Annotated in this window: 37 protein-coding genes (1 of these 37 cut by a window edge); 11 read left to right on the top strand and 26 right to left on the bottom strand. The window is 66.7% G+C overall.

Annotated features, from left to right (window positions below; genetic code table 11):
* The 10 genes from ABE571_RS13880 to ABE571_RS13835 form a co-directional block, all read right to left on the bottom strand.
* On the bottom strand, window positions 1–180 hold a 180-nt coding region (locus tag ABE571_RS13880), incomplete at its 3' end, for a transaldolase family protein (protein ID WP_346464316.1).
* A 16-nt stretch (window positions 181–196) separates the two neighbouring features.
* Window positions 197–1,387 (bottom strand): CoA transferase, encoded by a 1,191-nt coding sequence (locus ABE571_RS13875; protein ID WP_102789147.1) that lies wholly within the window; start codon window positions 1,385–1,387, stop codon window positions 197–199.
* Between the two features lie 137 nt (window positions 1,388–1,524).
* Complete coding sequence (locus ABE571_RS13870) at window positions 1,525–3,390, bottom strand: beta-L-arabinofuranosidase domain-containing protein (RefSeq protein ID WP_346493849.1); 1,866 nt, start codon at window positions 3,388–3,390, stop codon at window positions 1,525–1,527.
* Window positions 3,387–5,576 carry a formylglycine-generating enzyme family protein gene (locus tag ABE571_RS13865; RefSeq protein ID WP_102789226.1) on the bottom strand — a complete coding sequence of 730 codons (2,190 nt, stop codon included), beginning with the start codon at window positions 5,574–5,576 and terminating at the stop codon, window positions 3,387–3,389. The genes ABE571_RS13870 and ABE571_RS13865 overlap by 4 nt, the downstream gene beginning before the upstream one ends.
* Before the next feature lie 37 nt (window positions 5,577–5,613).
* Complete coding sequence (locus ABE571_RS13860; RefSeq protein ID WP_346481912.1) at window positions 5,614–6,567, bottom strand: ribokinase; 954 nt, start codon at window positions 6,565–6,567, stop codon at window positions 5,614–5,616.
* Window positions 6,564–7,883, bottom strand: coding sequence for a serine hydrolase domain-containing protein (locus tag ABE571_RS13855; RefSeq protein ID WP_346464319.1), 1,320 nt, complete (start codon window positions 7,881–7,883; stop codon window positions 6,564–6,566). The genes ABE571_RS13860 and ABE571_RS13855 overlap by 4 nt, the downstream gene beginning before the upstream one ends.
* Window positions 7,884–7,982: 99 nt before the next feature.
* Complete coding sequence (locus tag ABE571_RS13850; protein ID WP_313211116.1) at window positions 7,983–10,157, bottom strand: TonB-dependent receptor; 2,175 nt, start codon at window positions 10,155–10,157, stop codon at window positions 7,983–7,985.
* 245 nt (window positions 10,158–10,402) lie between these two features.
* Window positions 10,403–11,284, bottom strand: coding sequence for a LysR family transcriptional regulator (locus ABE571_RS13845; protein WP_346493848.1), 882 nt, complete (start codon window positions 11,282–11,284; stop codon window positions 10,403–10,405).
* Window positions 11,285–11,377: 93 nt separating this feature from the next.
* Window positions 11,378–13,825 (bottom strand): sodium:solute symporter, encoded by a 2,448-nt coding sequence (locus tag ABE571_RS13840; protein ID WP_346493847.1) that lies wholly within the window; start codon window positions 13,823–13,825, stop codon window positions 11,378–11,380.
* A gap of 85 nt (window positions 13,826–13,910) precedes the next feature.
* Window positions 13,911–14,768 carry a CoA ester lyase gene (locus ABE571_RS13835; protein ID WP_346464323.1) on the bottom strand — a complete coding sequence of 286 codons (858 nt, stop codon included), beginning with the start codon at window positions 14,766–14,768 and terminating at the stop codon, window positions 13,911–13,913.
* 311 nt (window positions 14,769–15,079) lie between these two features.
* Between ABE571_RS13835 and ABE571_RS13830 the strand changes: the two genes are divergently transcribed.
* The 4 genes from ABE571_RS13830 to katG all read left to right on the top strand — a co-directional run bounded on the left by ABE571_RS13830 (window position 15,080) and on the right by katG (window position 21,436).
* A complete protein-coding gene (locus tag ABE571_RS13830; RefSeq protein ID WP_313211113.1) occupies window positions 15,080–15,475 on the top strand; it encodes a ribonuclease inhibitor in 396 nt (131 codons plus the stop codon).
* 152 nt (window positions 15,476–15,627) lie between these two features.
* The gene (gene mutS, locus ABE571_RS13825; protein ID WP_346466394.1) at window positions 15,628–18,183 is read left to right on the top strand and encodes a DNA mismatch repair protein MutS; all 2,556 of its coding nucleotides are present in this window, start codon (window positions 15,628–15,630) and stop codon (window positions 18,181–18,183) included.
* Window positions 18,184–18,386: 203 nt separating this feature from the next.
* On the top strand, window positions 18,387–19,001 hold the full coding sequence (locus ABE571_RS13820; protein WP_313211110.1) for a DUF937 domain-containing protein: 615 nt from the start codon (window positions 18,387–18,389) through the stop codon (window positions 18,999–19,001).
* Window positions 19,002–19,201: 200 nt separating this feature from the next.
* On the top strand, window positions 19,202–21,436 hold the full coding sequence (gene katG / locus ABE571_RS13815) for a catalase/peroxidase HPI (protein WP_346493846.1): 2,235 nt from the start codon (window positions 19,202–19,204) through the stop codon (window positions 21,434–21,436).
* A 69-nt stretch (window positions 21,437–21,505) separates the two neighbouring features.
* Here katG and ABE571_RS13810 read toward each other — a convergent pair whose 3' ends face one another.
* On the bottom strand, window positions 21,506–21,910 hold the full coding sequence (locus tag ABE571_RS13810; RefSeq protein WP_313211108.1) for a S4 domain-containing protein: 405 nt from the start codon (window positions 21,908–21,910) through the stop codon (window positions 21,506–21,508).
* A gap of 9 nt (window positions 21,911–21,919) precedes the next feature.
* Entirely contained in the window at window positions 21,920–22,168 is a 249-nt protein-coding gene (locus ABE571_RS13805) for a hypothetical protein (protein ID WP_313211123.1), read from the bottom strand.
* 139 nt (window positions 22,169–22,307) lie between these two features.
* Here ABE571_RS13805 and ABE571_RS13800 point away from each other — a divergent pair, with 139 nt between their 5' ends.
* Complete coding sequence (locus ABE571_RS13800; RefSeq protein ID WP_346464327.1) at window positions 22,308–23,795, top strand: MATE family efflux transporter; 1,488 nt, start codon at window positions 22,308–22,310, stop codon at window positions 23,793–23,795.
* On the opposite strand, the gene ABE571_RS13795 is transcribed toward ABE571_RS13800, so the two are convergent.
* The 8 genes from ABE571_RS13795 to ffh all read right to left on the bottom strand — a co-directional run bounded on the left by ABE571_RS13795 (window position 23,792) and on the right by ffh (window position 29,842).
* The gene (locus tag ABE571_RS13795) at window positions 23,792–24,169 is read right to left on the bottom strand and encodes a DUF6404 family protein (protein ID WP_346464328.1); all 378 of its coding nucleotides are present in this window, start codon (window positions 24,167–24,169) and stop codon (window positions 23,792–23,794) included. The two genes, ABE571_RS13800 and ABE571_RS13795, sit on opposite strands and share 4 nt — an antisense overlap.
* Window positions 24,170–24,254: 85 nt before the next feature.
* Window positions 24,255–24,662, bottom strand: a complete 408-nt coding sequence (rplS, locus tag ABE571_RS13790) for a 50S ribosomal protein L19 (RefSeq protein WP_019184486.1) — start codon at window positions 24,660–24,662, stop codon at window positions 24,255–24,257.
* Between the two features lie 155 nt (window positions 24,663–24,817).
* The gene (gene trmD, locus ABE571_RS13785; RefSeq protein WP_346493845.1) at window positions 24,818–25,576 is read right to left on the bottom strand and encodes a tRNA (guanosine(37)-N1)-methyltransferase TrmD; all 759 of its coding nucleotides are present in this window, start codon (window positions 25,574–25,576) and stop codon (window positions 24,818–24,820) included.
* A gap of 5 nt (window positions 25,577–25,581) precedes the next feature.
* Window positions 25,582–26,094 (bottom strand): ribosome maturation factor RimM, encoded by a 513-nt coding sequence (gene rimM, locus ABE571_RS13780; protein ID WP_121043481.1) that lies wholly within the window; start codon window positions 26,092–26,094, stop codon window positions 25,582–25,584.
* Window positions 26,095–26,136: 42 nt separating this feature from the next.
* The gene (rpsP, locus tag ABE571_RS13775; RefSeq protein ID WP_017356068.1) at window positions 26,137–26,397 is read right to left on the bottom strand and encodes a 30S ribosomal protein S16; all 261 of its coding nucleotides are present in this window, start codon (window positions 26,395–26,397) and stop codon (window positions 26,137–26,139) included.
* 127 nt (window positions 26,398–26,524) lie between these two features.
* Window positions 26,525–27,313, bottom strand: coding sequence for an aminotransferase class IV (locus ABE571_RS13770; RefSeq protein WP_346466363.1), 789 nt, complete (start codon window positions 27,311–27,313; stop codon window positions 26,525–26,527).
* Window positions 27,310–28,386 (bottom strand): nitronate monooxygenase, encoded by a 1,077-nt coding sequence (locus tag ABE571_RS13765; protein ID WP_313211103.1) that lies wholly within the window; start codon window positions 28,384–28,386, stop codon window positions 27,310–27,312. Before ABE571_RS13765 ends, ABE571_RS13770 begins: the two co-directional genes overlap by 4 nt.
* 76 nt (window positions 28,387–28,462) lie before the next feature.
* Window positions 28,463–29,842, bottom strand: a complete 1,380-nt coding sequence (ffh, locus tag ABE571_RS13760) for a signal recognition particle protein (protein WP_265309386.1) — start codon at window positions 29,840–29,842, stop codon at window positions 28,463–28,465.
* Window positions 29,843–29,972: 130 nt separating this feature from the next.
* On the opposite strand from ffh, the gene ccsA reads away from it, so the two are divergent.
* Window positions 29,973–30,767, top strand: a complete 795-nt coding sequence (ccsA, locus tag ABE571_RS13755) for a cytochrome c biogenesis protein CcsA (RefSeq protein ID WP_121043472.1) — start codon at window positions 29,973–29,975, stop codon at window positions 30,765–30,767.
* A 147-nt stretch (window positions 30,768–30,914) separates the two neighbouring features.
* Here ccsA and radA read toward each other — a convergent pair whose 3' ends face one another.
* The gene (radA, locus tag ABE571_RS13750; protein WP_121043463.1) at window positions 30,915–32,294 is read right to left on the bottom strand and encodes a DNA repair protein RadA; all 1,380 of its coding nucleotides are present in this window, start codon (window positions 32,292–32,294) and stop codon (window positions 30,915–30,917) included.
* Window positions 32,295–32,442: 148 nt separating this feature from the next.
* On the opposite strand from radA, the gene ABE571_RS13745 reads away from it, so the two are divergent.
* Window positions 32,443–34,506 carry a bifunctional diguanylate cyclase/phosphodiesterase gene (locus tag ABE571_RS13745; RefSeq protein ID WP_346493844.1) on the top strand — a complete coding sequence of 688 codons (2,064 nt, stop codon included), beginning with the start codon at window positions 32,443–32,445 and terminating at the stop codon, window positions 34,504–34,506.
* A gap of 84 nt (window positions 34,507–34,590) precedes the next feature.
* On the opposite strand, the gene cyoD is transcribed toward ABE571_RS13745, so the two are convergent.
* The 5 genes from cyoD to ABE571_RS13720 form a co-directional block, all read right to left on the bottom strand.
* Window positions 34,591–34,941 carry a cytochrome o ubiquinol oxidase subunit IV gene (gene cyoD, locus ABE571_RS13740; protein WP_121043457.1) on the bottom strand — a complete coding sequence of 117 codons (351 nt, stop codon included), beginning with the start codon at window positions 34,939–34,941 and terminating at the stop codon, window positions 34,591–34,593.
* A complete protein-coding gene (gene cyoC, locus ABE571_RS13735) occupies window positions 34,941–35,582 on the bottom strand; it encodes a cytochrome o ubiquinol oxidase subunit III (RefSeq protein WP_183073819.1) in 642 nt (213 codons plus the stop codon). Before cyoC ends, cyoD begins: the two co-directional genes overlap by 1 nt.
* Window positions 35,579–37,576, bottom strand: a complete 1,998-nt coding sequence (gene cyoB / locus ABE571_RS13730) for a cytochrome o ubiquinol oxidase subunit I (protein ID WP_313211122.1) — start codon at window positions 37,574–37,576, stop codon at window positions 35,579–35,581. The genes cyoC and cyoB overlap by 4 nt, the downstream gene beginning before the upstream one ends.
* A gap of 8 nt (window positions 37,577–37,584) precedes the next feature.
* Window positions 37,585–38,649: a ubiquinol oxidase subunit II gene (gene cyoA, locus ABE571_RS13725; RefSeq protein WP_346493843.1), complete on the bottom strand. Its 1,065-nt coding sequence runs from the start codon at window positions 38,647–38,649 to the stop codon at window positions 37,585–37,587.
* A 302-nt stretch (window positions 38,650–38,951) separates the two neighbouring features.
* Entirely contained in the window at window positions 38,952–39,956 is a 1,005-nt protein-coding gene (locus tag ABE571_RS13720; RefSeq protein WP_346493842.1) for a 2-hydroxyacid dehydrogenase, read from the bottom strand.
* A gap of 70 nt (window positions 39,957–40,026) precedes the next feature.
* On the opposite strand from ABE571_RS13720, the gene ABE571_RS13715 reads away from it, so the two are divergent.
* The 4 genes from ABE571_RS13715 to ABE571_RS13700 all read left to right on the top strand — a co-directional run.
* Window positions 40,027–40,371: a hypothetical protein gene (locus tag ABE571_RS13715; RefSeq protein ID WP_313211099.1), complete on the top strand. Its 345-nt coding sequence runs from the start codon at window positions 40,027–40,029 to the stop codon at window positions 40,369–40,371.
* A 35-nt stretch (window positions 40,372–40,406) separates the two neighbouring features.
* Entirely contained in the window at window positions 40,407–41,213 is an 807-nt protein-coding gene (locus ABE571_RS13710; protein ID WP_313211098.1) for an alpha/beta hydrolase, read from the top strand.
* Complete coding sequence (locus tag ABE571_RS13705) at window positions 41,210–42,544, top strand: sensor domain-containing diguanylate cyclase (RefSeq protein ID WP_346493841.1); 1,335 nt, start codon at window positions 41,210–41,212, stop codon at window positions 42,542–42,544. The genes ABE571_RS13710 and ABE571_RS13705 overlap by 4 nt, the downstream gene beginning before the upstream one ends.
* Before the next feature lie 76 nt (window positions 42,545–42,620).
* On the top strand, window positions 42,621–43,179 hold the 5' portion of the coding sequence (locus ABE571_RS13700; RefSeq protein WP_346493840.1) for a TetR/AcrR family transcriptional regulator C-terminal domain-containing protein. 74 nt of this gene lie beyond the right edge of the window; the window shows 559 of its 633 coding nt (coding positions 1–559); it begins with the start codon at window positions 42,621–42,623; its stop codon lies off the right edge, out of view.

Below are 43,179 nucleotides of genomic sequence, written 5' to 3'. Positions count from 1 at the left end.
CCAGGCCAGCGCGCTCTCGATGAGATCGGCGTATACCGGCAGGTCCAGCGCTTTCTTCACCAGGGTGGGGTTGGTCGTGCAGTCGACCGGCTTCAAGCGCTTGATCGCCTCGTAGTCGCCGGTATCGGCAACCACCACGGACAGATCACGCAGCTGGGAGAGTTTGGACAGCGACGTCATGGAGAGCTCCTGGGCATCAGTCATCAGAGCACGCGTCGAGCAGCGCGCTGACCGCCGCCGTGTCCTGGTCGAACACCGGCGCGGCGAACGGCTCCGGGCCGGGTGTGCGGCCGAACACGATCGGCCGGGTGATGCCGCGGTAGCTGCCCAACAGCGGGTGCGGCAGCGACGTGACCATCTGCTCGGCCTGCACCTGTGGATGGTCGAACATGTCCTCGACCTGGCGCGCGGCCGCGCACGGCACCTCTTCGCCGAACAAGGCCTCCCACGCCAGCGCACTGCGCGTGGCCAGCGCGGCGTGCAACTGCGGCAACAGTATCTCGGCCTCCGCAGCCCGCTTGCGCACCGTGTCGTAGCGCGCGTCGGCTGCCAGTTCCGGCCGCCCGATCCGCTCGCACAATGCCTGCCAGAAGCGCGGGGTATTGGCCGAGATGTACAGGTATCCATCCGCGGTGGGATGGATGCCGGTGACACCGCCTGAGCGCATATCGCGGCCCACTGCCGCCGGCTCGCCCTCGGCCCAGACCATCCGCGCCGACTGCATCGTCAGCGCACTGCGCAGCAGCGACACGCCCACGAACTGGCCTTCGCCGCTGCGTTCGCGCTCGTAAAGGGCCGATGACACACCGGCCGCCACCAGCGCGGCAGCGTAGTAATCGACCACCGAGCCGTACAGGATCTCCGGGGCGCCGCCCGCCTTGCCCTGCATCGTGCACATGCCGGTCATGGTCTGCAGCACCTGGTCGTACCCTGCCTTCTCCTTCAACGGCCCCTGCTCGCCGTAGCCGGTGACCGAGCAATACACCAGGCGCGGGTTGAGCTTGTGCAGGCTCTCGAAATCGATGCCCAGGCGTACCGGCACGCTCGGCCGGAAGTTGTGCACCAGCACGTCCGCCTCGCGCACCAGGCGCATCAGCACCGCACGCTGGTCAGGCTGTTTCAGGTCCAGCACCACGCCGCGCTTGGAGCGGTTCACGCCGAGGAATGCGCGGCTCTCGGCCTCCAGCGTGGAGGGATAGCGCCGCAGGTTGTCGCCGACCGGCGGCTCCACCTTGATCACCTCCGCGCCCTGGTCGGCCAGCAGCGTGCAGCCGTAGGGGCCGGCAATGTAGGCGCTCAGATCCAGCACCCGAATGCCGCTCAACGGCCCGGTGGCACCTTCCCGCTGTGCGATGGCGAATGGAGAACTGGGGTTGCTTCCGGTCATGGTCAATACACTCGATACCTTGATGGAAGTTTCCTCCTGGCCAACGGGAAGAAACAGATCGTGTGGGTATGTTCTGGGTGGACAAAAAGCACGCTGCGGCGTCGGCGGCGCCACCGCCGCCGAACACCGCCGGGACGTCAGCCCGACGGCGCCAGCGACAGCCAGCTCAACCGCCAGCTGCCGTGATCGCGCCCGCCACACCGGTAGTAGGGCTCGAACGTCAGCGGGCCGCGGCACTCCAGCTGCACGGTGATCGACGCGCCCTCGCCCGTGTCCTCGCCCACCTGCAGCCACTGCGAGGGTGGCCGGTGCGGCAAGCGCACCGTCTCATCGGTTTTGTACCCGTCGATCAGGCCGGTGGCATACACCAGCGGCCCGTAGCTCAACCCCACGTACTCCCAGCGCAGGACCTCCTGCGCCACCGGCGCGCCATCCGGCGCGCGCGATTCCTGCACGTTGATGTTGGCCGCCCGGTGCAGGCGTGGCTGCATCGGCAGTTGCACGCAGATCGTGTCGCCGGACTGCCAGGTACGCTGCACGTGCACGAACCCGTCCGCGCCCGCCTCGGCCGCCTCGGGCTGTCCATTGACCTCGATCCGTGCGCCCGTCGCCCAGCCCGGTATCCGCACGCCGATGCTGAACTCGGCGACGCACTCGGGCAGCACGGTGACGGTCACCGTACCCTCGAAGGGGAATCGGGTCGCCTGCAGCAGGGTCACTGCACCGGCCTGCGCGTGCAGCAACGTGGCCTCGCCCGGCCCGTACAGATTGACCCGCAGCCCACCATCGGCCGCGATTCCATAGGCGACTTGTGGCAACTCTTCCACGGCCATCGCGCCGCTGGATTTGCAGCAGCGCCAGTACGTGGTGTGCACGCGCCGGCCGTTGGGATAGGTGTAGTAGCACCAGTCCTCGCCATTGGCGGCCATCGCCGCCAGCAGGTCGTTGTAGGCGGTGCGCTCCAGTTCATCGGCGTAGCGTGCGTGGCCGGTGATGGCCAGCAGCTCACGGTTGAGCTGCATCCACGCCAGTACCGAGCAGGTTTCCACATAGGCCTGCGGGAAGAAGGTGCGCGGCGCGTTGAATACCTCGCGCGACCGGTGCGCCACCCCACCCCACGGCCCGCCGCCCAGCGTGAGGTGCTGCTCGCGGATGTTGTGCCAGAGATGATCCAGCGCCTGGCGATGGTCGTCATGCCCGGTGGCCTTGTACAGCTTGGCCAGCCCGACCAGGTTCCAGCTGAGCTGATAGGCCTTGCCGGTTGCGATGAAGGCTGCGTCCTCACCAGCCAGCGCCTTGTCCAGCAGCGCCAGCCGCGGGTTGGCGTTCGCCTGCGCCAGGATGCATTCGGCCAGCGCCAGATAGCGCGGCTCGCCGGTGACCAGATAGAGATCGGCGGCAGGATCCAGCAGTACCGTGGCGGACATGCCGTGGTGGTTGCCCAGCGTGGTGATGTCGATGCCCGATTGCAGGGCCTGCCAGCACAGGTCGGCGATCCGGCACGCGGCCTGCAGGTAGGCTGCGTTACCGAGCGCGCGCCACGTTTCCAGGAACCCAAGGATCAGGTAGCTGTGCGTCCAGATGTCCCAGGTGCGCAGCGCCGGCTCGCCGTTCCAGCTCTCCGGCTTGGGCGGCTGCGGCACGGTGAAGCGACGCTCAGGCGCATAGTTGCCCAGGTAGCCGTCATCGTCCTGCTGGCTGATCAACCAGTCGGCGACGCGGCGCAACGAGGCCTCCAGCTGCGGCTGCCCGCCCTGCGCCACCGCCCGCGCGGTGGCCGAGAGCCACTTGCCGGCGTGCTCGCCATACCAGTCGCCCTCGTGGTTCTGGTGCTTGTGCGCCTGGCCGAAGATGCTGATCGGCGCGCTGTGCTCATCCACGACGAACGTGCTCAGGCGCCCGCTGCGGTTGGCTGCCAGGGCATCGCCCAGCACGCCCTGCAAGGTGACCTGTTGCGGCGGGACCAGCGTCATGCCGCGGGCGGCGGGATGCAGACGGTTCATGCCGCATCCACCACGCAACGGAAGCCGACCGTACCGGCGCGATCCTTGGACGGACCCATCAGCAGGTACTTGCCGTGCTGATCCAGGCGGTAGGCCTGCGGGAAGTACCAGTGCGAGGTCTGCGGCTGATAGCTGCTGCCGCCACGCAGTACGGCCGCGCGGGTGTGCGCATCGCTGAATTCATCGGTCCATTGCCACACATTGCCGACCAGGTCCTCCACCCCGAACGGGCTGGCCCCCTGCGGATGTGCATCCACATCCGCCGGCGGGGTGAGGCGACGGCCACGATTGACCCGCGGCACGCGTGCGGCATCCCACGCGTTGCCCCACGGGTAGAGGCGCTCGTCGGTGCCCTGCGCGGCGTACTGCCATTCCCACGCATGCGGCAGCCGCTTGCCGGCCCACGCCGCGTACGCACGCGCGTCCTCGATCGAGACCCAGGTGACCGGCTTGTTGTCCCAGCCCGCACGCGGCGCGCCGTCCTTCCAGTCCGCCAGGAAGTTGTGGTCATCGGCCGGCCGGTAGCCGCTGTCATCGAGGAAGCGCTTGAACGCGGCGTTGGTGACCGGGTGGCGATCGATGTGGAACGCAGGCAGCGCCATGCGCCGGCGATGGTGGCGGCGCGCGCAGTCTTCCCACGGGTACTGCACATCCAGGCCGGCCCAGGTGAACCCTTCGATCTCGATACCGCCCACCTGGAACAGGAACTCGCCGGCCGGGATCGTGACCATGCCTGTCGGCGCCTCGGCCTGCGGGGGCGTGCTCGCGATCGCCAGCAGTTCCTGCGGAGCGGCCTTCCACGCGGCGGAGTAACTGTTGAGGGGCTGCTGTGCGCGCTCGGCGGTCGCCGCCAGGAATTCGTCCAGACCCTCGATCGCGGTACCTGCAGCCACACTCAGGATCGCCCCGAAGCCGCGCGCTTCCATCGGCAGCTCGATGTACGCCGCGCCGTCGATGATCCGCGGCGTCAACGCGCGGCCATGCCACGCATCGAAGTAACGCGTGCCTTGCGCATGCGCCAGCGCGATCTGCTCACCGTCCACGGCGTATTCGTTGCGGTTGATCAACGTGTGCAGCGCTACCCCCTCGCCCGGGAACCGGCTGGCGAAGATGCCGCCCTGCAGGCAGACCTGGTACGGCTCCCAGTCCATCGAGACCACCAGCTGCGGGAACTGCCGGTACAGCGTGGCAATCCGGCGCAGCGCTTCACCGTCGCGCGGGGTGAACTGGTTCCAGACGCCCCAGATGTTTTCCCAGGCGTTGTAGCCGATGCCGTTGAAGAAGCAGTACTGCAGGTCGTGATTGCGGTTGCGGCCCCAGCGGTTCTCGTAGTTCACCATGTGGCGTGGCTCCAGCCACTTCCATTTGGAGACGGGCGGCACCGGGCCATCAGGCGCCTTCTTGCCCCAGCTCTGCACGTTCCAGATCAACTGCTCTTCGGAACTGATGGTGGATTCGGGCTGCACCACCACTGGATTGCCGCGTGCATCACAGGCATCGAAGAACGCCCGCGGCACACCGTTGAAGGTATCGCCGTTGATGCCGTCGGCACCGACCGCCTTGACGATCTCGGCCAGCCCATCCCAGTGCGTCACGCCCGGGTCGCGGGTGCCGTGGTCCCACGGCTTGGCCGGCAGGAACACTTTGACGCCGCGCTTCTGGAAGGCCTGCACCGCGGCCTTCAATCCCGCCAGGCCGCCGGGCATGTCATGCGCCAGATCGAACTGGTTGCGGTCATCGATACCGATGTTGGGGTAGATGTACCAGATCAGCACCGAATCCAGCCCGCCGAACCGTGCGGTCAGATCGTCCAGGTACCGGTCGACGGTGTACTGCCCGGTGGCCGCATCGAAGAAATAGCGATCCTCGACCATCATCTGTGCATGCACGAAGTTGCGCTGCGCCCACTGCAGCTCCGGACGACGGTAGTTCACATCGGTGTAGCCGATCCGGACCAGGTGCTCGCGGCGCCAGTCCTTCAGTTCTTCCAGCCAATCGCCCGCGCTGGCATTGGCATCGATCATCCAGCTGCCGATATCGGCGAAGGGCCACGCCGGCGCCTTGCCGGGCGTCGGCAGGTAACGCCCGGTGGTCACGTGCGAGAACTTGTACTCGGTGCGGATCGGCTCACGCCCGTAGTCGGCTGCATCGGTGTCGTAATCGGGGCTCTGATACGGCGTGGTCATGGGCAAGGCATCCAGCAGGAAACGGAAAGGAGGGACATCAGCGCGCGCACGCTGCCGCCAGCGCGGCATGGGCGGCGGCATCGGGAACGCGCGTGGGATCGCCCAGCAGCGCCTGCACCTCGGCGCGGGTGGGAATGCTCGCCTGTGCGCCCAGGCGGGTGCAGGCCAGCGCGGAAGCTGCGGTGGCGGCCAGCAACGCCTCGGCCATCGGTTGATGGTCGGCCAGCGCAGCGATCAGGGCGCCACAGAAAGTATCGCCGGCCGCGGTGGTATCCATCGGGTCGATGCGGAACCCCGGCTGCAGCAGCACCTCGCCGTTCACCCGGGCCAGGCAGCCACGCGCACCCAGGGTCACGATCACGCAGGGCACCGGCACGCGCGCCAGCCCCGTGGCCAGGTCCGGGGGATGGCCGGCCACCACATCCAGCTCACCTTCGTTGACGATCAGCACATCCAGCAGCGCGAGCAGCGCATCGGACAGGACCTGTGCCGGCGCCGCGTTGAGCGCGACCTTGAGCCCGGCCGCACGGGCGCGGCGGGCATAGGCGGTGATGGTGGGCACGGGGGTTTCCAGCTGCAGCAGCAGCCAGCCCACGCCCTCCAGTGCCGGCAGGTGCTCCTCGCGGAGCCCGAGGTTGGCACCCGGCGCGACCGTGATCGCGTTCTCGGCGGTGTCGGCCAGGCAGATGAAGGCGGTACCGGTGGGCAGCGCAGGATCGCGCACGGTCGACAGGGCCACACCCGCATCGCGCAGGGACGCCTCGATCGGCGCGGCGAAATCATCCTCGCCCACGGCCAGCAGCATCCGTGTCGGCGCACCGCCGGCCCGCGCGCAGGCCACGGCCTGGTTGGCGCCTTTGCCACCGGGGAACGTGCTGAAGCCACGGCCCAGCACCGTCTCACCGGGCGCCGGCACATGCGTGGCGCGCACCACGAAATCGAGATTGGCCGAGCCGGCGACAAGGACGGTGGAACGTGTCGCACTACTCATGGGTCTATCGCCTCATCAACGCGGTTGTAGAACGTCGTACTGATGCGCGGCAGATCGTCATTGCCGCCCGGAAGATGCTGCAGCATCAGAATCGCGACCAGGCGGCGTGCCGGGTCGATCGTGTAGTAGGTCGAGGCCGCGCCCGACCAGCCGAACGCGCCGACCGAAGCGGTGCGTCCTTTCAGGGCCGGATCCAGCAACACCGAACCGCCCAGGCCGAAGCCCTCGGCATCGCTGAACTCGGTCACCGGCCGGGGCAAGGCGGTGTGCACCAGCTGGTTCTGCATCATCAGGGCCACGGTGGAGGGTCGAAGCAACTGCACCTCGCCGTAGCGGCCGCCGTCCAGCAGCATCTGCGCGAACCGGCCATAGTCGCCGGCCGTGGAATACAGACCACCGGCACCGCTTGGATACGGCCGGAGCGCACTGCCGGGCACCCGCGCATGCACCTCATCGGCGAGCACCAGATCACCGTGCTCGCCCATGGTGGTCAGCGCCACCACCCGTGCGCGATCGCGCACCGGCACCACGAACCCGGTGTCGCGCATGTCCAGCGGGCCGAACACACGCTGTTGCAGGAACTGCTCGAACGGCAGCCCACCCACCACTTCCACCACGCGCGACAGAACCTCGATCGACGTGCTGTCGTAACGGAAGCGCGTGCCCGGCTCGGTCGCCAGTGGCACGCGGGCCAAGCGCGTGGTGTAGGCGGCCAGGCTGTCCGCGGCCTGCACCTGCTGGTGTTCCAGCAATGCGGTTACCGCCTCGAATCCCTCGCCACCCGCTGCGAAGCCGGCGGTATGGGTGAGCAGATGTCGTACGGTCAGCGTCTGTGTCGCCGGCCGCAGCTGTGGCGCCGCGGCGGTGCCCCCGGCGAAGACCTGCAGACGCGAGAACTCAGGGAGATGGCGCGCCACCGGATCATCCAGATCCAGCCGACCCTCTTCCACCAGCATCAAGGCGGCCACCGAGGCCACCGTCTTGGTCATCGAGTAGATGCGAAAAATGCTGTCACGCTGCATGGGCGTGGCATGCGCCAGGTCCTGCCAACCGTAGGCGGCGTCATGCACGATGCGGCCATCGTGGATCACCAGCGCGACCGCGCCGGTATAGCCCTGGCGGCCCGTCGATTCGTGCAGGAAGGCATCGACTGCTGGCAAGCGCGCCGACGCAGCCGTCGTTTCCGTCTGGCTCGGCGGGTCCGGCAACGACGCCGCGGCCTGTCCCACCGCCAGCATCAGCAACGCGAACACGGCCAGGCGTGCCCGGGGGCGGCAATGACGGGCGTGGGCCGGTCCGTGCGATGGCCAGTACATCCGCTCTCCTGCTGTCGGTGGCGGTAACGTCATGACAGGGTAAGGCAATAAAAACGGACCGGCGCTGCAGTGCCTCGCAGCGCCGGTCCGCGGTGACGGTCAGAACGTGAAGGTATGGGTCAGCGACACCATGCGGCCACGGCCGGAGAAGAAGTTCTGCCAGCCCGGCAGCTGCGACCAGGTCAGCACGTACTGCTTGTCCAGCAGGTTCTCGATGCCCAGCGACAGCTTGCCGTAGGTGCCGGTGTCGTAGTTCATGCTGAGATCCCACAGCGCGTAGCCGTAGGTATCCTCGTCATTGCGATACACCGCACCGTTGGACGGATTGACGAAGGTCTCGCGCAGGTCACGGCTGAAGGTACGACTCACGCCCAGCGTCGCGTCGAAGCGATCGTTCGGCGTCCAGGTCAGCGAGGCATTGACCTTGTCCGGCGAGATATCGAGGATGCCCATCTCCTTGTTCAGGCCCGAGCCGTCGTAGTACTGGGTCTGGCCGCGGATCCGCGAGTACAGCAGCGTCGCCTTCCACTGGTCGTTGAAGGTCCAGGCGCTGTTCAGTTCAACGCCTTCGATCCGGGTCGGGGCGCGGGTGAGGATGAAGTCCTCGGTCACCTTGTCCACGGTCAGCGATGAGCCGAACTCGGACGTCGAGCGGTAAGCCGACATCCCGACCTGGGCCTGCTCGCCGCGCCAGTTGAAGCCCACTTCCTTGTTCTTGGTGATCAGCGGCTGCAGATCGGCGATGCATGCCACTGCCTTGCACGGGCTGTTGGCCTGGATGTTGCGCAACGGGATGCCCACGTTGGCGATACCGAAGCCTTCCGAGTAAGAGGCGAACACCGACCACGCATCGGTGATGCGCCAGATCGCACCGAAGTTGGGCAGGTTGGCCTTGTAGTCGAGCTTGCCGCCCTGCACCGGGGTGAAGTCGCGGTAGGCGGTGGTGGTGTAACCGTCGATTTCCAGCTCACCGTCTTCGCGGCGGATGCCGGCATCCAGCGTCACCGGGCCGATGTCCCAGCTCAGCTGCGCGTACGGCGCCAGGCTGGTGTACTTCATCGGCGGCACCCATACCCGGTCGGTCAACGCCAGGCGCTGTTCCGCCGTGTCTTCCACCAGGTCCAGGCCGGTGCGCAGGCGCAGGCCCTCCACCGCGAACAGGCCACTGTAGGCATAGGCCGCGCGCAGCCCCTTTTTCTCGGAGTTGATCTCCGACTGGTCCCAGATGCGCTGGTCTTCCGGCGGGGCCGGCTTGACCAGCTGGCGGTCCGTGCCGTTCTCCGGCACATAACGCATCGCCTGTTTCGCCCAGTACAGGTCCACGCTCAGGTCACCGCCGAAGAAGTCGGCATGGGTGTACTTGGCAGCGAACTGTTCGAAATCGTTGAACTCGGCCAGCGAATCCTTGATCGAGCCCTTCTCGGCGGTATTGGTGCTCGGCACCGGGCACTCCACGGCGTCGTAGCGGCAGCCTTCGACCGGAATGTAGTTGTGCTTCCCACCGATATGGAAGTTGCTGTAACTGGCCTGGATGCGCTGCATCTGGCCCTCGCCGAAGTTGTAGCCGCCCTTCAGGAACAGGTTCTTGCTGTAGGAATCGGACAGCGAGCCGGAGGTGTTCAAGCCAACCCGGCGCCCGTCGCCGTCGTAGGCGATGCCGCGATCGATGTAGGCGCCGCTGATCAGGAAGTCGGCCGCATCGCCCTTGAAGGTGTGGGTGATGCCGATCTTGGACTGGCCGCTGTCATCCTTGAACTGGGTGCCGTAGCGCGTGCTCACCGTGGTCTGGTGGCCCTCCACTTCCGGATTCTTGGAGAGATAGTTGATGACGCCACCGGCACCGCCGATGCCTTCGGCGGCCGACGGGCCGTTGATGACCTCGATGCGGCCGATCACGCCCATGTCGGTGAACGTGCCGTTGCGGCTGCCTTCGCGCAGCGGGGAGCCCTGCGGCACACCATCGAACAGGCGCAGCGCGACGCGGCCGCGCAGGGTCTCGCCACTGTTGCTCATCGCCTGGGAGGATTCGGAGTAACCGGGCACCATGCGTGCCAGCACGGCCGTGGCGTCTTCGGTCAGGTTGAGGGTGCGCTGCACCTGTTCCTGGTTCACGACGGTCACTGCACCGGGAACCTTCTCGATCGAGATCGGGGTCCGGCTGCCGGTCACGATCACCTGGTCCAGATCGGTGGGCGTCGTGCTCTGCGCCATGGCAGGGCTGATGACACAGGCGAACAGTGCAGTGCTGATGGCCGCGGAAAGTGGCTTGATCATTCGTTTCTCCCCCCCAAAAAAAGGAAATGCGGGACAGCCGGCCGGGGAGCCGTCGCCACCGATGACGCGCGTGGGCTTTCGCCCTTCCGCCGGTCGATGCGGTTCCCTTGCGGGTCTCCACGTCCTGTCCGGCAACGAGGCGAGAGCCTAGGCGCGGCGTCATGGCGATAGAACTGCGCTCAGGTATGTTCAAAGCCTAGGATTTGTTTCGCTTCGCACCGCGCACCGCGCGAAAACCCGTGGTGTCAGCGTTGCGGCTCGGTCAATGCGACGCGCGCTTCCTCCAGCAACACGTTCACCAGGCGGATGCGCACCGACGAACGCGACCAGACCACGCCAATCCGGCGCGGTTCGCTGCACTGCGGCAAGGGAATGCGCACGACATTCAAGCCTTCCGGCCAGGGCTTGGCCCAATCCGGCACCAGTGACACGCCCAGCCCGCGGTCGACCATGACCGCGATGGCGTTGAGTGCATTGAGCTCGAACCGCTCGCGCGGCACGATCCCGGCCTGTCGCAGGTAGTCATCGGCGAGGCGACCGCCCCATTCGTGGCGGTCGTAGCGGATCAACGGCTGCTCGCGCAGCAGCTCGTGCGGGTCACGGCTGCCCAGATGGGCCGGCGCCAGCACCACCAGTGGTTCTTCGCGCAGCTGCTGCCACTTGCAGGTCTTGGGCAGCGCGAAGGGGGCCTGCAGCACCATCGCCGCATCCAGATCGCCAGCCTCCACCGCCCGGTACAGATCGGCCGAGTAGCCCGGCTTGATGAAGACGTTGATCTGCGGGAACGCCGCGACCATCCGCGACAGGATGTCCGGCAGCAGGCCGGCCAGCGCGGTCGGGCACGCGCCCAGCCGCAGCTCGCCGGCCAGGTCGTTTTCGTTGGCCACGCTGCGCAGGTCGGCCACCTGGCGCAGCAGGTCGCGCGCCCGCTGCAGGATGCGCGCGCCGTCCTCGGTGACGCTGACGGTGCGCCCGGCGCGGGCGATCAGCGGCGCGCCGAGTTCACGTTCCAGCGTGCGGATCTGCTGGGCGACCGCGGCCGGGGTGATATGCAGCGAGCGGGCCGCGGCAGCCATCGAGCCGCGGTCCACCACTGTTACGAACGTACTCAGGAACTGGGTTTCCACGGATTACCTCTCAGCGCGTGAGCAACCTACACGAGCCACTGGCGCAATGCGATTGGACCAATGGCCCGTGCGCCGGCGCCTCAACGGTGCTGGTCATGGGGCTGCCGCTTCGGCCGGGGTATCGCGGTAGATGGTCAGCCCCTTCAGCGAGCGGGTGGGCGCCGGGAAGAACAGGCTGGCCACGTAGCCGATCACGATGCACAGCAGGATCGAGATCGCCAGATAGAAGTACGGGTGCACCAGGTCCATGGTCCAGCAGACCAGCGTGATCAGGATCGAGCCGGCCACACCGATCGCCACGCCCGGCGCGTTGGCGCGGCGGGTGAACATCCCCAACGTGTAGGCACCGGCAAAACCACCGCCGAGCAGACCGGCCAGTTCGATGGAAACATCGAACAGCGAATGGATGTCATAGCGGCTCATCACCAGCGCGATGCCGATGCCGATCAGGCCCACGCCCACGCCGGACCATTCGGCCACGCGCACGGCGGTTTTCTCGTTCGGGTCCTTGACCAGTTTCTGGTAGAAATCCACCGAGACCAGGGTCGAGATCGAGTTGATGATGCTCGACAGGGTCGACATCGCCGCGGCGAAGATGCCGGCGATGATCAGCCCGGTGACGCCGGCCGGCAGCTCGGCGGCGATGAACAGCGGGAAGGTCGCATCGATCGGCAGCAGCGGATTCAGGCGCTCGGGATTGTTGCGGTAGTACATCCACAGGGCCGTACCGATGCCGTAGAACACGAAGCCGCCGGGAATCATGATGGCGGCGAATGCCCAGATCGATCGCCCGGCTTCCTTGTCCGAACGCGTGGACAAGGTGCGCTGCATCAGCACCTGGTCCTTCGGGAAGGTCAGCACCACATCGAACACGACCAGGAAGATGAAGCCCCACACCGTGGCCTTGGTCAGGTCGAAGCTGAAATCAAACAGCTTGGTCTTGTCTTCCGCCGCAGCCGCACTGAGCAGCTGCGGCATGTCGCCACCGGTCTGCAGGAAGATGAAGCCGATCGCGAACAGCGCGCCGCCGAACATCACGATCACCTGCACCACGTCGGTCCAGATCACCGCCTTGGAACCGCCGACGGTGGAGTAGATGATGGTGAACACGCCCATCAGCATGATCGACCAGACCACGTCCACGCCGGTAATGGTGGAGATCGCCAGCGCCGGCAGGAACAGGATCACGCTCATACGGCTACCGATCTGCATCACGATGCACAGTGCGCTGGACAGCATGCGGATCGCCGGGTGGAAGCGGGTTTCCAGGTAGGAGAACACGCTCATCAGGTCCAGCCGGCGCAGCAGCGGCACGATCCAGACCGCCACGAACATAAGGCCGACGACCGCGATCAGGTTGTTGGTCAGGTACTGCCAGTTGGTATCGAAGGCTTTGGCCGGGATGGCGATGAAGCTGATCGAACTGGTGTTGGTGGCATACAGGCTGATGCCGGCCGCCCAGAACGGAATCGAGCGCCCGCCGACGAAGAAGTCCGCCGTGGAAGCGTTCTGATCCTTGAGGTAGAAGTAGAAGCCCATGCCGAGCATGGCCAGCAGGTAGATGCCGATCACCGTCCAGTCCAGCCAGCGCAGCAGGTGCTTGCCGCCCTGCATTTCGGCGTACTGGAGCTGGCTGCCGGTGGCGCCCGCGCTGGCCCAGGCCAGTCCGTTACCCCACGCGGTGACTGCCTGCGGATCGGCCGCCACGGGCGTCTCCAGCGTCGTCCACGCATCGGTGATCGTGTGGAAAGTGCGCGCCTGGGTCATGCCGCTGCCGTCCTTCACCAGCATCAGCAGATGCGCCTGGCCCAGCGCGCGCATCGAGCCGGCCACGATCGTGCCGTCCGGCGACGCGACCTGCTGCCAGCTGGCGTCGACGTTGCGGCGCCACAGCTGATCGCTGCCCGCGCTGGTGGCCAGGCCCAGGTACAGCGCGCCTTTCTGCGCCTGCAATGCGCTGGCAACCCCCTGCTGCGGCAAGTCCTCCAGATGCTGCCAAGTGGCGGTGCCTGCCGCCGCGGGACGGCGGTAGAGCTGGGCGCTGCCAGCCGCATCGGTGCCCACCAGATACAGCGCGTCACCAAAGGTGGCCGCCCGCGCGTTGCGCAGCGGCTCAGGCAGCGCAATGGCCGCGCCGAAAACCAGCGCGCCGTTGTTCAGGACCACCGGCTGCAGGCGGTCGCCGAGCGCATCCCGGCCCTGCAGCAGATAGGTGCGCCCGGCCGCGCTGACACTGCCCTCAAGCCCGTCCAGCTGCCCGGCGGCCGGCGCCGGCAACGCATCCCACGCTTTGTTGTCGGCGCGCAGTTCCCAGGCACCTTCATGGCCGAGCGCCACCAGGCGCCCGTCCACATGCACCAGCCCGCCCGGTGCGATCTGCGTCGGCAATGCCGGCAGGTTGCCGGCCGCCACCGTAGTCAGGCTCTCGGCGGCCACGGCGCCACTGCCGGCAAGCAGGACAGCGGCGGCAACCAGCCGCACGCTGCGCGCGCAGCGCCGGAGCACAGTGGAAAGAAACGCGGACGGTGCAGGCTTGTGCATGAAATTACCCGGAAAAAGTGCGGCAACGCCGAAGCCGGCAAGAGCGCAGGTAAGAGACAGTGGTCGATGCATCCCGATACCGCAATCAGGTAACCGGGGGAGAAGACGCGGCAAGCAGGGCTTGAGCACGGCGCAGGTACGGCAGGTCGATCATCCGGCCTTCAAACAGGAACGCGCCGTGTCCCTGCCCTTCGGCACCGGCGGCGGCGGCAACAATCCGCTGCGCCTCCGCGAGCATCGCCGGCGGCACGCTGAAGGTGGCGTTGGCCAGGGCAACCTGGCGCGGGTGGATGCAGCTTTTGCCGATGAAGCCCAACTGCCGGGCCATCTGCGCCTCGGCCAGGAAGCCGTCGCTGTCAGCCACGTCCGGAAATGCGCCGTCGCAGGCGAACACCTGGGCTTCGGCGGCCGCCAACCGCAGCGCGAACAGCGTGGCATGCACATTGCTCGGCTCACGGTCGATGCCGTTGGGCGAAAACAGGTCGCCCAGTCCCAACTGCAATCCGGCCACGCGCGGGTGCGCGCCGGCCAGTTCGGCGGCGATGCGCAGGGCCTTGGGGGTTTCGATGTTGATCAGCAGCCCGATCGGGCGCGTCACGCCGTTGCGCTGCTCAGCCTGTTCCAGCCGTACGATGGCCGCCAGCAGCTGCGCCACCGATTCAATCTTGGGCAGGTTGAGCAAGTCCACACCGGGGAGCGCCACGGCATCCAGGTCCGCGCCGAAATGGGCGCTGTCGGTACCGTTGCTGCGCACGATCAACTGCTTGTCACCGGCGCCGCCCCGCACGCGGCGCAGGAAGCCGGCGACCTGGTCGCGGGCCTGGGCCTTGCCGGCCTCGGGCACCGAATCCTCCAGGTCGAAAGAGAGCGCATCGGCCTCGCCGGCCATGGCCTTGTCGAACAGTTCCGGTCGGGCGCCGGGGACGAACAGCTTGCTACGCATGGTTTTCCCTCATCAACCCGCGCAGTCTGCAGAATTGGAAGCCCTTTAAAAGTGCGGTCCCGGACATTCATTGGATAGCATTTGTTTTGACCGCCCACTGCGCTGCAGTGCACCACGAGCAGAACAGCGTCGAACATCACCGTGTTGCCCGCACAATCCATTGCTGGAACCTGCCGTGGTGACCGCCCACGTCGCGTCTCGGGCGGTCACCCACCAAACGCGTCACGAGGACTGCTGCCGATGCATGAACCCACCCTGCCGTCGACAACCATCGTCCGGTGCATGCAGCACCTGCACGCGCCGAGCTCGGCATGACCGGCCCCACCCTGGTGCTGGATGGAAGCGCCATCCACGACATCGCCGGCTTCTACGCCGAGATCAACCGCGTGTTCATGGCCAGCGAGGACTGGCAACTGGCCCCAAGCCTGGATGCGCTGGATGACCTGCTCTACGGCGGCTACGGCGCACTGGCCGGGCACGCATCCGCCACCGTGCACTGGACACACATCGCACACAGCCGCGCCGCGCTCGGGGTGGCGGCCACCCGCGCCTGGCTGCAGGAAAAACAGGCGCGGCCCGGCGTGTTCAATGCCGCGAGAATCGCCACCCAGCTGGACGCGCTGGAACGCGGCGTCGGCCAGACCTATTTCGACATCATCCTGGAGGTATTCGCCGCCCATCCCACCTTGCAGCTGCGCACGGACTGAGCGGCTGCGGGGCGCGCCCGTGCCGCTTGAACCGCATGCCCTTCGCCCTGCCCGCCCCCTCCCCTACAATGGCCGACCAGGCGGCCTTCCGGGCTGCCCCCGACTGTGATGGACCCCGCGTGACAGAGAAGCAGCCCGAACACACCCCGCTGATGAAGCAGTTCTTCGCCGCCAAGTCCGACTACCCGGACCTGCTGCTCTTCTTCCGGATGGGCGATTTCTACGAGCTGTTCTACGACGACGCCCGCAAGGCGGCGCGGCTGCTGGACATCACCCTGACCCAGCGCGGCAGCTCCGGCGGCGCGCCGATCCCGATGGCCGGTGTGCCCGTGCATGCCTACGAAGGCTATCTGGCGCGTCTGGTCGCCCTGGGCGAGTCCGTGGCGATCTGCGAGCAGATCGGCGACCCGGCGCTGGCCAAAGGCCTGGTCGAGCGCAAGGTGGTGCGCATCGTCACCCCCGGCACCGTCACTGACGAAGCGTTGCTGGACGAGCGCCGCGACACCCTGCTGATGGCCCTCTCGCGGGGCAAGAATGGCTACGGCCTGGCCTGGGCCGATCTGGCCGGTGGCCGCTTCCTGGTCAACGAAGTCGATTCGGACGATGCGCTGGAAGCCGAGCTCGCGCGCCTGGAACCGGCCGAGCTGCTGGTGCCCGATGAAGAGAACTGGCCCGCCTTCCTGCAGTACCGCAATGGCATCCGCCGGCGCGCGCCCTGGCTGTTCGATGCCGACAGCGGCCGCCGCCAGCTGCTGAATTTCTTCAAGCTGCATGACCTGACCGGCTTCGGCATCGACGACAAGCCGCGCGCCACCGCGGCCGCCGGTGCCCTGCTGGGCTATGTCGAAGAGACCCAGAAGCAACGCCTGCCGCACCTCACCGCGATCGCCACCGAAACCGCGAGCGAAGCCATTGCCATGAACGCGGCCACGCGCCGCCATCTGGAGCTGGATACGCGCGTCGATGGCGATACCCGCAACACCCTGCTCGGCGTGCTCGATACCACGGTGACGCCGATGGGCGGCCGCCTGCTGCGGCGCTGGCTGCACCGCCCGCTGCGCCTGCGCGAAGTGCTGGTGCACCGCCACGATGCGGTCGCTACGCTGATCGATCGCGGCGCCGAGGGCGACGTACGCGATGCCTTCCGTGCACTGGGTGATCTGGAACGCATCCTCACCCGCGTGGCGCTGCGCTCGGCGCGCCCGCGCGATTTCTCCACGCTGCGCGATGGCCTGGGCCTGCTGCCCGAGGTGCGCGCAGTGCTCGCACCGCTGGATTCGCCGCGGCTGATCGCGCTGCACGATGCGCTGGGCTCGCATGACGAATGCGCGCATCTGCTGGCCAGCGCGATCGCTCCGACCCCGCCGCTGAAGCTCAGCGATGGCGGCGTCATCGCCGAAGGCTACGACGCCGAGCTCGACGAGCTGCGTCGCCTCTCCACGCATGCGGACCAGTTCCTGATCGATCTGGAACAGCGCGAGCGCATCAGCAGCGGCATCGCCACGCTGAAGGTCGGCTACAACCGCGTGCACGGCTACTACATCGAAATCAGCAAGGGGCAGTCGGAGAAGGCGCCGGTGCATTACACGCGCCGCCAGACGCTGACCAATGCCGAGCGCTACATCACCGAAGAACTGAAGTCCTTCGAAGACAAGGTGCTGTCCGCGCGGGAACGCTCGCTGACCCGCGAGAAGTTCCTGTACGAACAACTGCTGGACATCCTCGCCAGCGGGCTGGAGCCGCTCAAGCAGTGCGCCGCCGCGCTGAGCGAGCTGGATGTGCTGGCCGGCTTCGCCGAACGCGCGCAGGCGCTGGACTGGGCGCGACCGGAACTGGAGACCGGGCCGTGCCTGAAGATCGAGCGCGGGCGTCATCCCGTGGTCGAAGCGGTACGCGAGCAGCCGTTCGAACCGAACGATCTGGACCTGCATCCGGACCGCCGCATGCTGGTGATCACCGGCCCGAACATGGGCGGTAAATCCACCTACATGCGCCAGAACGCACTGATCGTGCTGCTGGCCCACATCGGCAGCTTCGTGCCGGCCAGCCGCGCGGTGATCGGCCCGATCGACCGCATCCTGACCCGTATCGGCGCCGGCGACGATCTGGCCCGTGGGCAGTCGACCTTCATGGTCGAAATGGCCGAGACCAGCTACATCCTGCACCACGCCAGCGCACAGTCGCTGGTGCTGATGGACGAGATCGGCCGCGGCACGTCCACCTACGACGGCCTGGCACTGGCCGATGCGGTCGCACGGCATCTGGCTTACCAGAACCGCTGCTACACGCTGTTCGCCACGCACTATTTCGAACTGACCGCGCTGGCCGACGAACAGCACGAAGGCGGCGCCAGCGGCATCGCCAACGTGCACCTGGATGCGGTGGAACACGGCGACGCACTGGTCTTCATGCACGCCGTGAAAGATGGCCCGGCCAACCGCAGCTTCGGCCTGCAGGTGGCCGCACTGGCCGGCCTGCCGAAATCGACCGTCGCCCAGGCGCGGCGCCGTTTGGCCGAGCTGGAGCAGCGCAGCCATGAGACGCAGTCCGCCGTGGTGGCCGCGCAGGCGCTGGATGCACCGCAGCAGTTCGGGCTGTTCAACGCACCCAATACCGCCGCACAGGATGCGCTGGCCGCGATCGATCCGGACGAGCTCACCCCGAAGCAGGCACTGGAAGCGCTGTACCGGTTGAAGACGCTGCTCTGAGGGAGCGTCCGGGCTGGCCACGACCAACGGTCGTGGCCTACCGCCACAGTGCGGTAGTGCCGGCCGCTGGCCGGCTCCCCGCAGCGCCGGTAGCATCCGACCGTTGGTCGGGTGTCCGCGCGGGCCCGCGTGAATTCTTCGCATTCCCGTAGTGAACGCAGCGCTATGCTCGGGCGGTTCCCATCCCTGCCCTGGAGTCCGCCGTGAATACCGAATCACTTGCCGCGTCCCTCTTCCAGCAACTGCAGCAGGGCCAAGGCCTGCAGCAGGTATCCCAGCAGCTGGGCATCGACCCCAACCAGGCCAGCACCGCGGTCGGCGCCGCCCTGCCCCTGCTGCTCGGCGCGATGGGCCGCAATGCGCAGGAACCTCAAGGCGCACAGGCACTGCTGGGCGCGCTGCAGCGTGATCATGCGCCGGCCGGTGCCGGGAGCGGCGTCGATCTGGGCGGGCTGCTCGGCAGCGTGCTGGGCGGCGGTGGCGGCAATGCCACCAACGGTGCCGGGATACTCGGCCACATCTTCGGCGGCAACACTGACCGTGCCACCCAGGGCCTGAGCCAGGCCACCGGGCTGGACAGCAGCAAGACCAGCCAGCTGCTCGCGATCCTTGCGCCGATCGTGATGTCCTATTTGGCCCAGCGCTTCGCCAGCGGCGGCAACGCCAGCCCCGGCCAGCTCAGCCAGGCCCTCGGCCAGGAAGCCCAGAGCGCCAACAGCGGTGGCCTGCTGACCTCCGTGCTGGACCAGGACGGAGATGGGCAGCTGGGCGTCGGCGATCTGCTCAAGCTCGGCGGCGGTCTGTTCGGCAAGCGCTGAAGGCAATCGCTCGAAATAGCCTGCGCCTATCGCATTGGTTGATTCATTCGAATGTACCGAATGAACGGCAGTGATTACCGTGTGGGCACGCCTTCACATCGCGGTGCTTTACGGCCAGGTGTGCGGGCAACCTTCCCGACGTCGCCATCGCCTCCCCACGCCGATGGTGGCCACGTTCGCCAGTACACAGGTAGATACCCATGAAAAGCGAAGCCAAGTGCCCGTTCAACCACGCCCTCGTCGGCGACGCCACCACCAACCGCGACTGGTGGCCCAAGCAGCTTCGGGTGGACCTGCTCAACCAGCACTCGACCCGCTCGCATCCGCTGGATGAGGCATTCGATTACGCCGAGGCCTTCAAGGGCCTGGATTACGCCGCACTCAAGGCCGACCTCAAGGCCTTGATGACCGATTCGCAGGATTGGTGGCCGGCCGACTTCGGCCACTACGGCGGCCTGTTCGTGCGCATGGCCTGGCACAGCGCCGGCACCTACCGCATCGGCGATGGCCGTGGCGGCGCCGGCCGTGGCCAGCAGCGCTTCGCCCCGCTCAACAGCTGGCCGGACAACGTCAGCCTGGACAAGGCACGCCGCCTGCTGTGGCCGATCAAGCAGAAGTACGGCCAGGCGATCTCCTGGGCTGACCTCCTGGTGCTCACCGGCAACGTCGCGCTCGAATCGATGGGCTTCAAGACCCTCGGCTTCGCGGGCGGCCGTCCGGATACCTGGGAACCCGACCAGGATGTGTACTGGGGCCGCGAAACCACCTGGCTCGGCGGCGATGTTCGCTATGCGCATGGCTCCGAAGGCGTGCAGGAAGACCACGGCGTGCTGGTCTCCGATGATGACGCGGATGGCGACATCCACTCGCGTGATCTGGAGAACCCGCTGGCCGCCGTCCAGATGGGCCTGATCTACGTCAATCCGGAAGGCCCGGACGGCAATCCCGATCCGCTCAAGGCGGCCTTCGACATCCGCGATACGTTCGGCCGGATGGCCATGGACGATGAGGAAACCGTCGCGCTGATCGCTGGTGGCCACAGCTTCGGCAAGACCCACGGCGCCGGCCCGGCCGACAACGTCGATGTGGAACCGGAAGCGGCGGGCCTGGAAAGCCAGGGCCTGGGCTGGGCCAACCGATTCGGCACCGGCAAGGGTGGCGACACCATCACCAGTGGCCTGGAAGTGACCTGGACGCGCACGCCGGCGCAGTGGAGCCATGACTTCTTCGAGATCCTGTTCGGCCACGAGTGGGAGCTGACCAAGAGCCCGGCCGGTGCGCACCAGTGGGTGGCCAAGGACAGCGAGGCGATCATTCCCGACGCGCACGATCCATCGAAAAAGCACCGCCCGACCATGCTCACCACCGATCTGTCGCTGCGTGTGGACCCGGCCTACGAGAAGATCTCGCGCCGCTTCCTGGCCGATCCGCAGGCCTTCGCCGATGCCTTTGCCCGTGCGTGGTTCAAGCTGACCCATCGCGACATGGGCCCGCGTGCACGCTACCTCGGCCCGGAAATTCCCGCCGAAGAATTCGTCTGGCAGGACCCGGTGCCGGCGGCCCCGCAGACCCCGCTCAGCGCGCAGGACATCGCCGCGCTGAAGCAGCAGATCGCCGCGACCGGCCTGGGCGCGGGCGAGCTGGTCTCCACCGCGTGGGCATCAGCCTCGACCTTCCGCGGCTCGGACAAGCGTGGCGGCGCCAACGGCGCGCGTGTGCGCCTGGCCCCGCAGAAAGACTGGGCCGTCAACCAGCCGCAGCAGCTGGGCAAGGTGCTGGCCGCACTGGAAAAGATCCAGGCCGGCTTCAAGGGCGACGGCGGTACGCCGGTCTCGCTGGCCGACCTGATCGTGCTGGCCGGCAATGTCGGCGTCGAGCAGGCGGCCAGGGCCGGTGGCCATGAGGTCAGCGTGCCGTTCAACCCCGGCCGTACCGATGCCAGCCAGGACCAGACCGATGTGGACTCGTTCGCGGTGCTGGAGCCGTATGCCGATGGTTTCCGCAACTACGTCAAGGGCCGCTACAGCGTGCCTGCCGAAGCACTGCTGATCGACCGTGCGCAGCTGCTCACGCTGACCGCGCCGGAGATGACCGCCCTGGTCGGCGGCCTGCGGGTGATCGGCACCAACGTCGGCGGCGGCCAGGAAGGCGTGTTCACTGATCGCGTCGGCACGTTGAGCAACGACTTCTTCGTCAACCTGCTCGACATGCGCACGCAATGGGTGGCCAATGGCGACAACTACAGCGGCCGTGACCGCGCGACCGGCGCGCAGCGCTGGAGCGGTAGCCGTGTGGACCTGGTGTTCGGCTCGAACTCGGTGCTGCGTGCACTGGCCGAGGTCTACGCCAGCGCGGACGGCGAGAAGAAGTTCGTCCGCGACTTCGTCGCCGCCTGGGCGCGGGTGATGGAGCTGGATCGTTACGACCTGCGTTGATTCACCACCGTAGCCATACACAACGACCGGGCCGCATGGCCCGGTCTTTTCATGCGTGCGGTGCGCGGCTCACAGTGCGTCCAGATCACCCAGCGCACGGATCAACCGGCGCGCGCGTTTGTCCGGCTTGTGCTCCGGCGGCTGGTAACCGTTCTTCGCCGCGGCACGCTGCAGGCGAAGCTCCGCGCGGCGTGCAAGCGAGGCCTCGCTCTCGGCGTACAACTGCTGGGCCACCGGGGCCGGGCCGCGCATCTCGCTGAGCCCAAGCACCTGGATATCGAACACTTCATCGCCACGGCTGATCTGCAGCGCTTCGCCCACGCGCACCGCGCGCGAGGATTTCGGGCGTTGCCCGGCCACATCCACCTTGCCGGTCTCCACCGCCTGTTTGGCCAGGCTGCGGGTTCGATAGAACCGTGCGGCCCAGAGCCACACATCCAGCCGCACGGCGGCCAATGGGGTTGCTTCGATCATGCGGGTGATTCAACTCCCCGGCTCAGCCGGTCGTCGGTTCAGCGGTTGCGGTGCCGATGGATCGCCACGGCAGCCAGTGCCACCGATCAGCGTGGGAACCCCCGCATCCAGATCGCGTCGCTGGCTGCCGACCTGGCATTCCGGTCGGTCCATGGGCCGTACCTGTGCGTCGCGCAGGCGGTCGTCCGTACTCGAACATGCGGCCAGCGAGGCGCCAATCAAGAGGGCCAGCGCGGTGGGGATGAACCGGTCATCCAGAAGGATCTGCAGCCGGCCAGCGGCCGGCACTACCGGGGCAGCCGCTGACGTGCGTTGAGACGCGGAAGTACGCATCGCGATATCCCCTTGATGGGCTTGGTGCTAGTGTGCCGCTCTCTGAGCTCGATCTCCAGCGCACATGGCCAAAGCGCCGCTTGACCTGACCACGGGCCCGATCGGGCGCAATCTGTTCCTGTTCGCCCTGCCGATCCTGGCCGGCAACATCGCCCAGTCGATGAACGGCTCGGTGAACGCGATCTGGGTCGGCCGCTTCCTCGGCGAGGCGGCGCTGACCGCCACCGCGAACGCCAACAACATCATGTTCTTCCTGATCGGCTCGGTGTTCGGGATCGGCATGGCCGCCTCGATCCTGATCGGCCAGTCGATGGGTGCCCGCGACCTGCCCCAGGCCCGGCGCGTGATGGGCACCAGCGCCACCTTCTTCATCGGCCTGTCGGTGGTGATCGCGATCGCCGGCTGGTGGCTGTCGCATCCATTGCTGGCGGCGATGGGCACACCGGCCGAATCACTGCCGCTGGCCGAGGCCTACCTGCGCATCATCTTCCTGGCGATGCCGACGCTGTATGCCTTCGCCTTCCTGAGCTCTGCGCTGCGCGGCGTGGGCGACTCCCGCACGCCGTTCCGCTTCCTGCTGCTGTCGGTGGTGCTGGATATCGGCTTCAACCCGCTGCTGATCTTCGGCATCGGCCCGTTCCCACAGCTGGGCATCGCCGGCGCGGCGTGGGCCACCTTGATCGCGCAGACCCTCTCACTGCTCGGCCTGCTCTGGTACATGCGCAACAAGCGGCATGTGCTGTGGTTGGGGCGCAAGGACATGGCGCTGTTCAAGATCGATGGCGAGATCCTGCGCGCCTTGGTGGTCAAGGGCGTGCCGATGGGCCTGCAGATGGTGCTGATCTCGCTGTCGATGATCCTGATGATGACCATGGTCAACAGCTACGGCACCGACACTGCCGCCGCGTATGGCGCCTCGCTGCAGCTGTGGACCTACGTGCAGATGCCGGCGATGGCGATCGGCGCGGCGTGCTCGACCATGGCCGCGCAGAACGTCGGCGCGCAGCGCTGGGACCGCGTGCGCGGCACCGCCCGCAGCGGCGTGCTCTACAACTTCCTGCTGACCGGCGTGCTGATCCTGCCGCTGATCCTGCTTGACCGATACACGCTCGCCCTGTTCCTGCCCGAAGGCAGCCAGGCGCTGGAGGTGGCGCGCCACCTCAACCACATCGCGGTGTGGTCGTTCCTGTTCTTCGGGGTGAACTTCGTGATCTCCGGCGTGGTGCGTTCGACCGGCGCGGTGATCCCCCCGCTGCTGATCCTGGCCGCCTCGCTGTGGGGCATCCGCGTGCCCTTCGCCGAGCTGCTGCAGGACCGCTGGGGCGCCGACGCGGTGTGGTGGAGTTTCCCGGTCAGCTCGTTCTGCGCGATGCTGATGTCGCTGGCGTATTACCGCTGGGGCGGCTGGCGCAAGGCACGCATGCTGCCCAGCCATCACGAGGAACTGGCCGCGCCGGCCGAGGTCCCCGCGTCGCCGCCGTCGCCGGTGGCGGACCCGAATCCGACCACGCCGCTCCAGCCCGCCCGCGTGGGCACCGCACGGCCGGATTAAGCCATGCGCCCCTGCAGCAGCGTCTTCCAGGCAGGCAGTTGGTAGCGTCGCCGCTGGTACCGCATCAGCAGCGCCATCATCACGCCGAACAACAGCCCGGCCATGACAGCACTGCCAATGGTGATGCCGAGCGTGAGCGAGCCAAGGTCCAGGACCAGCCCCATCAAGCCGCGCCACAACACGCCCCACAACACGCCAAACAGCCCGCCCATCACGAACAGATTGGCACCGAAGCTGGCGAGCAGCGGTGGCGGCACGCGCAGCCCCATGCGCCACAGCAGCCGATGCAGCGGCGGTGCGCGCATGCCGGCAGGCACGTTGGCGTCGGCCATGGCCTGCAGCGCGTGACGAACATCAGCGGGATAACGGTCCATGTGCTTCTCCATCACGAGGCCACAAATGCAAACGGCCACCCGAAGGTGGCCGTTTGAGGCGACAACCGAAGTTGTCGGCCGGGAATTACTGGGCAGCCTTGGCAGCCAGGCGCGCGGCCTTGGCCTGCGCAGCAGCAGCCAGATCTTCCTTGATGCGGGCAGCCTTGCCTTCCAGACCACGCAGGTAGTACAGCTTGCCGGCGCGGACCTTACCACGACGCTTCACTTCGACCGAGTCGATGATGGCGCTGTGGGTCTGGAAGACGCGCTCGACGCCGTAGCCGTGCGAGATCTTGCGGACGGTGAACGCGGAGTTCAGGCCGGCGTTCTTGGTGCCGATGACGACGCCTTCGTAAGCCTGCACGCGCTCACGGTTGCCTTCCTTCACCTTCACGTTGACGACGACGGTGTCACCCTGGCTGAACTTCGGCAGCTCGCGGGTGATCTGGGCGGATTCGAAGTCCGAGAGGATGGATTTGTTCAGCTTGCTCATGGGTGCACCGATAATGTTCGGGTGATCGTGTCGTTCGACAACGTGGGCTCATGCAGTCACCGGACTGTGCTGCACGTTTTTTGTAGGGGTTCCTGCCAACGGGCCCCAAAAGGCCGATGGCAATCCCGAATTGTAAACAAGATCCCGCCCCCGCGCTAGGGGGTTGGATCCTTGGCAGCGGCCTGCCGTGCCTGCTCCAGCAGGAGGCGGTCGGCCTTGGACAACTGGCCTTCGTCGAGCAGGTCCGGCCGCCGCAGCGCGGTGCGCAGCAGCGACTGCTGCCGGCGCCAGCGGGCGATGGCGGCATGGTTGCCCGAGCGCAGTACGTCCGGGACAGTGCCCCATTCATGCTGGGCCGGATGGCTGTAATGCGGGCAGTCCAGCAGCCCCTGCGGGCCTTCGAAACTGTCCTGGGCGGCCGATTCGGCATCGCCGAGGGCCCCCTCCTGCAGGCGGGTCACCGCATCGACGATCACCGCCGCGCCCAGCTCACCGCCGGACAGCACGTAATCGCCGAGGGAGATTTCCTCGGTGACCTCGGCCTCGAGGAAGCGCTCGTCGATGCCCTCATAGCGGCCGCAGAGCAGGATCATGCGCGGCAGTGCCGCCAGTTCCCGCACCTTGGCCTGGGTCAGCGGCTTGCCCTGCGGGCTGAGGTAGATCACCGGCGCGGGCGCCGGATCAGCGGCTTTCGCGGCCGCCAGACAGGCCCGCAGCGGCTCGATCAGCATGACCATGCCCGGGCCACCCCCGAATGGACGGTCGTCCACCCGGCGGTAGTTGCCTTCGGCATAGTCACGCGGATTCCAGCCGTGCAGTTCCAGCAGACCGCGCTCGGCAGCACGGCCGACCACGCCCAGCGCGGCCGACTGCGCCATGAACTCGGGGAACAACGTGACGACGTCGATACGCATCCGGCTTAGAACTCCGGATCCCAGTCGACCACGATCAGGTTGGCCTCGAAATCCACCGAGACGACGAATTCGGGCTGCACGAACGGAATCATCCGCTCACGATCCCCCTGCACCACGAGCACGTCGTTGGAGCCGGTCGAGAACAGGTGTGACGCCCGCCCAAGTTCGACACCCTCGACGGTACGCACCTGCAAGCCCTCCAGATCGACCCAGTAATACTCATCGGGCTTCGGGGGCGGCAGCGCGCTGCGCGCGACATAGACTTCGGTCCCGTACATCGCCTCGACCACATCGCGGTCGGTGATATCGGGAAACACGGCGACCAGATGCTTGCCGGACTGACGTCCGCGTGCACCGGTGAGCGTGCTCTCCTGGCCGGCGGGGGTCCGCAGGATCCAGGGCTGGTAATGGAAAATGGCGGTACGCGGCTCGGTCCAGGACTCGAGCTTGATCTCGCCTCGCACACCAAAAGCGCCGACAATCCTGCCCAGCAGGATGCGGCGCTCGGTATCTTTCATCTGTATAGACCGATGGGCCGCGGCAGGCGCGGCCCTTCAGGATCAGGCCGCGGAGGCCTGGGCCTTGGTCGCTTCCTTGTACAGGTTGCGAACCTTGTCGGTCATCTGGGCGCCGTTGGCGACCCACTTGTCGACCAGCGGCAGGTCCAGCACGATGCGGGACTCGGCACCCTGGGCAACCGGGTTGTAGTAACCGACGCGCTCGATGTTGCGGCCATCACGGGCGCTGCGCGAATCGGTCACGATGATGTGGTAGAAGGGACGCTTCTTGGCGCCGCCGCGGGTCAGTCGAATCTTGACCATGGTGTTGTTTCCTCAATTGCCCAGTCGCCAGGATGGCGCGGTAAGCCGGCGATTATAGCGGCGGCCTCCGGTCATTCCAAGCCTGTGAAGACCGGGAAAGCTGAACAGGGCCTGCAGACCGGGCTGCTCAGGCCACCAACGGCTGCCAGGGCGCCGCCGCGAGCACCTGCCGGGCCTTGGCGCACAGCGCCGCCGAGTTCGCCAGTACGCCCCCATCGATCACCGCGATCGGCCAGAGGCCGGCAGCGTTGCAGGCAATGGCCGCGTCGAACCCGGCCAGGTCCGCCAGCGCGACCGGCCGCACCTGCTGATCGCTGCCCCACCCCGCCTGCAGCAGGCGCTCATGGGTACCGCGCAGCGCGGGCGCCTGCGGCCAGATCAACGTGTCACCCGAGGCGAAGGCGATGTTCCAGGTGGTGCCTTCGCTGACCAGGCCGTCGTCGCCGACGAACAGCGCGTCATCCACGCCTGCCAGCAAGGCCTCGCGGCGATGCTGGAACAGCGCGAACGTACCGACATGCTTCACCTGCGGCAGTTCGCGCTGGTAGCGCACCGTCCGCAGCCGCCGCGCTATCGCCGGCAGATCGACCGCTGGCGCGACGGCGACCAGCACGTCGACGGCGACGGGTTGCAGCGGCCGCCGGAAATCGAACTGCCGCGAAAACACGGTCACCCGCAGCGAGGCATCGACCGCACCTTCGGCCTGCAGCGCATCGTGCATCCAGGCGCGCATCTGCAGCGGCTCCAGCGCGGTGCCGAACAACGCCACCGTGCCCTCCTGCAGACGCTGCAGATGCAGATCCAGCCCCTGCACCGCGCCATTGCGCACCTGCAGCGAGGTGAAATGACCGTAGTTGGTCAATGCGCCCGCCAGGTCGTCGGCACTGGCAGGGCGGCCATTGCAGTACAGCGTCATCCGAGCAACGCCTTCGCATCAGCCCACATCTGCTGCAGCACCTCGGCCGCCGGGCGCGCCGGCGCCATCCACGCGGACTGCCCCGCCCAGGCCTGCATTGCATCGAGGCTGTTGTCGCGCCCGGCCTGCGCGCGCATCGGCGCGGTCAGCCCACGCTGCACTGGATACGGCCGCGGCGGTGGTGCGTCAGCAGACGCCGCGGCGCGCACATACGCGGTGGCCAGGCCACGGCCGAGGCGACCACTGAAGGCGCGCGTCGGCCACGTGTCTTCCGGTTCGGCGTTCGCCAATGCCTGTGACCATGCCGGATTCAACTGGCACTCCGGGGTGCGCAGGAACGCGGTGCCCACCTGCACCGCACTGGCACCGAGCGTCAGGGCTGCCGCGATGCCGCGCCCATCAGCGATGCCACCGGCCGCGATGACCGGGATATCCAGATGATCGGCCAGCCGCGGCAGCAGCGCGAATAATCCGACCAGTTGGCGCTCGGCGGCCTCCGGATCGAAGGCGCCGCGATGGCCGCCCGCTTCGAACCCCTGCGCGACCACCGCGTCAGCGCCGGCCGCCTGCGCGGCACGCGCTTCGGCCAAGGTCGTCGCACACGCGATCCAGGCAATGCCCACGTCTTTCAGGCGCTGCACCTGTGCCGGAGAAAACACGCCCATGATGGTGGAGGCCACCGCCGGGCGCGCCTCGATCAAGGCATCGAACTGCGCATCGAGATCGGCCGGCCCCGCATCGGCGGCACTGGCCGGCACCTCCGGGCCCCACTTCGCCAGAAAGCGGCGTGTCGCGGCTTCAGCATCGGCATCGCGCGATGGCAGCGGATCGGGTATCCAGACGTTGACCTGCGCCGGCCCGGCGGACTGCGCACGGAAATCGGTCATCCACGCCACGATGTCCTGCGGCTGCGACAACACCGCGCCCATCGCGCCCATGCTGCCGGCATTGGCCAGCGCGGCCGACAGCGGCACGGGGCAGGCGCCGGCCATCGGTGCGAGCAGGATCGGGGCCTGCAATGCAAAACGCCGACAGAAGTTGTCGGCGCGTTCGAGAAGCGGGGAACCATTCACGCGCGGCGCACCTGTGGAAGGAGACGGTGCCAGCATACGCCGCACCGCCCCTGCCCGGAATGCGCCTGCGCAGGACTCAGCGGAACGGCATGCCGCCGCGGCCGCCCATGGCACCCATCATCCCCTTCATGCTGCGCATCATGCCCTTCATGCCGCCACCGGCCATCTTGCTCATCATCTTTTCCATCTGCTGGAACTGCTTCATGAGCTTGTTGACGTCGGCCGGGGTCAGGCCGGACCCGCGCGCGATACGGGCACGGCGCGAGCCGTTGAGCAGGCCCGGGTTGCGGCGCTCCTTCTTGGTCATCGAGTTGATGATCGCGATCATGCGCGGCACGTCCTTGCCCTGGCTGACCTGCTGCTTGAGGTGATCAGGGATCTGGCCCAGGCCCGGCAGCTTGTCCATCAGGCCGCCGATGCCGCCCATGTTCTGCATCTGCTCCAGCTGGTCGCGCATGTCGTTCAGATCGAACTTCTTGCCCTTGGCGACCTTCTCGGCCAGCTTCTGGGCCTTGTCCTTGTCGACCTGCTGCTCGACCTGCTCCACCAGCGACAGCACGTCGCCCATGTCCAGGATGCGGCTGGCGATACGGTCCGGGTGGAACACATCCAGACCGTCCGGCTTTTCGCTCACACCGACGAACTTGATCGGCTTGCCGGTGATGTAGCGCACGCTCAGCGCGGCACCGCCGCGGGCGTCACCGTCGGTCTTGGTCAGCACCACGCCGGTCAGCGGCAGCGCATCGCCGAAGGCCTTGGCGGTATTGGCGGCATCCTGGCCGGTCATGGCATCGACCACGAACAGCGTTTCGGCCGGGTTGACCGCGGCGTGCAGCGCCTTGATCTCGGCCATCATCGCTTCGTCGATGGCCAGGCGACCGGCGGTATCGACGATCAGCACATCCACGAACGACTTGCGGGCGTCATCGATGGCGGCGCGGACGATGGCTTCCGGCTTCTGGTCGGCGGTGGACGGGAAGAACAGCACACCGACCTGGTCAGCCAGGGTCTTGAGCTGCTCGATCGCGGCCGGACGGTAGACGTCGGCCGAGACCACCATCACCTTCTTCTTGCGCTTTTCCTTGAGGTGCTTGGCCAGCTTGCCCACCGTGGTGGTCTTGCCCGCACCCTGCAGGCCGGCCATCAGGATGATCGCCGGCGCCGGCACGTTGAGGTTCAGGTCCGAGGCGGCCGAGCCCATGACCGCGGTCAGCTCGTCGCGCACGACCTTGATCAGCGCCTGACCCGGGGTCAGCGACTTGAGCACTTCCTGGCCGACCGCACGCACCTTGATGCGTTCGACCAGCGCCTGCACCACGGGCAGCGCGACGTCGGCTTCAAGCAGCGCGATGCGGACTTCGCGGGTGGCCTCGCGGATGTTTTCCTCGGTCAGGCGACCGCGGCCGCGCAGCCGCTCGATGGTGCCGGAGAGGCGCTGGGTCAGGGACTCGAACATGGAAGCGACCTGTTCAGAACAAAAGACAATGAGACCGCCAGTATAACGGTTCCGCCCCGGCTCCCGGACCGGCCCTGACGGCGGCGCTGCGGGCATCGCCAGCACCCCGGGGGTATGCGAAACTGACACGATGACAATCGTTCTCATCGCGACCCTGCTGTACCTGACCGCCACCGGCCTGCTGGTGCGTGCGGTCGTCCGCGATGACGCGGTGACCTCCCCGGCCTGGCTGTGGCCGGCGCTGCCGGCGATGCTGTTGCACGGCGGCTATCACGTGCTGGTGGCGATGCGTACCAGCGGCGGGCCGGACATGCACTTCTTCGCCGCCCTGTCGCTGGTCGGGCTGGGCATGGCGTGGCTGACCTCGCTGGTCGCTGCGCGCGGGCGCATGGCGGCACTTGGCGTCCTGGTGTTCCCGATGGCCGCCGTGGTGCTGTGGATCTATCACGCCTACGGCCACGAGCCGAGCAAGCCGCTGGGCTGGCAATTGGCCACGCACGCGTGGATGGCGCTGCTCGCCTACGCCACCCTGAGCGTGGCCGCGTTGCTGGCGATCATGCTGTGGCTGCAGGAACGCGCCCTGCGCCGCCGTGATTTCCGCCCGTGGCTGCGCGCCCTGCCCCCGCTGGCCGACCTGGAAGCCCTGCTGTTCCGGGTGATCGCGGTCGGCTTTGCGCTGCTCACGCTGACCCTGGTCACCGGCGTGCTGTTCGTCGATGACCTGCTGGCGCAGAAGCTGGTGCACAAGACCGTGCTCAGCATCCTGTCCTGGATCGTGTTTGGCACGCTGCTGATCGGGCGCCGCCGTTACGGCTGGCGCGGCGCGAAGGCGGTGCATTGGACCCTGACCGCGATGGCGTTGCTGCTGCTGGCGTTCTTCGGCAGCCAGTTCGTGATCGAGCTGGTGTTCGGGCGCACGCGATAGAAGCGTGCCGACCAACGGTCGGCACCTACCCGTGCACCGCATGCCGATCGTTGGTCGGCCCCCACCCGTGCACCGCGTACCGATCGCTGGTCGGCACGCGGCCCCGAACATCGCAGGTAGATGCCGACCGTTGGTCGGCATGCCGCGTTACAGCGCGTCGATCGCCTCGGACAACCGCTCCACCGCGATCACCTCCATGCCCTTCACGCTGCCGGTCTTCGGCGCGTTCGCCTTGGGCACGATCGCGCGCTTGAAGCCATGCGTCGCTGCTTCGCGCAGGCGATCCTCACCGTTGGGCACGGGGCGGATCTCGCCGGACAGGCCCACCTCGCCGAAGGCGATCGTCTTCTCGGCCAGCGGCCGGTCCTGCAGCGAGGACAGCACCGCCAGCAGCACCGGCAGATCGGCGGCGGTCTCCTGCACGCGGATGCCACCCACTACGTTGACGAACACGTCCTGGTCGCCCACCAGCACGCCGCCATGACGGTGCAGCACCGCCAGCAGCATCGCCAGGCGGTTCTGCTCCAGACCCACCGCCACCCGGCGCGGGTTGGACAGCGGTGAGGCATCCACCAGTGCCTGTACTTCCACCAGCAGCGGGCGCGTGCCCTCGCGGGTCACCATCACGCAGCTGCCCGGCTGCTGGGTGCTGCCGCCGGAGAGGAAGATCGCCGAGGGGTTGGAGACCTCTTTGAGGCCCTTCTCGCCCATCGCGAACACGCCGAGCTCGTTGACCGCGCCGAAGCGGTTCTTGAACGCCCGCAGCAGGCGGAATCGGCTGCCGCTCTCGCCTTCGAAGTACAGCACCGCGTCGACCATGTGTTCGAGCACGCGCGGGCCGGCGATGCCGCCCTCCTTGGTCACGTGACCGACCAGGAACACGGCGGTGCCGGTTTCCTTGGCAAAGCGCACCAGGCGTGCGGCGCTCTCACGCACCTGGCTGACCGAGCCGGGCGCGGCGGTCAGCGATTCGGTCCATAGCGTCTGCACCGAATCGGCCACGATCAGCCGCGGCTTGGCCACGCTGGCATGCTGCAGGATCGCCTCGACCTGGGTTTCGGCCAGCGCGTTGACGTTGTCCAGCGGCAGATCCAGGCGGACCGCACGGCCCGCGACCTGCGAGAGCGATTCCTCACCGGTGATGTACAGCACCGGCAAGCTGGCAGCCATCTTCGCCACCGCCTGCAGCAGCAGGGTGGATTTGCCGATGCCCGGATCGCCACCGACCAGCACCACCGCGCCTTCGACCAGGCCACCGCCGAGCACGCGGTCGAACTCGCCGATGCCGGTGCTCACCCGCAGGTGTTCGGTCTGCTGTACGTCCTTGAGCGCCATGATCTTCGGCGCATCGACCTTGCCGGCCCAGCCGGAACGTCGCGAGGCCGGCGAGGACTTGGTGGGCGTCGCGCTTTCCAGCGTGATTTCACTGAGCGTGTTCCAGACCCCGCACTCGGTGCACTGGCCCTGCCACTTGCTGTATTCGGCGCCGCATTCACTGCAGACGTAAGCGGTGAGTCGCTTGGCCATGTCCACTTCCGCTTCAGAATCGATGGGGCAGGATAGCCGAGCCGCGTCGCAGCAACCGAGACGCCGAGCGCCCCCGCTCAAGATTCCGGCCCCGATGCCGATACTCCGGCGGGCCACTGCCCTCCTTCAACCTTTTCCAGGCTTCTCCATGACCGGCACCTACAGCCAGAGTCTTGTCGTGTTCTCGCTGCTGGTCGCCATCCTCGCCTCGTACACCGCGCTGGACATGGCCGGTCGCTTGGCCAGTACCCGCGGCCGGGTCGCCCGCTGGTGGCTCGCCGGTGGCGCCGGTGCGATGGGCCTGGGCATCTGGTCGATGCACTTCATCGGCATGCTCGCCTTCCACCTGCCGATCCCGGTCGGCTATGACCTGGCCATCACCCTGTACTCGCTGGCCGTGTCGGTGGGCGCCTCGGCGTATGCGCTGTGGCTGGTCTCGCGTGCAGAGCTGCCGTGGTCGCGACTGTGCGCAGGCGCGGTGCTGATGGGGCTGGGCATCGCCGCCATGCACTACCTGGGCATGGCCGCGCTGGAGATGCAGCCGGGCATCGACTACGACCCGTTGTGGTTTGCCGCCTCGATCCTGATCGCGATCGGTGCGGCCGGTGCGGCGCTGTGGATCGCCTTCCGGCTGCGCCTGGAGCAGCGCCGGCCGTTCCTGCTGCGCGGGCTGGCCTCGCTGGTGATGGGCCTGGCCATCGTCGGCATGCACTACACCGGGATGGCCGCCGCCCACTTCCCCGAGGGCGCGCTGTGCGGCGCGGCGTACGGCCAGGGCATCGATACCAAATGGCTGGCCGTGCTGGTGATCGTGACGACACTGGCCACGCTGGGGATCGCGTTGATCGCCTCGGTGTTCGATCGCCAGATGCGTACCCGCACCGGCCTGCTCGCCGATTCGCTGGCGCAGGCCAACGAGAAGCTGATGCAGGCCGCCCTGCACGACCCGCTGACCCAGCTGCCCAACCGCATGCTGCTGCAGGACCGGATCGAGCAGGCCATCGAGAAGGCACAACGCCGGCAGTTCAGCTTCGCGGTCATGTTCTGCGACCTCGATGGTTTCAAGGCGATCAACGATGCCTACGGCCACCAGCTCGGCGACAAACTCCTGATCCAGGTCAGCGAGCGGATCACCGCGCTGCTGCGTGCGCAGGACACGTTCGCGCGGCTGGGCGGGGACGAGTTCGTCATCGTGTTCCAGGTGGAAGATCCGGAAGACGCGGCGGTGGTCGCCGAACGGATCATCGCCAGCGTGGCCGAACCGTTCGAGATCGATGCGCTGGAACTGCAGGTCAGCGCCAGCCTGGGCATCGCGCTGTACCCGGCCGATGCCACCACCGAGCGCGACCTGATGGCCCACGCCGATGCGGCGATGTACCACACCAAGGATTCGGGCCGGAACGGCTATACCTTCTTTACCCAGTCACTCAACGTCAGCGCCAACCGCCAGCTGAAACTGCTGCAGGAGCTGCGCAAGGCGGTCAGCCGCAGCGAGCTGGTGCTGCACTACCAGCCCAAGTTCCAGGCCAACGGCAACGCGCTGATCGGGGCCGAGGCGCTGGTGCGCTGGCAGCACCCGGAACTGGGCCTGCTGTCGCCGGATGCGTTCATCCCGATCGCGGAGCGCAGTGGGCTGATCCTGTCCATCGGCGACTGGGTGCTCGACCGGGCCTGCGCGCAGCTGCGCCACTGGCACGATGCCGGGCATCCGGACTGGACGATGGCGGTGAACCTGTCGCCGCTGCAGTTCGGCTCCAGCACGCTGCTCGATACCGTGCAGCGCACGCTGGACAAGCATGGGCTGGACCCGAAGCGGCTGACCCTGGAGATCACCGAGACCACCGCGATGCGCGATGTGGAAGCCAGCCTGCTGATCCTGCACGGACTGACCGCGATGGGCGTGAACATCTCCATCGATGATTTCGGCACCGGCTACTCCAGCCTGCTCTACCTCAAGCGCATGCCGGCCACGGAGCTGAAGATCGACCGCGCCTTCGTGCACGATCTGGAAGACAACGCCGAGGATGCGGCGATCGTCTCCTCGATCATCGCGCTGGGTCGCTCGCTGCAGCTGCAGATCGTCGCCGAGGGCGTGGAGACCGCCGGCCAACGCCAGTACCTGAGCGACATGGGGTGCGATCAACTGCAGGGGTACCACCTCGGGCGGCCGGTGGATGCCGTGGAGTTCATGCGACTGGCGAAGGCGGCGTAACGCGCGGCACCACCGCCATCACATCACCCAACAAAAAGGCCGCCCGAGGGCGGCCTTTCTGCGTGTGGCAACGTCGCGAAGACGTCAGTGCATCATGTGCACGTTCATGTTGTGCATGACCCACAGCGAACCGGCGACGATGATGCCGATCACCACGACGGTGAAGGCCGCCGCGCTGACGTTCCAGCGCTGTTCCGAGGAGCGGTCCAGGTGCAGGAAGAACACCAGGTGCACCAGGATCTGCAGCACCGCGGCAACGACGATGATGACGCCGGTGGTGAAGCGCGGCAGGTCGCCATGCATGACCGCCCAGAACGGGATGATGGTCAGCACGGCGGCCAGGACGAAGCCGATCAGGTAGGACTTGACGCTGCCATGGCTTTCGCCGGCAGCGCTGTGGCCATGATCGTGTGCGTGATTGTCATGTGCGGCCATTACAGCGCTCCATTCAGATAGACGACGGAGAACACGCCGATCCAGATCAGATCCAGGAAGTGCCAGAACAGGCTCAGGCACGCCATGCGGGTCTTGTTGGTCTGGGTCAGGCCGTTCTGCTTGATCTGGATGAACATGATCAGCAGCCACAGCAGACCCGCGCTCACGTGCAGACCGTGGGTACCGACCAGCGCGAAGAACGCCGACAGGAACGCACTATGGTCCGGACCGTAGCCCTGATGGATCAGGTGGTTGAACTCCCACACTTCCATGCACATGAAGCCGAAGCCCAGCAGCCAGGTCAGGGCCAGCCATGCGTACATCTGGCCCACCTTCTGCTTGTGCATGGCGATCATGCCCAGGCCGAAGGTCAGCGAGGAGACCAGCAGCAGCGTGGTTTCCCAGGCGACGAAGGACAGTTCGAACAGGTCCTTCGGGCCGGGGCCGCCGTCGGTGCCGCCAGACAGCACGATGTAGGTCGCAAACAGCGTGGCGAAGATGAGGCAATCGCTCATCAGGTACACCCAGAAACCGAAGACGGTATTGCCGCCGGTGTCGTGGTGCTCGTGGTCGTCATGGCCGTGGGCCGCCGCGTGCGCGGCGTGCCCAGGGTTCATGGTGTTGGGGATAGTGGTGCTCATGCCTTCAGCTCCGATTTCACCAGGCCCTGCGCCACCAGGTGGCGACGGTGCTCATTTTCGATCCGCTCCACTTCCGCGGCCGGCACGTAGTAATCCACGTCCTTGTCGAAGGTGCGCCAGATGAAGGTGCCGATCATGCCGACCAGACCCACGATGGCCAGCCACCAGATGTGCCAGATCATCGCAAAGCCGAACACCAGGCTGAAGGCGCCGATCACCACACCGGTGCCGGTGTTGCGCGGCATGTGGATGTCGGTGTACTTGGCCGGGCGTTCCCACGCCTCACCGCGCTGCTTGCGCTCCCAGAACTCGTCCAGTTCGTTGACGCGCGGCAGCGAGCCGAAGTTGTAGAACGACGGCGGCGAAGAGGTTTCCCACTCCAGCGTACGGGCGTCCCACGGATCGCCGGTCAGGTCGGCGGTCTTCTTGCGGTCACGGATCGACACGGCGATCTGGATGATCTGGCACAGGATGCCGGCACCGATGATGAAGGCACCACACATGGCGATGATCAGCAGCGGCTGATATTCCATGTTCGGGTAGCTCTGCATGCGGCGGGTCATGCCCATGAAGCCCAGGATGTACAGCGGCATGAAGGCCACATAGAAGCCGATGAACCAGCACCAGAACGCGCGCTTGCCCCAGGTTTCATTGAGGCGGAAGCCGAACATCTTCGGCCACCAGTAGGTGATGCCGGCGAACATGCCGAACACCACGCCGCCGATGATGACGTTGTGGAAGTGGGCAATCAGGAACAGGCTGTTGTGCAGCACGAAATCGATGGCCGGGATCGCCAGCATCACGCCGGTCATGCCGCCGATGGTGAAGGTGACCATGAAGCCGATCGTCCACAGCACCGGGGTCGTGAACTGCACGCGACCGCGGAACATGGTGAACAGCCAGTTGAAGATTTTCACGCCGGTCGGGATCGAGATGATCATCGTCGTGATGCCGAAGAAGGCATTGACGTTGGCACCCGAGCCCATGGTGAAGAAGTGGTGCAGCCAGACCAGGAACGACAGCACGCCGATGCAGGCGGTGGCGTAGACCATGCCCTTGTAGCCGAACAGCGCCTTGCGCGAGAACGTGGCGATGACCTCGGAGAACACGCCGAAGGCCGGCAGGACCAGGATATAGACTTCCGGGTGACCCCAGATCCAGATCAGGTTGATGTACAGCATGGCGTTGCCGCCACCGTCATTGGTGAAGAAATGCGTGCCCAGGTAACGATCCAGGGTCAGCAGCACCAGGGTGATGGTCAGCACCGGGAAGGCAGCGATGATCAGCACGTTGGTGACCAGCGCGGTCCAGGTGAAGATCGGCATCTGCATCAGCTTCATGCCGGGGGTGCGCATCTTCAAGATGGTGATGAAGAAGTTGATGCCGCTCAGCGTGGTACCCAGGCCGGCGACCTGCAGGCCCCAGATGTAGTAATCGACACCTACCCCTGGACTGTATTCCTTGCCTGACAACGGCGGGAAGGCCAGCCAGCCGGTCTGCGCGAACTCACCAACACCCAGCGAGATCATCACCAGGCCCGCGCCCGCCACGAACAGCCAGAAGCTGAGCGAGTTGACGAACGGGAAGGCCACGTCGCGTGCGCCGATCTGCAGCGGCACGACAACGTTCATCAGGCCGGTGATCAGCGGCATCGCCACGAAGAAGATCATGATCACGCCGTGGGCGGTGAAGATCTGGTCGTAGTGATGCGGAGGCAGGATGCCCTCGTTGCCGCCAGCGGCCATGGCCTGCTGGACACGCATCATGATCGCGTCGGCGAAGCCGCGCAGCAGCATGACGAAGGCGACGATGAGGTACATCACGCCGATCTTCTTGTGGTCGACCGAGGTGAACCACTCTTTCCAGAGATAGCCCCACAGCTTGAACTTGGTGATCAGGGCCAACACCAGCAGGCCGCCGATACCAGCACCGATCAACGTGGTGATGATGATCGGGTCATGCGGGATGTCGGCAAAGGTCAATTTACCCAACAGATTCATGGTCATTCTCCCGAGCCGCCGTGACCGGTGTGACCGGCTGCGGCGTGCTCGTCTGCAGTGTGTTCGGCGTGTGCAGCAGCATCGCCTTCAGCCATCGCGTGGCCGTCGTGCGATTCACCGGCGGCCGGCATGGTGTGGCCTTCGTGGCTTTCGCCCTCGGCGCCGTCATGCTTCATGGCCTTGTGGTCGTGCTTCATGCCGTAGTGCTGGTTGTCGCCCATGTGCTTGGCGATGACCCAGTCGAACAGGCCGGCCTCGGTGGTACCGAAGTAGGTCACCGGGTGCCAGTCATGGTTCTTTTCGGCCGTCAGCGCAGCAAAGGCGGTCTTGTCCAGGTTCGCGCTTTCGGCACGCACCTTGGTCAGCCACTGCTGGTACTCCGCCTCGGTCACCGAGTGCGCGGAGAAATGCATCTTGCTGAAGCCCGCGCCGCTGTAGTGCGAGGACATGCCCGGGAACTCACCGGTCTCGTTGGCGATCAGGTGGAGTTTGGTCTCCATGGCCGTCATCGAGTAGATCATGCTGCCCAGGTGCGGAATGAAGAACGCATTCATCACCGTATCGGACGTGATCTTGAAGTTCAGCGGGGTATCCACCGGGAAGGTGATCTCGTTGACGGTGGCGATGTTCTCTTCGGGATAGATGAAGAGCCACTTCCAGTCCAGCGAGATGGCTTCGATCACCACCGGCTTCTTGTCCGAGTCCAGCGGACGATACGGATCCAGCGCGTGCGAGGAACGCCAGGTCAGCACGGCCAGCACCAGCACGATCATGCACGGGATCGACCAGACCACCACTTCGATGGCCGTGGAATGCGACCACTTCGGCTCATAGCGGGCCTTGGTGTTGGTCGCACGGTACTTCCACGCGAAGGTGAGGGTCATGATGATGACCGGCACGACAACCAGCAGCATCAGCACGGTCGCCGTGATGAGCAGGGTCTTCTCGTCGTGGCCGATCTGGCCCTTGGGGTTGAGGATGGCCGAGTTGCAGCCCGTCAGGAACACGGACAACGCAAACAGCAGGCCCGGACGCAGGAAGCGTCCAAGGGGTTTCAACGGAATCATCGGTCGATCCAATTGCGTAGGGAATGCCAGTTCAAGCCCGCCTCCGTCCCAGCCAAAGCCGGTGGTGCCGGTCCAAGGGGACAGGCACGAAGGACGATCATGTCAGCCTTCTAATTTTAGGCCGTCACGCATCATTTAAGAAAGGCATTGACAATGATCCAGCGCAGGAAAGGCCTGTTTTGGGCTGCGACACGTTGTCGCAGTGCCGGGCAATGACCCGATTCGGCAACATTTCGGCCCTTGTATAGACATGAACGGGTCAGCTCCGGGGCTGCGGCTGCCGGCCTCGCCGGCGGCGGCGCTCAGGGGGGCAGTACCTGATTGGCGCAGCTTGCGCCACTGACGAAGTCCGCCAGGTTGCGCAGCGTGATGGCCGAGATCTCCTGCAGCGCCTCCACCGTGAAGAAGCCCTGGTGCCCGGTCACCAGCACATTGGGGAAGGTCATCAGGCGCTGGAACGCGTCATCGTCGATGATTTCGCCGGACCGGTCCTGGAAGAACAGCCCGCTCTCCTGCTCGTACACATCGATGGCCAGATGCCCCAGGCGCCGTGACTTCAGCGCGCGGATCACCGCATGGGTATCCACCAGCCCACCGCGCGAGGTATTGACCAGCATCGCCCCGGGCTTCATCCCGGCAAGTGACGCATCGTCGATCAGGTGATGGGTGTCCGGCGTCAGCGGGCAGTGCAGCGAGACGATATCCGCGCGGGCGAGCAGCTCGTCCAGCGCGACCGACGTGCCGATCGCGGCAAACGCCGCCGACGGATACGGATCGTGGCCCAGCACGGTGCAGCCCATGCCCTTGAAGATGCGGGCCGTGGCCAGGCCGATCTGCCCGGTGCCGACGATGCCCACTGTTTTGCCATGCAATGTACGGCCCAGCAGGCCATCAAGCATGAAGTTGCCCTCGCGCACCCGGTTGTAGGCGCGGTGGGTCCGGCGGTTGAGCGTCATCACCAGCGCCAGCGCGTGTTCGGCCACGGCCTCCGGCGAATACGCGGGCACACGGGCCACGAACAGGCCCAGCTGCTCCGCCGCTGCGAGGTCGACATTATTGAAGCCGGCGCAGCGCAGCAGGACCGCGCGCACGCCCATTGCCTGCAGCGCCTGCAGTACCGGAGCATCCAGCCGGTCATTCACGAACACGCAGACCGCCTCGCAATCCTGCGCCAGCGCCGCGGTATGCAGATCCAGCGCGGCATCGAAGTACAGAAACTCGAACGGCTGCCCTGCCCCGCGGCGCTGGCTGGCCTCATCGAGAAACTGCTGGTCGTACGGGCGGGCGCTGAATACTGCGATCTTCATGAGGGTGATCCCCGGGAGTTCGAGCATGACCATACCGCAGTACACTCCGGCCAACTGCCTGGAGCCTGCCGTGTCCCTGACTGCCCGCCTTCTCCGCTGGACCGCCACGCCGGTGGGCCGACGCGCCCTGTTCGCAATCACTGCCGCGATCGTGACCCTGATGGCCTGCAATCCATTGCTTGCACCACTGCTGCCGGTGGTGGATGCGCTGGGGCTGGATGTGCTGATCCTGCTGATCGGTGCCCAGGCGATGACCTTGTTGCCGTGGGTGCGGCTGCATGCCAGCCGTATCGCCCGCGCCGCGGCCCGTTTACTGCTGGATACGCTCGCAGGGGCCATCGCAGGTTTCATCGGCGGTTATCTGCGGCAACTGGTATTCAGCACGGGGGCGCGTTGGACCCACGCGCGCCCGTGACCTAGTATTCGGCCCTTGCAAGACGCCATGGGTGGATGTGCGTGAAGAGTTTCGAGCGGTTCAACGGGCGCCGAAGCGGTGCGGGTAAAGCGGTCGCGATCCTGTCACACGGCTTTGGTACCGATCAGACCGCATGGAACGCCCTGCGCCCCTGGTTTGAAGCACGCTTTGATGTGATCTCCTTCGATCTTGCCGGCTGCGGTCCGCAAGGTGCGCAGACCTACGATTTCGAACGGCACGGTTCGCTGTTCGGCTATGCCGACGATCTGATCGACATTCTGGACGAGCTGGACGTGCATGACTGCACCTACATCGGCCACTCGATGAGCGGCATGATCGGCGCGGCCGCCGCCGTTGCACGCCCAGAGCTGTTCGAGCGCCTGGTCATCATCGGTGCGTCGCCGCGTTATCTCGACGACGACGGCTACACCGGCGGCTTCCAGCCGCAGGACCTGGAGCAGCTGTTCGAGAGCATGCGCGCCAACTACCAGGCCTGGATCGCCGGCTTCGCCCCGATGGTCGTCGGCGTGGAGGACAGCGCGGTTGTCGCCGATTTCTCCAATACGCTGTTCCAGATGCGCCCGGATATCGCCCTCAATACGTCGCGCACGATCTTCACCTCCGATCTGCGCAGCCTGGCTGCGCGGGTTTCCACGCCGGTCCACCTCATCCAGACCGCGCACGACGTGGCGGTACCGGTCGCCGTCGGCCACTGGCTGGCCAACGCGATCGATGGCGCCACCCTGGATGTGATCGATGCCTCGGGTCATCTTCCGCACATGACCGCGCCGGATGACGTCATGCGCATCCTTGAACAGCGACTGGCGGGCACCGCGTTGTGACGACGTCCGACAGTGACGCGCTGGCGGCCCTGTGCCAGTTCGCCCGCCTCGCCTCCCACGCTGACCTGGTGATGGCGGTGGAGGTGGACGCCGGCGGCAGGGCGACCTGGGCGGTGTCAGCCCCGGCACTGCCCTCGCCGAGCTTCAACCTGGCGCGCAGCGGCATCCTCGAGGCGCGCTGGACCGGCGAGGCCATGGACGCAGCGGACTTCCGGCTGCCGACGGCGATCATCCATGCCCTGGAAGGCCGCCCCGCCCGCCTGCTGTACGTTCCGGCCCCCTCCCACGGCGCGCCGCTGAGTGGCCTGCTGCTGCTTTGGCGAAGCCCCCCTGCCCCGGCAGCCTTGACGGCACAGGTGCCACTGCTGGCCACGAGCGTGGCCCGGCTGCTGTCCGCACGGCGCGAAGCCGCACGCGGCACGATCGTCCGCAATCAGTTCCTGGATCTGTTTGAAAGCGTGCCGGCGGGCATCGTGCTGATCGACGGCGATGGCGTCGGGGCGGCTGTCAACGAGCACGCCGCGGAGCTGCTGGGCTGCACGGCAGGCAATCACCGCGCGGCGGATCTGGCCGGCCCGATGCGCGCCCTGCGTCAACGCTGCGACAACCACGCCGAGCTGGAAGTGGCCTACAGCGCCCAGATGAACAACGACCAGTTCGCCGCCAAGCAGAACTGGACCCTGGGCGAGCGCACCTTCGACGTGGACACCCATCCGGTGCGCGGCAACGGCGCACACGGGCGCATCTGGCTGTTCTCCGATGTCACCGCCGATCTGCTGATGGCCGCCGAGCTGCGCCGCCTCGCCTCCTCCGATCCCTTGACCGGCGTCCCCAACCGCCGTCATTTCGAAGAATGCTCGGTCCAGATCATCGCCGCCCGCGAAGCCAACGGCCGCGCCGTCGCGGTGCTGATGGTGGACGTGGATCACTTCAAGAAGATCAACGATACCTACGGCCATCCGGTCGGCGATGAAGTCCTCAAGGTGGTCGCCAAGCGCTGCCGCGACGCCCTGCGGGAGCGCGATCTGTTCGCCCGCTTCGGCGGCGAAGAGTTCATCGCCCTGCTGGCGGCGTCCGCCGTCGATGAGATTCCCGCCGCCGCCGAACGGTTGCGCAGTGCGGTGGCGGCTGAACCCATCCTCGTGGGCGGCGGGCGCATTACTGTCTCTGTCAGCGTCGGGGGCGCGATCGGCGAGGCGCTGCCGGGCGGCGACCAGCGGCTGCTGGAGGCGCTGATCGCCCGGGCGGATGAGGCGCTGTATGACGCCAAGACCAGCGGGCGCAACCGGGTCCGGATGGCGCCGCTGCAGGCCGACCTCATCAACCTCTGAGGCACGCGGGCGGCACTTGTCCGCGCCAGCCTAACACTGTTAGATTCGCCGCCTAACAACGTTAGGGCAGAGCACAGTGCGCCAACCCATCGCGCGGGAAAACATCGTCGAGGCGGCCTTCCGGATCCTCGACGAGGCCGGTCTGGAGGGTATTACCCTGCGCAAGGTGGCCTGCTCGCTGGGCATCCGGGCGCCGTCGTTGTACTGGCACTTCAAGAGCAAACAGGCGCTGATCGACGCCATGGCCGACGCCATGATCTGCGACGTGGCTCGCGTGATTCCCGACGGACAGCCATGGCGGCAGACGCTGCTGCAGATCGGGCGCGAGTTCCGCCTGGCGTTCAAAGCGCGCCGCGATGGTGCGCGGGTGTATGCCGGCACCTTCCTGGCCACCGAGAACGTGCTGCGCGTAGGTGAGGCCAGCATCGCCGCGCTGATGGACGCCGGCGCGCCCGCAGGCTTTGCCGCGACCGCGGCGATGGACCTGGTGTACTACACGATGGGCTTCGTCATCGAGGAGCAGTCCTGGCCCGGCGACGGCAGCATGGAAGCGCTGGGTGAGGCGTTCATGGCGCTGGCCGAGGCCCGCTTTCCCCATTGCTGGCAGGCCCGTGACGTGTGGAGCGAGGTCGATT

This window comes from Stenotrophomonas sp. TWI273 (genome assembly GCF_039674765.1).
Lineage (GTDB): Bacteria > Pseudomonadota > Gammaproteobacteria > Xanthomonadales > Xanthomonadaceae > Stenotrophomonas.
Note: the sequence above shows the minus strand (reverse complement) of the source record. Positions and strands in the feature narration are given on the sequence as shown.

What these genes read in the sequence shown, in the direction of transcription:
- ABE571_RS13745 (WP_346493844.1), top strand. Translation starts at nt 32,443, where the DNA reads ATGACCGGCACCTACAGCCAGAGTCTTGTCGTGTTCTCGCTGCTGGTC.
- ABE571_RS13720 (WP_346493842.1), bottom strand. Translation starts at nt 39,956, where the DNA reads ATGAAGATCGCAGTATTCAGCGCCCGCCCGTACGACCAGCAGTTTCTC.
- ccsA (WP_121043472.1), top strand. Translation starts at nt 29,973, where the DNA reads ATGACAATCGTTCTCATCGCGACCCTGCTGTACCTGACCGCCACCGGC.
- rplS (WP_019184486.1), bottom strand. Translation starts at nt 24,662, where the DNA reads ATGAGCAAGCTGAACAAATCCATCCTCTCGGACTTCGAATCCGCCCAG.
- ABE571_RS13835 (WP_346464323.1), bottom strand. Translation starts at nt 14,768, where the DNA reads ATGCGTAGCAAGCTGTTCGTCCCCGGCGCCCGACCGGAACTGTTCGAC.
- cyoD (WP_121043457.1), bottom strand. Translation starts at nt 34,941, where the DNA reads ATGGCCGCACATGACAATCACGCACACGATCATGGCCACAGCGCTGCC.
- katG (WP_346493846.1), top strand. Translation starts at nt 19,202, where the DNA reads ATGAAAAGCGAAGCCAAGTGCCCGTTCAACCACGCCCTCGTCGGCGAC.
- ffh (WP_265309386.1), bottom strand. Translation starts at nt 29,842, where the DNA reads ATGTTCGAGTCCCTGACCCAGCGCCTCTCCGGCACCATCGAGCGGCTG.
- ABE571_RS13855 (WP_346464319.1), bottom strand. Translation starts at nt 7,883, where the DNA reads ATGTACTGGCCATCGCACGGACCGGCCCACGCCCGTCATTGCCGCCCC.
- radA (WP_121043463.1), bottom strand. Translation starts at nt 32,294, where the DNA reads ATGGCCAAGCGACTCACCGCTTACGTCTGCAGTGAATGCGGCGCCGAA.
- ABE571_RS13710 (WP_313211098.1), top strand. Translation starts at nt 40,407, where the DNA reads ATGTGCGTGAAGAGTTTCGAGCGGTTCAACGGGCGCCGAAGCGGTGCG.
- ABE571_RS13865 (WP_102789226.1), bottom strand. Translation starts at nt 5,576, where the DNA reads ATGACCACGCCGTATCAGAGCCCCGATTACGACACCGATGCAGCCGAC.
- ABE571_RS13850 (WP_313211116.1), bottom strand. Translation starts at nt 10,157, where the DNA reads ATGATCAAGCCACTTTCCGCGGCCATCAGCACTGCACTGTTCGCCTGT.
- rpsP (WP_017356068.1), bottom strand. Translation starts at nt 26,397, where the DNA reads ATGGTCAAGATTCGACTGACCCGCGGCGGCGCCAAGAAGCGTCCCTTC.
- trmD (WP_346493845.1), bottom strand. Translation starts at nt 25,576, where the DNA reads ATGCGTATCGACGTCGTCACGTTGTTCCCCGAGTTCATGGCGCAGTCG.
- cyoA (WP_346493843.1), bottom strand. Translation starts at nt 38,649, where the DNA reads ATGATTCCGTTGAAACCCCTTGGACGCTTCCTGCGTCCGGGCCTGCTG.
- ABE571_RS13830 (WP_313211113.1), top strand. Translation starts at nt 15,080, where the DNA reads ATGACCGGCCCCACCCTGGTGCTGGATGGAAGCGCCATCCACGACATC.
- cyoC (WP_183073819.1), bottom strand. Translation starts at nt 35,582, where the DNA reads ATGAGCACCACTATCCCCAACACCATGAACCCTGGGCACGCCGCGCAC.
- ABE571_RS13870 (WP_346493849.1), bottom strand. Translation starts at nt 3,390, where the DNA reads ATGAACCGTCTGCATCCCGCCGCCCGCGGCATGACGCTGGTCCCGCCG.
- mutS (WP_346466394.1), top strand. Translation starts at nt 15,628, where the DNA reads ATGAAGCAGTTCTTCGCCGCCAAGTCCGACTACCCGGACCTGCTGCTC.
- ABE571_RS13840 (WP_346493847.1), bottom strand. Translation starts at nt 13,825, where the DNA reads ATGCACAAGCCTGCACCGTCCGCGTTTCTTTCCACTGTGCTCCGGCGC.
- ABE571_RS13810 (WP_313211108.1), bottom strand. Translation starts at nt 21,910, where the DNA reads ATGATCGAAGCAACCCCATTGGCCGCCGTGCGGCTGGATGTGTGGCTC.
- ABE571_RS13800 (WP_346464327.1), top strand. Translation starts at nt 22,308, where the DNA reads ATGGCCAAAGCGCCGCTTGACCTGACCACGGGCCCGATCGGGCGCAAT.
- ABE571_RS13875 (WP_102789147.1), bottom strand. Translation starts at nt 1,387, where the DNA reads ATGACCGGAAGCAACCCCAGTTCTCCATTCGCCATCGCACAGCGGGAA.
- ABE571_RS13860 (WP_346481912.1), bottom strand. Translation starts at nt 6,567, where the DNA reads ATGAGTAGTGCGACACGTTCCACCGTCCTTGTCGCCGGCTCGGCCAAT.
- ABE571_RS13795 (WP_346464328.1), bottom strand. Translation starts at nt 24,169, where the DNA reads ATGGACCGTTATCCCGCTGATGTTCGTCACGCGCTGCAGGCCATGGCC.
- ABE571_RS13770 (WP_346466363.1), bottom strand. Translation starts at nt 27,313, where the DNA reads ATGACGCTGTACTGCAATGGCCGCCCTGCCAGTGCCGACGACCTGGCG.
- rimM (WP_121043481.1), bottom strand. Translation starts at nt 26,094, where the DNA reads ATGAAAGATACCGAGCGCCGCATCCTGCTGGGCAGGATTGTCGGCGCT.